The 57,671-nt window shown below is 62.8% G+C and carries 42 protein-coding genes, 1 pseudogene and 1 riboswitch (1 of these 44 running past the window's edge); of the genes and pseudogenes, 9 read left to right on the top strand and 34 right to left on the bottom strand.

Translation table 11 applies throughout. The features are described 5' to 3' along the window. Together PQQ53_RS08745 and PQQ53_RS08740 are read left to right on the top strand one after the other, a co-directional pair. Positions 1-703: the 3' end of an ABC transporter substrate-binding protein gene (locus PQQ53_RS08745; RefSeq protein ID WP_408139462.1), read on the top strand. The gene continues 917 nt to the left of window position 1, outside the view; only the last 703 of its 1,620 coding nucleotides appear in the window; its start codon lies beyond the left edge, outside the window; its stop codon occupies positions 701-703. 39 nt (positions 704-742) lie between these two features. Beyond that, entirely contained in the window at positions 743-1,768 is a 1,026-nt protein-coding gene (locus PQQ53_RS08740) for an aldo/keto reductase (protein WP_408151848.1), read from the top strand. Positions 1,769-1,843: 75 nt separating this feature from the next. Here the strand turns inward: PQQ53_RS08740 and PQQ53_RS08735 are convergent, their stop codons facing one another. The 5 genes from PQQ53_RS08735 to PQQ53_RS08715 all read right to left on the bottom strand — a co-directional run bounded on the left by PQQ53_RS08735 (position 1,844) and on the right by PQQ53_RS08715 (position 9,069). After that, positions 1,844-3,580: an ABC transporter ATP-binding protein gene (locus PQQ53_RS08735; protein ID WP_408323705.1), complete on the bottom strand. Its 1,737-nt coding sequence runs from the start codon at positions 3,578-3,580 to the stop codon at positions 1,844-1,846. 2 nt (positions 3,581-3,582) lie between these two features. Beyond that, positions 3,583-4,548, bottom strand: coding sequence for an ABC transporter permease (locus PQQ53_RS08730; protein ID WP_408323703.1), 966 nt, complete (start codon positions 4,546-4,548; stop codon positions 3,583-3,585). A 43-nt stretch (positions 4,549-4,591) separates the two neighbouring features. Next, on the bottom strand, positions 4,592-5,572 hold the full coding sequence (locus PQQ53_RS08725) for an ABC transporter permease (protein ID WP_408139467.1): 981 nt from the start codon (positions 5,570-5,572) through the stop codon (positions 4,592-4,594). A 13-nt stretch (positions 5,573-5,585) separates the two neighbouring features. After that, on the bottom strand, positions 5,586-7,190 hold the full coding sequence (locus PQQ53_RS08720; protein ID WP_408323701.1) for an ABC transporter substrate-binding protein: 1,605 nt from the start codon (positions 7,188-7,190) through the stop codon (positions 5,586-5,588). Between the two features lie 244 nt (positions 7,191-7,434). Next, positions 7,435-9,069 carry an ABC transporter substrate-binding protein gene (locus PQQ53_RS08715; protein WP_408323699.1) on the bottom strand — a complete coding sequence of 545 codons (1,635 nt, stop codon included), beginning with the start codon at positions 9,067-9,069 and terminating at the stop codon, positions 7,435-7,437. A gap of 298 nt (positions 9,070-9,367) precedes the next feature. Here PQQ53_RS08715 and PQQ53_RS08710 point away from each other — a divergent pair, with 298 nt between their 5' ends. Further along, a complete protein-coding gene (locus PQQ53_RS08710) occupies positions 9,368-10,597 on the top strand; it encodes a porin (RefSeq protein ID WP_408323697.1) in 1,230 nt (409 codons plus the stop codon). Positions 10,598-10,683: 86 nt separating this feature from the next. Here the strand turns inward: PQQ53_RS08710 and PQQ53_RS08705 are convergent, their stop codons facing one another. From PQQ53_RS08705 to PQQ53_RS08680, 6 genes are all read right to left on the bottom strand, one after another. After that, positions 10,684-11,031: a DUF3088 domain-containing protein gene (locus PQQ53_RS08705; protein WP_408139473.1), complete on the bottom strand. Its 348-nt coding sequence runs from the start codon at positions 11,029-11,031 to the stop codon at positions 10,684-10,686. Between the two features lie 49 nt (positions 11,032-11,080). Further along, a complete protein-coding gene (locus PQQ53_RS08700) occupies positions 11,081-12,298 on the bottom strand; it encodes an acyl-CoA dehydrogenase family protein (protein ID WP_408139475.1) in 1,218 nt (405 codons plus the stop codon). 116 nt (positions 12,299-12,414) lie between these two features. Beyond that, a complete protein-coding gene (locus PQQ53_RS08695) occupies positions 12,415-13,458 on the bottom strand; it encodes an ABC transporter substrate-binding protein (protein WP_408139477.1) in 1,044 nt (347 codons plus the stop codon). A 41-nt stretch (positions 13,459-13,499) separates the two neighbouring features. Next, complete coding sequence (locus tag PQQ53_RS08690; RefSeq protein ID WP_408323695.1) at positions 13,500-14,330, bottom strand: ABC transporter ATP-binding protein; 831 nt, start codon at positions 14,328-14,330, stop codon at positions 13,500-13,502. After that, positions 14,324-15,382: an ABC transporter permease gene (locus PQQ53_RS08685; RefSeq protein WP_408323693.1), complete on the bottom strand. Its 1,059-nt coding sequence runs from the start codon at positions 15,380-15,382 to the stop codon at positions 14,324-14,326. Before PQQ53_RS08685 ends, PQQ53_RS08690 begins: the two co-directional genes overlap by 7 nt. 57 nt (positions 15,383-15,439) lie before the next feature. Then, entirely contained in the window at positions 15,440-16,888 is a 1,449-nt protein-coding gene (locus PQQ53_RS08680; RefSeq protein ID WP_408323691.1) for a SidA/IucD/PvdA family monooxygenase, read from the bottom strand. 303 nt (positions 16,889-17,191) lie between these two features. On the opposite strand from PQQ53_RS08680, the gene PQQ53_RS08675 reads away from it, so the two are divergent. The 3 genes from PQQ53_RS08675 to PQQ53_RS08665 all read left to right on the top strand — a co-directional run bounded on the left by PQQ53_RS08675 (position 17,192) and on the right by PQQ53_RS08665 (position 21,891). Then, positions 17,192-18,139 carry a TauD/TfdA dioxygenase family protein gene (locus PQQ53_RS08675; protein ID WP_408323689.1) on the top strand — a complete coding sequence of 316 codons (948 nt, stop codon included), beginning with the start codon at positions 17,192-17,194 and terminating at the stop codon, positions 18,137-18,139. Positions 18,140-18,283: 144 nt separating this feature from the next. Next, the gene (locus tag PQQ53_RS08670) at positions 18,284-19,852 is read left to right on the top strand and encodes a tetratricopeptide repeat protein (protein WP_408323687.1); all 1,569 of its coding nucleotides are present in this window, start codon (positions 18,284-18,286) and stop codon (positions 19,850-19,852) included. Between the two features lie 239 nt (positions 19,853-20,091). Beyond that, a complete protein-coding gene (locus PQQ53_RS08665; RefSeq protein ID WP_408323685.1) occupies positions 20,092-21,891 on the top strand; it encodes an alkaline phosphatase D family protein in 1,800 nt (599 codons plus the stop codon). Between the two features lie 104 nt (positions 21,892-21,995). Here PQQ53_RS08665 and PQQ53_RS08660 read toward each other — a convergent pair whose 3' ends face one another. Further along, the gene (locus PQQ53_RS08660; RefSeq protein ID WP_408323683.1) at positions 21,996-23,123 is read right to left on the bottom strand and encodes an MBL fold metallo-hydrolase; all 1,128 of its coding nucleotides are present in this window, start codon (positions 23,121-23,123) and stop codon (positions 21,996-21,998) included. An 83-nt stretch (positions 23,124-23,206) separates the two neighbouring features. Between PQQ53_RS08660 and PQQ53_RS08655 the strand changes: the two genes are divergently transcribed. Next, positions 23,207-23,836 (top strand): TetR/AcrR family transcriptional regulator, encoded by a 630-nt coding sequence (locus tag PQQ53_RS08655; protein ID WP_408139493.1) that lies wholly within the window; start codon positions 23,207-23,209, stop codon positions 23,834-23,836. A 43-nt stretch (positions 23,837-23,879) separates the two neighbouring features. On the opposite strand, the gene PQQ53_RS08650 is transcribed toward PQQ53_RS08655, so the two are convergent. From PQQ53_RS08650 to PQQ53_RS08605, 10 genes are all read right to left on the bottom strand, one after another. After that, a complete protein-coding gene (locus tag PQQ53_RS08650) occupies positions 23,880-24,647 on the bottom strand; it encodes a bestrophin-like domain (protein WP_408139495.1) in 768 nt (255 codons plus the stop codon). A 451-nt stretch (positions 24,648-25,098) separates the two neighbouring features. Continuing rightward, a complete protein-coding gene (gene atzF, locus PQQ53_RS08645; RefSeq protein WP_408323681.1) occupies positions 25,099-26,907 on the bottom strand; it encodes an allophanate hydrolase in 1,809 nt (602 codons plus the stop codon). A gap of 19 nt (positions 26,908-26,926) precedes the next feature. Further along, complete coding sequence (uca, locus tag PQQ53_RS08640) at positions 26,927-30,526, bottom strand: urea carboxylase (RefSeq protein WP_408323679.1); 3,600 nt, start codon at positions 30,524-30,526, stop codon at positions 26,927-26,929. Between the two features lie 174 nt (positions 30,527-30,700). Further along, positions 30,701-31,342, bottom strand: a complete 642-nt coding sequence (locus PQQ53_RS08635) for an urea amidolyase associated protein UAAP2 (RefSeq protein ID WP_121323585.1) — start codon at positions 31,340-31,342, stop codon at positions 30,701-30,703. A gap of 15 nt (positions 31,343-31,357) precedes the next feature. Continuing rightward, positions 31,358-32,062 carry an urea amidolyase associated protein UAAP1 gene (locus PQQ53_RS08630; RefSeq protein WP_408323677.1) on the bottom strand — a complete coding sequence of 235 codons (705 nt, stop codon included), beginning with the start codon at positions 32,060-32,062 and terminating at the stop codon, positions 31,358-31,360. 16 nt (positions 32,063-32,078) lie between these two features. After that, complete coding sequence (locus PQQ53_RS08625; protein WP_408139502.1) at positions 32,079-32,870, bottom strand: ABC transporter ATP-binding protein; 792 nt, start codon at positions 32,868-32,870, stop codon at positions 32,079-32,081. Beyond that, positions 32,867-33,682 carry an ABC transporter permease gene (locus tag PQQ53_RS08620; RefSeq protein WP_408139504.1) on the bottom strand — a complete coding sequence of 272 codons (816 nt, stop codon included), beginning with the start codon at positions 33,680-33,682 and terminating at the stop codon, positions 32,867-32,869. The genes PQQ53_RS08625 and PQQ53_RS08620 overlap by 4 nt, the downstream gene beginning before the upstream one ends. Before the next feature lie 35 nt (positions 33,683-33,717). Beyond that, positions 33,718-34,788: a putative urea ABC transporter substrate-binding protein gene (locus PQQ53_RS08615; protein ID WP_408139506.1), complete on the bottom strand. Its 1,071-nt coding sequence runs from the start codon at positions 34,786-34,788 to the stop codon at positions 33,718-33,720. A gap of 58 nt (positions 34,789-34,846) precedes the next feature. Then, a riboswitch (guanidine-I (ykkC/yxkD leader) is annotated at positions 34,847-34,946 on the bottom strand. Between the two features lie 761 nt (positions 34,947-35,707). Then, complete coding sequence (hpnH, locus tag PQQ53_RS08610) at positions 35,708-37,312, bottom strand: adenosyl-hopene transferase HpnH (RefSeq protein ID WP_408323891.1); 1,605 nt, start codon at positions 37,310-37,312, stop codon at positions 35,708-35,710. Positions 37,313-37,767: 455 nt separating this feature from the next. Beyond that, positions 37,768-38,571, bottom strand: coding sequence for an alpha/beta fold hydrolase (locus PQQ53_RS08605; RefSeq protein ID WP_408323675.1), 804 nt, complete (start codon positions 38,569-38,571; stop codon positions 37,768-37,770). A 143-nt stretch (positions 38,572-38,714) separates the two neighbouring features. Between PQQ53_RS08605 and PQQ53_RS08600 the strand changes: the two genes are divergently transcribed. Next, positions 38,715-39,620: a LysR family transcriptional regulator gene (locus tag PQQ53_RS08600; RefSeq protein ID WP_408151830.1), complete on the top strand. Its 906-nt coding sequence runs from the start codon at positions 38,715-38,717 to the stop codon at positions 39,618-39,620. Between the two features lie 343 nt (positions 39,621-39,963). Here PQQ53_RS08600 and PQQ53_RS08595 read toward each other — a convergent pair whose 3' ends face one another. Then, a complete protein-coding gene (locus PQQ53_RS08595; protein ID WP_408323673.1) occupies positions 39,964-41,025 on the bottom strand; it encodes a DMT family transporter in 1,062 nt (353 codons plus the stop codon). A 286-nt stretch (positions 41,026-41,311) separates the two neighbouring features. On the opposite strand from PQQ53_RS08595, the gene PQQ53_RS08590 reads away from it, so the two are divergent. Then, a complete protein-coding gene (locus PQQ53_RS08590; RefSeq protein WP_408323672.1) occupies positions 41,312-41,701 on the top strand; it encodes an MFS transporter in 390 nt (129 codons plus the stop codon). 65 nt (positions 41,702-41,766) lie between these two features. Here the strand turns inward: PQQ53_RS08590 and PQQ53_RS08585 are convergent, their stop codons facing one another. The 11 genes and pseudogenes from PQQ53_RS08585 to PQQ53_RS08540 all read right to left on the bottom strand — a co-directional run bounded on the left by PQQ53_RS08585 (position 41,767) and on the right by PQQ53_RS08540 (position 57,378). Next, positions 41,767-41,973, bottom strand: coding sequence for a hypothetical protein (locus tag PQQ53_RS08585; RefSeq protein WP_408323671.1), 207 nt, complete (start codon positions 41,971-41,973; stop codon positions 41,767-41,769). A 226-nt stretch (positions 41,974-42,199) separates the two neighbouring features. Next, positions 42,200-43,078, bottom strand: a complete 879-nt coding sequence (locus PQQ53_RS08580) for a peptidyl-prolyl cis-trans isomerase (RefSeq protein ID WP_408323669.1) — start codon at positions 43,076-43,078, stop codon at positions 42,200-42,202. Positions 43,079-43,103: 25 nt separating this feature from the next. Beyond that, positions 43,104-44,891 carry a ShlB/FhaC/HecB family hemolysin secretion/activation protein gene (locus PQQ53_RS08575; protein WP_408323666.1) on the bottom strand — a complete coding sequence of 596 codons (1,788 nt, stop codon included), beginning with the start codon at positions 44,889-44,891 and terminating at the stop codon, positions 43,104-43,106. A gap of 8 nt (positions 44,892-44,899) precedes the next feature. Continuing rightward, positions 44,900-46,978 carry a two-partner secretion domain-containing protein gene (locus PQQ53_RS08570; protein ID WP_408323664.1) on the bottom strand — a complete coding sequence of 693 codons (2,079 nt, stop codon included), beginning with the start codon at positions 46,976-46,978 and terminating at the stop codon, positions 44,900-44,902. Positions 46,979-47,384: 406 nt separating this feature from the next. After that, positions 47,385-47,715: pseudogene (locus PQQ53_RS08565) on the bottom strand (colicin immunity protein). Positions 47,716-47,721: 6 nt separating this feature from the next. After that, on the bottom strand, positions 47,722-47,811 hold the full coding sequence (locus PQQ53_RS08560) for a colicin E5-related ribonuclease (RefSeq protein WP_408323889.1): 90 nt from the start codon (positions 47,809-47,811) through the stop codon (positions 47,722-47,724). After that, a complete protein-coding gene (locus PQQ53_RS08555) occupies positions 47,805-47,975 on the bottom strand; it encodes a colicin E5-related ribonuclease (protein WP_408323887.1) in 171 nt (56 codons plus the stop codon). Before PQQ53_RS08555 ends, PQQ53_RS08560 begins: the two co-directional genes overlap by 7 nt. A 39-nt stretch (positions 47,976-48,014) precedes the next feature. Then, the gene (locus tag PQQ53_RS35090) at positions 48,015-48,545 is read right to left on the bottom strand and encodes a DUF8453 domain-containing protein (RefSeq protein WP_494478687.1); all 531 of its coding nucleotides are present in this window, start codon (positions 48,543-48,545) and stop codon (positions 48,015-48,017) included. 120 nt (positions 48,546-48,665) lie between these two features. Next, complete coding sequence (locus PQQ53_RS08550) at positions 48,666-48,920, bottom strand: hypothetical protein (RefSeq protein ID WP_408323662.1); 255 nt, start codon at positions 48,918-48,920, stop codon at positions 48,666-48,668. Positions 48,921-48,928: 8 nt separating this feature from the next. Further along, positions 48,929-57,115, bottom strand: a complete 8,187-nt coding sequence (locus PQQ53_RS08545) for a beta strand repeat-containing protein (protein WP_408323660.1) — start codon at positions 57,113-57,115, stop codon at positions 48,929-48,931. Beyond that, a complete protein-coding gene (locus tag PQQ53_RS08540) occupies positions 57,106-57,378 on the bottom strand; it encodes a hypothetical protein (protein ID WP_408149361.1) in 273 nt (90 codons plus the stop codon). The genes PQQ53_RS08545 and PQQ53_RS08540 overlap by 10 nt, the downstream gene beginning before the upstream one ends. Between the last annotated feature and the right edge of the window lie 293 nt (positions 57,379-57,671).

Genomic DNA, 57,671 nt, shown 5'->3' with positions numbered 1-57,671 from the left:
AGTGCGCCAGGCTATCGCATCGGCGCTCGATCGCGAGGTGATCCGCAAAGTCATCTATTACGGCTACGCAACGCCGCTCGCGAGTCCGATCATTCCGTCGAGTCCGTATCACGATCCGGCGCCTACGCCCTATCCGTTCAACGTCGAGCACGCGAACGCATTGCTCGACCAAGCCGGCTATCCGCGCAATGCCGACGGCACCCGCTTTGCGCTGACAGTCGATCCGCTGCCGATCGGCGATCTGCCCGCGCGCACCGCCGCCTACGTCAAGTCCGCGTTAGCGCGCACGGGCATTGCCGTGACGGTTCGCAGTCAAGATTTGCCGGCCTATCTGAAGCGAATCTATACCGACCGCGATTTCGACTTCAGCATCAACGGCATGAGCAATCTGTTCGATCCGGTGGTCGGCGTCGCGCGGCTCTATACGACCGGCAACTTCCGGCGCGGCGTGCCATTCACCAACGGCTCGCACTATAGCAATCCGGAGATCGACCAGTTGTTCTCGCGCGTGGCCGAAGAAACCGACGAAGCCACGCGCAAGCAGCTGTTCTCGCAGATCCAGCGCATCCTCGCGCGCGACCTCCCGGACATCAATCTGGTGTCGCCGCAATACATCACGGTGTACTCGCGCGCGGTGCACAACCATACGACGTCGCCCGACGGCGTATCGGCGAGTTTCGCCGATCTCTGGCTGCAGCGTTGAACCGCCTCACCCTCTACACTTTCACGGAATCCGTAAAACATGGAATACAGACAGCTCGGCCGCAGCGGCATCAAGGTCTCGACACTGACGCTCGGCACGATGATGTTCGGCGGCCCCACCGACGAGGCCACGGCGGCCCGCATCATCGATCTGGCTCAGGAACAGGGCATCAATTCGATCGACACCGCCGACGTCTACGTCAAAGGCGAATCGGAACGCGTGGTGGGCCGCAGCATTGCCGCGCAGCGCGAGCGCTGGGTGCTTGCAACCAAGTTCGCCAATCCGCTGCAAGAGGGCGACGTCAATGCAAGCGGCGCGTCGCGCAAACATATCGTGCGTGCGGTAGACGCAAGTCTGAAGCGCCTGAACACCGATTACATCGATCTGCTCTACATTCATCGCGAAGATCATCAGACGCCGGTGGAGGAAACGGTGCGTGCGCTGAACGATCTGATCCGGGCAGGCAAGCTGCGCTACTACGGGCTGTCGAATCATCGCGCGTGGAAGATAGCCGAATTCAGCCATACAGCGCAGGCGCTCGGGCTGGATGCGCCGGTCGCGAGTCAGCCGCTCTACAACATCGCCAATCGCCAGGCTGAGGCAGAACAGTTGGGCGCGGCGCACCGCTATGGGCTCGGCGTGATTTCGTACAGCCCGCTTGCGCGCGGCGTGCTGACCGGCAAGTACGAACCGGGCGCGACGCCCGCCGCCGACTCGCGCGCGGGCCGCAGCGACCGGCGCATGCAGCAGACCGAATGGCGGCCGGAATCGCTGGAACTGGCGCGGCGCGTACGCGAGCACGCCGAAGCGCGCGGCCTCACAGCCGGGCAATTCGCGCTCGCGTGGGTGCTCAATAGCCGTTATATCAGTTCGACTATTGCGGGGCCGCGCACCGAAACGCAATGGCGTGACTACCTGCCGGCGTTGCGCTATCGACTCACTTCCGAAGACGAAGCGTTTGTCGATTCCCTCGTGACGAGCGGCCATCCGTCCACGCCGGGCTTCAACGATCCGGGCCATCCGTTCTTCGGCCGGATTGCACGCCACGGGTCGCCGCAGGACTGAGTTGGGTCGAGCCAGACGGCTATAAAGACGAACCATCGGAAAGAGGCGGCGCAAGCCGCCTCTTTCCGCATCGCTTTAAGCCGCTTGCGCGTCGAAACGTCTGCCGGGAATCGCGTCGAGCAGCGTACGCGTGTAGGCATGCTGCGGCGCGCGCCAGATCTCGCGATGATCGCCGCTTTCGACGATGCGCCCCGCCTGCATCACATGCACGCGGTCCGCGATATAGCGCACCACGGAAAGATCGTGCGAGATGAACAGATAGGCAAGCCCGAGATCGCGTTTGAGTTCCACCAGCAGATTGAGGATTTGCGCCTGGATCGACACATCCAGAGCGGACACCGGTTCGTCGCAGATCAGCAGGTCCGGTTCGAGCACCAGCGCCCGCGCGATGCCGATGCGCTGACGTTGCCCGCCCGAGAATTCATGCGGAAAGCGCTGTGGTGCGGAACTGGGCAGTCCAACGCGGTCCAGTATCGCGGCGATGCGCGAGCGGCGTTGCCGCGCGTCGTTCACACCGTCGACCACCAGCACCGTATCCAGAATCTCGCCAACCGTACGGCGCGGATTGAGCGACGCATAGGGATCCTGAAACACCATCTGTACGTGACGGCGCAACGGCCGCAACTCGTGCTCGCGCAGCGGCACCAGATCAGTGCCGCGCAGGCGAATCTGGCCGCCCGCAGCCGGTACGAGCCGCAGGATCGCTTTCGACAGAGTCGATTTCCCACAACCGGATTCGCCGACAAGGCCAACCGTTTCGCCACGCGCGATCTGCAGCGACACACCGTCGACCGCGCGTAGCGTCGTCTTGCCATCACGATGCGGATAGTCGATGCGCAGGTCGTGCAGCGCCAGCAGCGGCGCGTCGTCTGTTGCGCGTCGCGCGGCAGCCGGTTCGTCGTGCTGTCCGGTACGCGGCGAAAGGGGGACGACCGCAAAGTTCGGCTGGCCGTCATCGTCGATACCGTGGCGGATTTCCGGCAGTTTCCAGCCTCGATAGTGCAGATCGTCGGCGAGATTCAACGACGCGCCGAGCAGGCCGCGCGTGTATGCGTGCCTCGGTTGCGTGAAGAGTTGCGCGACCGGCGCCTGCTCCACCATCTCGCCCGCCAGCATCACCGCGACGCGGTCCGCGTGTTGCGCGACCACGCCGAGATCGTGCGTGATCAGCAGCAGTGACATCGACAACTCGCGCCGCAGACCATCGAGCAGTTCGAGAATCCGCGCCTGAATCGTGACGTCGAGCGCCGTGGTCGGCTCGTCCGCGATCAGCAGACGCGGCCGGCACGCGACCGCCATTGCGATCATCACGCGTTGCCGCTGGCCGCCGGACAGCTCGTGCGGATAATCGAACACGCGCCGCTGCGGTTCGGGAATGCGCACCAACTCAAGCAGTTCGATTGCGCGCTTCCACGCGGCAACTTTGGAAAGACTCTCGTGCTGGCGCAACGTCTCGACGATCTGCGCGCCTATTGACAGCACCGGGTTCAGCGAGGTCATCGGCTCCTGGAAAATCATCGACATCTGCCGGCCGCGCACCGCGCGCATGTCCCGTTCCGACAAATCGAGGAGTTCGCGGCCATCGAAACGCAGGCTGCCACTCACGCGCCCCGGCACCGGCACGAGCCGCATCAGCGACAGCGCGGTGGCGGATTTACCGCACCCCGATTCACCGACGAGCGCCAGCGTCTCGCCTTGCGCAACATCGAAATTCAGCCCGCGCACCGCTTCATGCGCGCCGAAACTGACGCGCAGATCGCGCACTTCCAGCAGGTTTGCCGATCTAGTCACTTCGTGAGTCCCCGGTTTCATGATCAGGTGCGTTCCCGCAGACGCGGGTTAAGCGCGTCGTTCAGGCCGTCGCCGAGCAGATTCAGCGCCAGCACCGCGACGACGATCGCGGAGCCGGGAATGGCGGTCAGATACCAGGCGGTGCGCAGCGAATCGCGTCCCGCGCCGATCATGCCGCCCCAACTGACGACGTTCGGGTCGCCCATGCCGAGAAACGACAGTGACGACTCGATCAGGATCGCGCTCGCCACCATTACGGACGCGGTGACGATCACCGGCGGCAGCGCATTCGGCAAAATCTCGCCGAAGATGATGCGCGCATTGCTGAACCCCTGGCTGCGCGCCGCGAGCACGAAGTCCGCCTCGCGTAGCGTGCGAAATTCGGCGCGCACGATTCGCGCGACGGTCGGCCACGACGCGATGCCGATCGCCAGCGTAATCACCGTGACGCTCGGCCGGCCAATCGCGACAATCACGATCACCAGCAGAAACGACGGAATGGTTTGAAAGAGTTCGGTCACGCGCACCAGCACGTTGTCGATGACACCACCGAAGAAGCCGCCCGCCGCGCCGACCAGCGTGCCGATCACGAGACCGATTCCCGCCGCCGCCGCGCCAATCATCAAGGACACGCGCGTGCCGTGCGCAATGCCGGCAGCGACATCGCGTCCGAGCGAATCGGTGCCGAGCCGGTACTGCGGATCGGCGCCCGGCCACTCGAAAGGAGCGGCGACCATGTCGAGCGGATCGCCGGGAAACAGATGTCCCGCACCGAAGGCGAGCGCGATGAACCCGGCGAGCAGCACGAGTCCGGTCAGCGCCGACGGATTGCGCAGCAGCGCCCGCCACACGCCGCGCCCGCTGCGCGGCGCAGCGGGCGCGGTGCCGGTGCGGCCCTGGCCGAACAGCGCACCGGCCAGTTGACGGCGCCACGTTGAAACCGCCGGTTCGGGCGAGGTGGAGATCAGATTGGAAGAGTCGGAAGCCATTGCATCTCTCTGGTGAACAACGGGTCGGCGCAAGCGTGAAGAGTCACGCAATACGTGGATCGAGCCAGGCCTGAAGCAGATCGACCAGCACGTTGGCGACGATCACAAGCAGCGACGACAGCAGCAGCACGCCGAGCAACACGCTGAAATCACGCGCCATTACGGCGTCGAGCGCGAGCCGCCCGAGACCGGGCCAACTGAACACGGTCTCCGTCACCGCCGCGCCGCCGAGCAGCGTGCCGAAATGAATACCGACCATTGTCGTCAGCGGCATCAGCGCGTTGCGCAACACATGCCGCACCGTCACGCGCCACGGATGCAGGCCCTTCGCCTGCGCGGTTCGCACGAAGTCCTGGCGTTGCACTTCGAGCATCGCGGCGCGGGTGAGCCGCGCATAGATCGCGATAAAGAACGTCGCCAGCGTCGCGGCGGGCAGCAGCACGTGCTGCGCCGCGTCGGCGAATAACGCAAAGCCATGCAGTTGCACGCCGAGCGTCACGTTGCCGCCGCTCGGCAACCAGCCGAGGTGCACCGAGAACAGCACGATGGCGAGCAAGCCGATCCAGAAGCCCGGCGTCGAATAGAACAGCAATGCGAGCACCGACAACACGCGGTCCGGCCACTTGCCGGCCCAATGCGCCATTACCGCACCGAGCGTCACGCCGATCACGATCGCCAGTGTCAACGCCACGCCCATGAGCAGCAACGTATTCGGCAAACGCGACAGGATCAACTGCATGACAGGCATGTCGTAACGCGGCGAATAGCCAAGGCTGAAGTGAGCCAGATGCGTCAGGTACGACCACAACTGATGCAACAGCGGCTGGTCGAGGCCGAACTTCGCGCGCAGCACCTGCATCGTTTCCGCCGTGGCCGAGCCGGATTCTCCAGCGAGCACGTCGGCGGCATCGCCCGGCATCAGTTTCAGCAGAAAGAAGTTCAGGATCACGATGCCAACCACCGTCGGCAGGACCTGCCATGCGGTGCGCCGCGCTATCGCGCCGAAACCCAGACTTCGGCTCATCGTCGTTCTCCTGTCAGGCGCTCAGATAGACATCCGCGAGATTGCCTTCGAGGCCCTGCGCGGACACGGTGTGGTTGTGCACGCGCCGGTTCGCCAACGTGACCATGCGCGGCGCCACGAGGTTGAGAATCGGCAGATCGCGATAGACGATCTGCTGGAACTGCTGATACAACGCGACGCGTTTGCTTTCGTCGATTTCGACAGAGGCGCTTTCGAGCAGGCGGTCGACTTCGGCGTTGCTGTAGTGCGGCGCATTCGAAAACGGCACGCCTGGGCGAATGTTCTTCGACCAGTAGAGACGCTGGACGCCGACGCTCGGATCGAACAGCGTGTTCACGCCGATGCTCGTGAAGTCGAACTGGCGGTCCGCGTAGACGCGCTTCAGGAACGCGGGCAGGTCTTGCGAGCGCACGGTGACGTCGATGCCCACGCGCGCAAGTGCCGACTTCACGTAGTCGGCCTGACGGCGGTACAGGTCGCCATAGGGCAGGAAATCGTGCGTCAGCTGGAAGCGCACGCCGCCGTCCTTGCGCGGGTAGCCCGCTGCGTCGAGCAGCTTTTCCGCGCTTGCGATATCGAATGCGTAGGCTGCGAGCTTCGCATCGTGATACGGCGAGCCCGGCGTGATCGGCGTGGGCGACAGATCGGCGTAGCCGTACGCAATCGTGCGTTGCACAACTTGCGGATTGATCGCGTGGGCAATCGCCTGGCGCACTCGCAAGTCCTTGAGAATCGGGTGATCGAGATTGAAGTCGATCTCGGACAACGGTTCCAGAAAACGGTAGCCGCGCGTTTCGACGGCCAGTTGCGGCAATTGCGTGAGGCGCTGCAGATCGGTCAACGGCACCGGGTTTTCACCGCCCAGATCGAGCGCGCCGGTTTCGAAGGCCGCCGAGCGAGCGGCCGCGTCGGGGATCACCTTGAATACCAGGGCGTCGATATAGGGCTTGCCCGCGTCCCAGTAGTCGGGGTTGCGCTCGTAGACGATATTGGCGCCGCGCGTCCATGACTTGAAACGGAACGGCCCCGTTCCGATCGGGGCGTTGTTGTGCGGGTTCGTCAGCGGATCGCCGGACGCGTACAGATGCTTCGGCACGATCGGCGATTCGCCGGCCGACAGCGCCTTCAGCAGATACGGCGCCGGTTTCGACAATTCGATGATCGCGGTGCGCGCGTCGGGTGTGCTGACGCGCGTCACGTTGGCGAACGTGCTGCGTCCACGCGGATGCACCGCTTTGAGCAGGTCGATCGAAAACGCGACATCCGCCGATGTGAACGGCTGGCCGTCATGCCATTTGACGTTCTGGCGCAGCGTAAAGGTGTATTTCAAGGCGTCCGGGCTGACCGTCCACGCCGTGGCAAGCTGCGGCTTCGGCCGCAAATCGAAGTCGTACGCGAGCAGACCTTCGAGCACTTTCGAACTCGCGACGAGCGCAGGCCCCGTGGTCTGGAAGATCGACACGAGTACCGGCGGCTCCGGGTTGATCAGCATGTTCAAGGTGCCGCCTCGTTTCGGCACGGCGGCGTCGCCCTGTGCGAGCGCCAATGCCGGCATGCCCGTCGCGGCGAGCGCTGCGCCCGTTGAAATCAGAAAGTCGCGTCGATTCAGTCCTGCCATGTGATCCAGATCCTGGTTGCCGACGACCCGGCCGGCGTGAGTTGCCTGTCGAGTGGTCGTGGTGTCGTCGTGATGTCGTCGTGGTGTCGTCGTGGTGTCGTCGTGGTGTCGCGGTCGTGTCGCCGGCCGTGCTGCTGCCGCAACGCTCACGATAAAGCCGCTGCGGCGCCAAAAGAACCAATGGTTCCGCATATGCAAAGCACGACACGGACGAAAGACCCCGCAGCACCGGCCATCTCCCGAGTCACGCGATGAACACGTCGGCGAGATTGCCGTCCAGGCCGTCGGCGGTCACGGTATGGTTGTGCACGCGGCGGTTGTAGAGCGTGACCTGTTTCAGCGTGACGAGATCGATGATCGGCAGATCGCGTCCCACCACCTGCTGGAATTGCCGGAAGTATTTGACGCGCGTCGCGGGATCGTTCTCCACCGCCGCCGCTTCGAGCAGACGATCGACCTCCGGGTTGTCGTAGTGCGACGCGTTGGAGAACGGCACGCCTTTTCTGAAATTGCGCGACCAGTAGAGCCGCTGCACGCCCACGGTGGGATCGAACGTATTGCCGAGGAAGTTGGCGTCGAGGTCGAAATCACGGTCGGTATAGATACGCTTCACGTAGGCGCCGAAATCCTGCGAACGCACAGTCGATTCGATTCCGATGCGGCGCAGTGTTTGCCGCAGATATTCGGCGAGCCGCGCGAACGTCGGGTCGTAGGGGTTGTAGTCGATCGTCAGCGGAAAACGGAAGCCGTTGGATTGACGCGGCAACCCGGCCTCGTCGAGCAGCCGCCCGGCTTGGGCGAGATCGAATGGCGACGACGGCGCCTGCGGATCGTAGAACTGCGTGAGCAGCGGACTGATCGGCGACGGCGCAACGATCCCGTAGCCGTACCACACCGATTGCAGAATGGCCTTCCGGTCGATGCTGTGGGCAATCGCCTGGCGCACCTTTAGTTGCGACAGATACCGGTTGTCGAGATTGAACTGCAACTGCGTCTGCGCTGCGTCGTAGCTGTATCCGCGCGTTTCCAGTGCAAGATGGGGCAATGCCTGCAGCCGTTGTATATCGACGAGCGGCACCGGGTTCTCGCCGGCCAGATCCAGCTCACCTGTTTCAAGCGCGACCGCGCGAGCCGCCGCATCGCCGATGAAACGCACGACCAGTTCGTCGACATACGGCTTCGGTGCATCCCAGTAGTCCGGATTGCGCACAAACACCGCATGACTGCCGCGCTCCCAGCTTTTGAAGCGATAAGGACCGGTCCCTATCGGTTCGATATTGTGAGGATTGTTAAGGGGATCGCCACTGCCATAAAGATGCGCGGGCACGATCGGCGACTCGGACGCGGCGAGCGCATAGATCAGATACGGTGCGGGCTTCGATAGCTTCAGCACCGCCGTATGCACATCGGGCGTGCGCACTTCGACCACGTTGGCAAATGTCGAACGGCCGCGCGAGTGATACTGCTTCAGCAATCCGATCGACACTGCCACGTCTTTCGACGTGAACGGTTGACCGTCGTGCCAGCGTACGCCGTCGCGCAACCTGAACGTGTACTGCAGACCATCTCCGCTGATCGACCAACCGGTCGCGAGTTGCGCACGCGGTTGCACGTTGAAGTCGTAGCTCAGCAACCCTTCGGTCACTTTCGGACTGATCTTCTGTTCCGCACCTGCCGTCGTGGCGAAATTGACTAGCACGTTCGGCTCGGGATTCACGAGCAAGGTCAACCGGCCACCGTGACGCGGCGCCACGGTGCCGTTCTGCACAGCCGCGTGCGCCAGCGATCCGAACGCGCCGAATGTCAGGCCGGCCGCACTTCCCGCAAGCCCGATCAACGCACTGCGACGTCCCGAATCAAACTCGTTGCGATCACTCATGCCCGCTCCTTTTGAATCCGCCTGACACGGCAGACGATGCTTATCGGAAGCGTCGCAAGATATCAATCAACGGCATGAACAAGAACGAATTAATTGAGGATTGCATAGATAAATCGTGCGCCTTGGTGCTATCGCTTTCAGATCAGCAACGCAACGTCTGTTCGCTTGAATCGTCGATATATATATCGAGTTTGGTTGGTTTGCCGTTCGGTTCGCGTTGCTTATCTTTACTGGCCTTTTCACTTCTCTGCACTGGCAACCATCCCTCTTACACTCAAACAATCCGCTTCAATAGAACATGAAAAAACTGATTTTATTTTTTGGCCTTTCGCCTTTTCTCACCGCTGCAGTCCATGCTCAAAGCAGCGTGACGTTATACGGCATCGTGACTGGCAACGTAACGTATTCGAACAACGCTCAAACCGCCGCCACGGCAAATGGCGGGCGGCCGGCAGGCGGCGCACAAGTCGCGCAGTTCGACAGCGGCACGTCGGGTCTTGCATCGAGCCGCTGGGGACTGAAAGGCACCGAGGATCTCGGCGGCGGGTTGAAGGCGATCTTCCAACTGGAAAGCGGCTTCAGCGTGAATAACGGCGCGCTCGGACAAGGCGGTACGGAGTTCGGCCGCCAGGCATGGGTCGGCATCAACGCGGACCGTTACGGCACCCTCACGTTGGGACGTCAGGGCGACACCTCGGTCGAGTTCGTGTCGGCATTGTCGTACGGATGGTATTGGGGCAATCTCGCGATCCATCCCGCCGATTACGATAATCTGAACTTCACACACCGCATCAACAACTCGATCAAGTATCTGTCGGATTCGTTCAGGGGATTCCGCTTCGGCGGCCTGTATAGCGTCGGCGGCGTGGCCGGCAATGTCACGCAGAATCAGGTGTGGTCGACGGGTATCAGCTATACCGGTGGCGCGTTCGCCATCGCGGCGTCGATCATCAACGCGCGCAACCCGAACACGTCGCTATACGGCACCAATGCGAACGCGAGCGCGACCGGCAACAATCTGGGCTCCGCCGGATCAGCCACCGCACCGGAGTCGAATCCGGTCATTGCCGGATTCGCATCGGCACGCACTCAGCAGACCGTCTCCGTTGCAACCACATACACGACGGGCGGGGCGATCTTCGGCGTAGCCTATTCGAATACACAGTTCCGCGGACTCGGCTCGAACCCCTCGCTCAACACGTTCAACTATAGCGGTTCGACGACACTCAGCACGGTGGGCGCGAGCTTGCGCTACCAGGCCACACCTTTCCTGCGCTTCGGCACGTCGTTCGACTATACGGAAGGTGGCAGCGTCGGCAACAAAGGCGGCGCGAAATACGAGCAGCTCAATCTCGGTACTGCGCATTCGCTATCGAAATCGACCGAGGTGTACGTGACGGGCGCCTACCAGCACGCCAGCGGCACGGACTCGCTGGGACGTCCGGCGGTTGCCGCAATCGGTTACCTGACGCCTTCCACGACCAACAAGCAGGTCGCGGTATCGGCGGGCGTCAAGCATCTGTTCTGATGCGAGGGAGCCGCCTGGCTCCTTCAGAGCGCGCCAGTTGCACGAGCAGCGGGCGCGGCGCTCGACATCACGCCGCGCCGCTGCATTCAATGTACTTTTGGAAAACCGTGACGCTGGGCCAGCAGATCGAGTATCCGACGCGTATCGGTCACGAAGCGCTTTTCTCCCAACACCTCAGCATCAGCAGGCGCCAGTTGTTCATCGCCGAAAATCAGCACCGGCAAACTCTGATGTTCGGCGTCCAGCGCTTCGACGACCGCCGCGCGTGGACGCGCAAACGGCAGACGGCGGATGTCCAGACGTGCATTGAGCGCCACGTCGCTCGCCAGCAAGCCCTCAATCGGCGCGCCGTCCGGGCAGATGAAACGCTCGCCTGGATGGTTCGGATCGGTGAAGCCCGGCTCCAGCAACAACAGCAGATCTCGTCGGCCCATAATTTTCCGTGATGGATGGTGAGGGAATGGATGGATGGCGCGGTACTGGTCAGAACACGCGTCCTTCGGTGAGATGCGTCGTCGCTCCGTTCAACTCGTAGTCGCCGATTACGCGCGCCTTGTGCAGCAGCGGGTTGTGACTGAAGATGGTGCGTAGATTGCGCCAATGGCGATCGAAATTGTGCGAGCGTGCAGTCGCCGACGCGCCGCCGATCTCGAACAGCCGCTCGCCCGCATGCAGCGCCAATTTGCTGACCACCAGTTGTGTCTTGGCGGTTGCAAGCGCGCCTTGGAGCACCAGATCTTCGGCATTCGCCGCGCCGTTGCGAATCGCAACCGCCGAGCGATCGAGGGTCCGAGCGTTCTGCTGCACCAATGCGTCGATCGAAAGGCTATGTGCGGCGAGATCGCCCACCACCTGCTGCACGAAGCCATCTTCGCGCGCGGACGGCGCCGGGCTGTGCAGTACCGGGCGGCCGTGTTGAACCACGTAACGCCGCGCGTCCGCGAGAATATTGCGTACGATGCCAGCCGCTACGGCGACCAGATGCAATTGCCGCACCGCGCTGCCGTGACGGCCTGCCAGACTCGTATAGCCGCGCGTCGCGACTTCGTGTGCGAAAACCTGCACGTTGTCGAGCACGAGACTGCCGCTCGCCGTCATGCGCTGGCCCATGCCGTCCCAGTCGTCGAGTACTTGCAGACCCTCACGAGCCACCGGAATCACGATGGAAACCTTCTCGTCGTTCTCATCCTGCACGTTGATTCGCGCATAGTCCGAAAAGGCCGTGCCGGTCGAATAGTACTTCTTGCCTGTGACTCGAAAGTGCTCGCCGTCACGCACGAGTTGCGTGACGATTTCTCCCGGACGCGAAGTGCCGAGTTCCGTCGACGCGCCACCAAATATCGCCCCCTGGCGCACACGCTCGATCTGCGTATCGTTGAAATCCGAGCGAGGCGATAACAGCAATTGCTCGGTCAGGTCGTAATGAATCCGCAGAGCGTGGGCTACATTCGATTCATGGGCAGCCAGCGTCGCGACGACATGAAAGAGATCGTCGAGCGACCCGCCAAGGCCGCCCCACTCGACGGGAAAGCGCAGTAAGCCGAGCCCCGACTCGCGGAACAACGCAAAGCGGTCGAACGGCAATTCGCGTCGTGCCTCTCGTTGCGCGGCGTCTTCGCCGATTGCCTGGGCCAGCGCCGGCAAGCCAGCCAGCGCTGCATCGAGCGTCGCGGGCGCCGCTGTGTCGAGAGATACCTGCATGCCAATATTCCTTTTTGAATGCGTGCGGATCGAAGCGACCCGGCTGTTTAAGTTGTTTTGAGCTGGATGAGTCGTGAGTGAGGACTGGCCGCGCCGGGCCCCCGCACCGCCGAGCGTCACGCAGTCAGCACGTTCGAGAAGACCCGATCCGCGAGACGATTCGAATCGGTCCCGTTGTTGAGCACGCCAACTGCCTTCAGATCGTCGGCGTACAGCGAGATCTCTTTCTTGAACGCGTCACCCACCGGATGATGATGGTCCGTATGGCTCTTGAGCATTGCGGCCAGTTGGCCCACGTCCGCCGACGGCGTATGCACCGAGAAGATCGCGGCCGCCTCCTCCGGATGATTGGCGGTCCACTCGGTCGCTTCGAGCAACGCCTGCGTCAGCTTCTGCGCGCTCGCGCGATCCTTGCGCACCAGCGAGCCGCGCACGCCCAGCACGCAGCATGAACGCGTCTGGTACTCGCCGCACAGATTGTTCGACACCTCATGCAGATGATCCGATTCGCGGATCGACCAGATGGTCGGGTCGCCGTCCGCGATGGCCTGAACTTCGCCCTTCTTCAGCGCCTCGCCCAGCAGGTTCGCCGGATACTGGCGCCAATTCACGTCGCGCTCGGGATCGACGCCGATCTTCTTCAATACGATCGCAAAGAAGTTCTTGGTGGGACTCGCCATATCGCTGACGCCGATCGTGCGGCCCTTCAGACCGGCCACGTCGACGATGCCCGACGCGCGCGTGGCCAGCAAGCGCATGCAGCCGCCGTGAATGCCGGCAGTCAGTTTCACATCGAAGCCCTGCTCCAGTGGTTTGATCCAGCGCAGCGCCATGCCGACGCCCGCGTCGGACTTGCCTGTCGCAATCGCCTCGAGCAGTTGATCGGTCGAGCCCGAGAAGTTCACGAGTTCGACCTGCAAGCCATGCTGCTCGAAAAAGCCCTGCTTCACCGCGACGGCCACGGGCGCGGTGCAAATCGATCCCGCGTTCCACGAGAGCTTGAGCTGCTTCAAAGGCGCGGACGGCGTTTGCGCGAACGCGAGCGAGCCCGGCAGGCTCAGCGCCGCGCCACCGAGCGCGGCGGCGCCCGCGCTCCAGGCCGTCTTGCGCAGCCATGCGCGGCGGGCCGGGCTTAGCGGCGCTTCATCATAGGGATTCATGGTTGATTGCTCCTCAGGTCGCGATGGATTGTTCTAGTCGTTCAGGTGTCGAGTCCGAGTTGCGCGAGTACCTCGCGGCGCAGCGCCACCAGTTTCGGATCGTCGCGATGACGCGGATACGGCGCGTCGTTACGCACCTCGGCGACGACTCGCGCCGGGCGCTCGCTGAAAACGATTACGCGATTCGCGAGCAGCAGCGCCTCTTCCACGTCGTGCGTCACCAGCAGTACGGAAAAACGCGCGTCCTGCCACAGTCGCGCGAGCTCGCCCTGCATGCGGATGCGCGTGAGCGAATCGAGCTTGCCGAACGGTTCGTCCAGCACCAATAGCGCCGGATCGTTGACGAGCGCGCGGGCCAACGCCACGCGCTGCGCCATGCCGCCCGACAGTTGATGCGGAAACGCTTCGGCGAATTCGCTCAAGCCGACCAGTTCCAGCGCGGCGTCGATTCTGTTCTGCGCCTGTTCTTCCTGTGCCGGGTCGCGTCGCGCAAGGCGTCGCCGCTGCGCCTGCGGACCGATCGCAACGTTGCCGCGCACCGTTCGCCACGGATACAGCGTCGGGTCCTGGAACACAACCACGCGCGAAGGATCAGGACCCGCGATCGCAGCGCCGTCCGCATTCAGGCTGCCTTCGGTCGGCGCATCGAGCCCCGCCACGAGCCGCAGCAAGGTGGACTTGCCGCAACCGCTCGGGCCGAGCAGCGCGACGAATTCGCCTGGTTCGACCGAGAAGCTGACGTCCTGCAACACCGGCAACGCGGCGCCGTGCAATGCAAATCGATGGCTCACGTGACGCACGTCGATACGCGCGCCGTTGCGGACCCGCGCTTGATCGGCGGCTTGATTCAGCACTTCGGGTACGGCTACCATTTGAGCAATCCTTTTTGCCAGGCCAGCAGACGGTCACGCACACGGAACAGCAAGGTAATCAGACCGGAGCACATCAGCGCCATCACAAGCAACGCGGCATACATGTTCGAATACGCCGCCCACCCCTGGGCCCACTGCAGATACCAGCCAAGCCCTGCTTTGACGCCCATCATCTCCGCGACGATCAGCACCGAGAACGACGCGCCAAGTCCCATGAACAGTCCGACGAACACCGACGGCAGCGCCGCCGGAATCGCGACGCGCAGAATGAGAAAGGCGGGCCGCGCGCCGAGCGTGCGCGCGATGTCGTAATAGGCCGGATTGACGCCGGCGACACCGGACCACGTCAGCACGGCGACCGGAAAGGCCGTCGCCAGAGCAATCAGGAACACGCTCGCGCTGAAGCTCGACGGAAAGAAGAAGAACGCGAGCGGCAACCATGCGGTGGCCGGCAACGGTCCGATGAGACGCAGCACCGGATGGACCCAGTAACTCACGGCCTGCGACCAGCCGATGCTCACGCCCGTCACGAAGCCAGCCAGCGCGCCGAGCACGTACCCATAGGCAAGCAGTCCGAACGAGTGCACGACACTCGTGCCGAGCCTCGGATAGTCTTCGGCAAAGACGCCGATCAGCGCTTGCGGTGGCGCAAAGAACGGCCGTGGCAGCCACTCCAGTTGCGCGGTGACGGCCTCCCATGCGCTGACGCCAAATGCCAACGCCAGCAGCCAGGGCATCGCGCGTAGACCTGCGCTCGTGCGCGAAGGCATGTTCGACGCAGCTGACGTGCTGCGCCATCCCGCGACACCTGCTGCGACGGCGAAAACTGCGAGCACCAGCTTGAGCGCGATGAATTCCCGCGTGTACGGCCAGTCATCGAGACTCGGCCACCATGCGGTCTGCGCGGCACTCGCGAGCCAGGCGATCGCGGCGAGCCCGGCGATCGGCACACCGCGAGAAAGCCCGCGCCGGGAGGCGACACGTGTGCCGTCGCCGGGGTCCGCGCCGCTCGCCGGAGCGCGGGTTGCGATCGATTCAAATTGACTGGACATATCGATTTCGTCCTCCTGACTGATTGAGTTGACGTGAGCGCGTGCGTGAAAAAGCCGTTACGCGACGTCGGCCTTATCGTGTTGCCAGACGCTGTGTGCGTAGAACGAAACGTCGAAGTCGGCGGCGATGTCGCCGTTGATGCGCGCTTCATGCGCAGGCAGATCGGCGAGAAAGAGATCGCGGCTGATGCGCTGGACGACAGCGGGAATATCGCGCTTCATACTCGGCACGTCGCCGACCGGCAGGCCGAAACTCACGAACGCGCCCGGGTTGTAGACGTGGATATGTTTCAAATAAGGCGCATCCGCGTCCGTCTTTTCCAGGTATTCGAGCGCGGCGCCGAGATAAGGATGCGCGCCAAGCGCATCGTCGTGATCGTTTTCAGCAGGCACGTATTGATCACGCCATAGACGGATATGCTGGGCGACCTGCTTAAGCTCGGGCCGCAGCGCCGGGTCGACAACGTAGCCCGTTGCGGCGATCACGAAGTCGAATGCAAACGACTCGCCCGCCACGCTGGCTTCGACACGTTCGCTCCTGACGCTCGCATCGTTCCACGACGCACCCAGGTGCAGATGAAAATTCGGAAAACGGGTGACACGCTCGACCGCGTCGACGGGCGGCGTCGAACCGGCCCGGCGAAAACGCCGCGCCTGGGCCCAGCGAATCGCGTCGGGCAGATGAAAGTAGTTGTCGTAGGCGCCGGGATAAGCACGCGCACGCGTCACCGGTACGGACGCGATACGCTCGCGCCGCGCGAATAGATGGACCTCCGCGGCGCCGGCTTCGAGCGCCGTTGCCGCAGCGTCGAACGCAGACGCCGCGCCGCCGATCACCGCCACCGATTTGCCGCGCAGGGCCGCGAAATCGATCGCGTCGGCAGTGTGTGCAAGATGGCCAGGCGGCAGGCTCTTGAGCACGGCAGGAACGAAAGGCGCGCCATTGCCCGCGACGCCGTTGCCAAGCACGATCTTGCGCGCCGTCTCGACGACGCTGCGCACCGTACCGCCGTCGCGCACTTCCAGATGCAAACGGAAATGCTCGCCCACCGGCTCGATCAGCGTGAGGCGTGTGCCGTAGCGAATCGGAATGTCGAGAAAATGCCGGTACCACGCGAGATATTCCGCCCAGCGCGTGCGTGGAATCCGGTCTATTTCCGCGTACGAGACAGCGCCAAAGCGCGCTTCGTACCACGCCTGAAAGCTCAACCCCGGCAGCCCCGCTTCGGGGCCGGCCAGCGTCTTCGGCGTACGCAACCTGTTCATGCGCGCGCGATTCAACCACACCCCCGCGCGCGCTTCATCGGGCGCGGCGTCGATCACGCTCACCTGACCGATGCCGACGCGCCGCAGTGCAAAGGCGAACGCCGCACCGGTCTGCCCACCGCCGACGATCACCACGTTGTGATCGATACCGTCTCGCGGTGGCACCCAGTTTTCCGGCGCGGGGCCAATCAGGCGCAACGTGTCGAGTGCCTGCTGATCGGGGTGAGTCGATTGCGTCATGGTGTGGGGCTCGGCCAGGTAGTTGAACGGCGGGCGAATACGTCGGCAGCGAATCGCGCTTTCATTAGGGAAACCAGTATCGCGGCGCGGGAGTTCCAGCCAAACCAACAAATTTCGCTTTACTTATTTGTCTGTCCGCACACGACGTTTGCGCTCTCCTCGATTGCACGCGGCGAGGTTCGAACGTGCGCTGATTTTCTTATGTGCAAAGATTGGTTGGATTCGAGCACCGGCGAATTTAACGTGAGAGCCGACGGCCTGTGAGCCGGCATCGGACACGTTTCTTTTCGCAAGGAGCCTTGCATGAGCGCAGCCGCATTGCATGAAGCACAGTCGATTGAAGTCAAGCCGCTTTCGGCGCATATCGGCGCCGAGATTCACGGTGTCGATCTGACACGCGAACTGGACCCGAGCGAAGTCGCGCAGATTCGCGGGGCATTGCTGAAGTGGCGGGTCGTGTTCTTTCGCGAGCAGTTTCTGACGCACGAGCAGCACGTCGCGTTCTCCGCTCAATTCGGCGAATTGACGCTGGGGCATCCGGTGTTCGGTCATGTCGACGGACATCCCGAGGTCTATTCCATTTCGAAGTACCGCAAGGCGACGCGTTTCGAGGGCCAGGCATTGCTGCGTCCATGGACCGGTTGGCATACGGACGTGACCGCTGCGGTCAATCCGCCGTGGGCGTCGATTCTGCGCGGCGTGACGATTCCGCCGTACGGCGGCGATACGCAGTGGACCAATCTGGTGAGCGCCTATCAGAAGCTCTCCGCGCCGTTGCGCGCTTTCGTCGATGGCTTGCGCGGCATTCACCGATTCACGCCGCCGGCCGGCGCGAGCGGCACTCAGGAGTTCGTCAAAGCCGTCGAACAGCGCGCGCTCGTCACCGAGCATCCGCTCGTCAGGGTCCATCCGGAAACGGGCGAACGTGCGCTCTACGTGAGCCCGAGCTTTCTGAAATCGATTGTCGACGTGACGCCGCGTGAGAGCCAGGCGCTGCTCGAACTGCTCTGGGAACACGTAACGCGGCCGGAATTCACGGTGCGTTTCAAGTGGGAAGCGGGCAGCGTCGCGTTCTGGGACAACCGCGCGACCGCGCATCTCGCGCCCACCGATATCTTCGATCTCGACTTCGACCGCCAGTTGTATCGCACGACGCTCGTCGGCGATGTGCCGGTCGGGCCGGATGGGCGGCAATCGGTGGCGGTGGAAGGGTCGCCGGTGAGCGCGGCGGCAGCGGTGGCGTTGAACTGAGTCTGGGGCGCGCGGGTCTCGCTCACAGCGTCCAGACCCGCCCTTACCGCCGTGCGTCGAGTGCCGGTCCGGTTCGATGCGATCCCGTACAATGAACCGTTTCTCATTCGTCGACAGATCGCATTCCGCGCCGCATTCCTCGCCATGAATCACGCCATTGAACTCACGCTCGCCGCCGCGCAAAAGAGCTTTAACGCCGGTCAATTCGACGAGGCCGCCAGTCTGCTGCACAGCATTCTGGCGAGCGTTCCCGATCACGGCGAAGCGCTGGCAGGTCTCGGCGCCATCGCCGCGAGACAGGGCGATCATATACGCGCAGCGGAGTATCTGACGCAACCATCGGCGACCACATCCATGTCCGTGGATCAACTGAATTTCGCCGCGCAAGTGTGCCAGTCGGCGCAACGTCACGATGATGCGATAGCGCTGTTCGAACGCTGCCTCGCTCAATTTCCGAACCATGCCGCTTCGTTGTATGGCGCCGCCATGTCGTTGATCCAGCGTGGCGAATTGCGGCGGGCACTTGCGATGCTCGACCATCTGTGCAAAATCCAGCCGCTGTCCGCCGAAGCGCATTACAACCGGGGCGCACTGCTCGGCACGATGGAGCGCTATGACGACGAACTCGCTGCCTACCGGCAGGCGATCGCGCTCAAGCCGCGTTTCGTGCGCGCCTACGTCAATCTCGGCGTGGCGTTGCGAGACCTGTCGCGTTTCGATGAGGCCTTGCTGCAGTTCAAGAAGGCGCTTTCGCTCGATCCGAACGATGCCGGCGCGCGCACCAATCGCGCTCAGACCAACCTGCTGCTCGGCGAATTCGAACACGGGTGGCGCGAGTACGAATGGCGCTGGCGCGATGGCACCGGCAGCCATGGTTTCCCGCAGAACACGCTGTGGACCGGCGCCCAACCGATAGCCGGCAAGACCGTGTTCGTTCATCACGAGCAGGGCTTCGGCGACACGCTGCAATTCGTGCGCTTCGTGGATCGACTCGGCGCAACCGGTGCTCACGTCGTGTTGCGTGTTCAGGATGCTTTGCTGCCGCTGCTGCAACATTATCGCGGCGCAGCCGAAGTCATCGGTGAAGCAGCGCCGGTACCGCATTTCGACTATCACATTCCGATCATGAGCCTGCCGTTCGCGCTCAAGCTTCGCGCGACCGATCTCGCTGTGCTCGCACCGTATGTGCATGCGGACGACGCGCTTACCCGTGAGTGGGACAATCTTTTTGACGACTCCGATCGCCAACTCAAGATTGGAATCGTGTGGTCGGGCAGTACGACGCATCTGAATGATCGCAACCGCTCCATACCACTCGAACAATTGAAGCCGCTGCTGGATGCCGACGCCAGATTCTTCGCGCTGCAACAGGAAGTGCGGGAAAGTGACCGTGCTTGCTTCGCACAACTGGAACAGCGCGGGCGGTTGCACGATGTTTCCGCGCGGCTCACCACGTTCGCGCAGACCGCTGCGCTGATCGCGCGCCTCGATCTCGTCATCAGCGTCGACACGGCTGTCGCGCATCTGGCGGGCGCGCTCGGGAAACCCGTATGGGTTGCTCTGCCGTTCATGCCGGATTGGCGATGGCAACTCGAACGAAACGATAGTCCATGGTACGCACAGGCGCGGCTCTTCCGACAAACCACACGAGGCGATTGGACCGGCGTCGCAGCCGCGCTTCGCACGGAAATCGACGCTTTGCGGAACGCCTGAACCCCGCGTGCCGTACAGCGGGCGCGTCGCGGCGTCCCCGTGCGCGCTGCGGGTTCGAGCCACAAGCGTGATCTTGGCGCATTGAAAACATGCGCCAGGGTTCGTCCCGATGCATGTTCGGTGGCACGCTGAACTAATCTTCACCGGCCGGCCGCGCAAACTCGACGCGCATCGCCCCACCATCCGGCTGCTCGAATGACGCACGCAAACTCGCGTGCGTCAACACGGCGAGGTGAAGCATGGCTACCACCAGGAAGAAGGCATCCTCACGGAACGATCTGCTGATGGGCCCGGTGCTCGGCTTGCGGCCCGCCACCGCTGATGCGCCCACTCTGTGGCGCATCACCGTGCTGATCGTCATTCGCGCGGACGCCGCGCAGCCCACGCTCACAGTCGACGGCAAGGCCGACTCGGCCGCACCACGCGTGCTGCGCAAGACGAACGACGCGCAAGTGTTGCGCTACGCGATGCCGGTCAAGCAATCGGCGGAAGAACAGGTCATCACGTATTCGTTCGGCGACAACGCGCAGTGGCACTTTATCGTGCCTGCCGCCGGTCAGACGCCGCGCTTCACGTATGTGTCGTGCAATGGGTTTTCGTCGGTGAAGGTCATCAAGGATCTTCAGCACGACGCGAGCAATGTCTGGTCCGATCTGATCACGAATCACGACGGCGCCCTGCTTAAAGCCCATGAATCCGACTGGGACGAGCATCAGGCGTGGGTCGATTCCACGCTCTTTCAGAAGGGCGCCCCGCTGCGATTTCACGCGATGCTGATGGGCGGCGACCAGATCTACATGGATTCGATCTGGGAAGACATGGAAGCGCTCAAGACCTGGAGCAATCTGCCGGTGGCGGACCAGCCGGGCGTCGCCGTCAGCGCGACACTCGCCGACGAGATCGAGCGCTACTACTTCGGGCTATACATCGACCGCTGGCGCTATGCGCGCGGCAAAGCACCGTGGCCCGCGAACGCGTACGACGGCACACTCGACGACGCCTGCGCGTTCGCGACGATCCCCTCGCTGATCATGTGGGACGACCACGATATCTTCGACGGCTGGGGCTCCTATAGCCCCGAATTGCAGGCGAGTCCCGTATTTCGCGCACTGTTTGCCGCGGCGCGCCGCAACTTCTGGGTGTATCAGTTGCAGATGCCCGAGGAACTGCTGCCGCCGCAAACGCTGCCCGATCAGCCGACCCGTCTGCCGCGTTTCGATCCGATCGACTGGGATGCGCTGGTGAAGCAAGACCCGCTTGCGCCAGCGTTCCTGCCCCACCAGCCCGGGTTTTCGCATGCGGGCGTGTTCGGGTCGCTCGCCATTCTCATACCGGACTTGCGCAGCGAGCGCTCGCAATTGCAGGTGATCGGCGAAGCAACATGGGACGCGATGACGCAATGGCTCACGACGCTGCCCGACACCGTCGAACATCTGCTGTTCATCAGCAGCGTGCCGGTTGCGCATCCGAAAATCCGCATCGCCGAGGCGGTCTATAGTTTTGGCCTGCTGCGCGAGCACGTCACCAAAAGCCTGTCCGACGACATCCACGATCACTGGTCCAACGACGATCACGAAGGCCAGCGCAAACGCCTCGTTCGCAACCTCGTCGCTTTCGCGGACGGCCCGCGCAAGCGCCGCGTAACCATGGTGTCCGGCGACGTGCACGTGGCCGCGTGGGGCATCATCGAAGCGAACGGCGCCGCCGGGAATAACGCCCGCAGACTCAATCAGCTGACGAGTTCGGCTGTCGTCCATCCGGCGCCGTCAGGCGTGGCGGATTTCTTCTTTCTGTTTTACATGGAGCAGAACGCAAAAGCCGGCGAAACGATCGACACCGAGCATCGGCTGCAAATGATGGAACTGCCCGGTGCGGGCATGCGCCTCGCGCCACGCCGTAACTGGCTCGCCATCGAACTCGACGAGCCGGCCAGGCGTCTATGGGCGACGTGGCGGCTCGAACAGGACAAGGGGTTTTCGAGCCACATGCTGGCGGTTCATCCCGCGCAGGCGGCGGCCGCCGATGACGGCGCGCCCTGATGCGACCGGCTCGTATATCGCTTGTCTTGCCTGAACCGGCCGGTCTCTGAGCTTGCCCTCATGACGACGCCGAACGGCTGGACGTCGTCAACGACCGGTGCGTTTCACGAATTGGCCTGCCCGGCGTTGCGACAGGCAAACCAGCGCCGCGACGTCTTCGGCGCATCGACGGTCTCGACGACCTTGCGCCACCAGCGCTCGCCTCGATGCGGCGCGCCGAGGTCCAACCGCTCGCCCATGCGCGGCGTCGACAGGGTGATGCCGCGCGCGGCGGCCAAGCCGATCACGCGTTCGAACGGCTCGTGCCAACGGTGCATCGCCAGATCGAAGGTGCCGTTGTGAATCGGTATGAGCCAGTCACCGCGTAAATCGACATGCGCCTGCACGGTGTCTTCGGGCTGCATGTGCACGTACGGCCATTGCGCGTCGTAAGCGCCCGTTTCGATGAGCGTCACGTCGAACGGACCGAGCCGCTCGCCGATTGCCTTGAAACCATCGAAGTAGCCCGTATCGCCGCTGAAAAACACGCGCAGATCGTCATCGACGACGACCCACGATGCCCACAACGTACTGTTGCCGTCGAACAGGCTGCGTCCGGAGAAATGCTGGCCGGGGGTCGCCGTGAATTCCAGTCCGTCGATCTGCACGCCCTGCCACCAATCGAACTGGCGCACCTTGCGCGCGTCGATACCCCATTCGATCAACCGGTCACCCACACCGAGCGGCGTGAGAAACACGGCCGTGCTCGCGGCAAGCGCGAGCACGGTGTCGCGATCGAGGTGGTCGTAATGGTCGTGCGAGAGAATCACGCCGCGCAGCGGCGGCAAATCGGCGAGCGCGATGGGCGGCGCATGAAATCGCTTGGGGCCGAAATTCCGGAACGGCGAGGCGCGTTCGGCGAACACCGGATCGGTCAGCCAGAACTGGCCGCGCAGCTTGAGCAGCATCGTCGAATGCCCGAGCCGATACAGACTGCGATCGGGCGCGGCGTCGAGCTGTTCGCGGGTCAGCGCATCGACGGGCAGCGCGCCGGACGGCACCGTGCCCGAAGGCTTGTTGAGCAAGACGTTCCACGCAATGCGCAGGGTCTTGCCGAACCCTTCCGCGGGACGCGGCTTGACGTTGCGAAAGCGCTCGCCGTCATGCTGCGCCGACGAACCGGACAACTCGCGCCCGCGTTTCGCCGCGGTGAGACCCAAAGCACGGCTGATGGAACCGATGAACGATGTCATAGGAAATGCCTGGATACAGAAAGTAGACTGGATAGTGTAGTTTATTATCCTGAAAAGTAAACTACCCGGTGTAAAATTCTGCGATGGACCCGAATGTCACGCCCCAACGCCTCACCGATCGCAAGCGCCTCGCCGTCATCAGCGCGGCCATCGAAGAATTTCTCGCAGCCGGTTTCGATGCGACCAGCATGGACCGCATTGCCGCTCGCGCAGGCGTTTCCAAGCGCACGGTCTACAACCATTTCCCCAGCAAGGAAGCGCTGTTCGCGGAGATCCTGCGGCAGTTGTGGGACGCCAGTCATATGGGACCCGCGCCGGCTTATCGCGCCGACCAGCCGTTGCGCGCGCAGTTGCTCGAACTGCTGTCGCGCAAGCTGACGCTGATGAACGACGAAGCATTCCTGTCGCTCGCACGCGTGGCCATCGCGGCGGGCATTCATTCGCCGGAGCGTGCGCGGGACATGGTGACGCGCCTGGGCGAACGCGAGGAAGACCTGACCGTATGGGTGCGCGCGGCCGCCGCCGACGGACGTCTCAGCACATCGGACCCGGTGTTCGCCGCACATCAGTTGCAAGGTCTCGTGAAGGCGTTCGCGTTCTGGCCGCAGGTGACGATGGGGCAGCCTTCTCTCAGTCAGGACGAACAGAAGCAGGTGGCGGAGTCGGCGGCGGATATGTTTCTGGCGCGTTATGCGAGGGCTGGGGCGGGTTGAGGGCGGTTATCTTGTGTGCGGCCGGTGAGCGTGTCGAGCGGCCTTACGGTCTGTGCAGAGATTGCGCCGTGCTAATGAGATTTTGCGGCACGACACGGATGATGCCGTTGCGCGGAGTATCGATGTCCGCAATCAACATGAACGAGATAGACACGGTCAACGGCATGATCATCAGGAAGCGAGCTTTGCCGCTCCGGTTTTTCGCCCCATAGCCCACCAGTACGTTGGCGAACACGCCGATCAGCATCATCATTATCCAGGCCGCCACGGGGATGCGATTCGACCATGCCGCCTGGGTATAGCCCTGGGTGTTGATCACGTCGTTCATGCCCGCAACGGCGAGCGCGACGACGGGGTTCGGCTGGGCGACGGCGCCACTCCTCGCTGCGGACCACAACTTGTCTTGCAGTTCAGAGGTGGCGGCATTGATCTTCTCGACGCGTTGCGTGTCGCGAGTCTGGTAGTACTCGATGCGCAATTCGACATACCTGGCGAGGTCCGAGCGGATCGCGGCGGCCGCCGCTTCCGGCAAGAGATCCGCGCGAATGAACTCTGTGCCGATCGCGTTGGCTTCTTCCTCTTCGTAGTTCTTTCGCTGATCGTAACGACCTACCGCCATCGACAAGCTGAAACCGATGACCAGCGCGAGCAGCGTCAACGTGGCTCCCTGAACGGTTTTGAAGTCGTCGCGCGTGTCTTCATCGAGCGCCATACGTTTTCGCAGAACCGAGTGCCCGAACCAGGCCGCCAGCGACATGATCACGAACGAAACGACCAGCAGGACAAGGGGATGCCTGATGACTTGATGCATGTATCGCTCCCTATGAAGGCACACGCTGGCCACGTGGCAGCCACGACGCGAAACGGCGGATGCACGACATTGAACCCGTGGCACCTCGCAAGTTGCTAATCATGAGGTATCCGCACCGGACCGAAAAACAGGGTCCTGAACCTGTGACGGCTGATCAATGTTGCCCGCTCGGCGATCACACAATACCTGAGGACCCTGTGTCACGGGCCCGCAAGCACGGGCAGTTTGTTGCCGGACTCAGGGCGTGCTTCGTGGCGATCAGTTCATTACACATGGTGCGTTCCGCCCTGCTCGCGCAGGGATCAATGTAGCGGTCATCCGCGCGAAAGAAAAGGGCCAAATCTTGTATTGCCCTCAAGGGTCGATGGCGCCGTACCAGCTCCCATGCAAATAAAATGAGCGGTAACCAGGCATGGCTACCGCTCAAGGACGCATCCGCCCACCACACGCGCTATTTGCGCCCGCTAGCGAGCCATGCTCGCCAGCCGCCGAACTCCGTAATGTCGGTCCCGACTTCCAGGCCATAACCTTCGCACACAAAGCCGGTCACCCACGTACCATTCGCCAGTTCGACCTTCCCTAGCGCAAGCGGAGAGGGAATCGTCGTGAGGAACGAGCCCAATTCCAGACTGGGCATCTCCCAGACTTCGATCGCGATCGCCGCGCCGCCGTCCGGCACGCGCCGCATGCCGGGCCGCCTCGTGCCATCCGGCGTGGCCGCCAGCGCGGACAAGCGATAGCGCGGCGCGGTTTGCGTCGCCTCTACGAGGTGTGCGCCGCGGCAGACCAGATCGCGATTGAGCGGCAAACCCTGCATGTGGGCGCCGCACACCGCGACACGTACCCGATCGTTGGCCGCCGTCGTCGGTCGCTCGCTCGCCTCGGGTTTGCCGCCCCCGACACATTCGACACCGCTTGCTCGCTGCAGCAGATCGGCCACACTCAACAGATACTGATCCGTGAACGCGCGGCCGAACACGGTTACGCCCCATGGCAGGCCATTCGTCATGAACGCGGTCGGTGTCGCGACGGCCGCGTAGTCGAGCAGATTCACGAAGTTGGTGTAGTAGCCAAGCAACGAGTTCGGCCCGATGGGGTCGCGCTCCAACTCTGCCAGCGTGACGGGACGCGGATAAGTCGGCGTGAGAACGAAGTCCAGTGATTCGAGCGCGGCGTCGCAGACGGCCTTCAGCGCTTGCAGCCGGTATTGCGCGCGAAACAGTTCGACTGCCGTGGCGCCCGGCGCCTTCGCCAGCACGTCGCGGATGACCGGCAACACGGCCTCCTTGTTCGCTTCCATCAACTCGCCCGCCACGCTGTAGCGCTCCGCGACCCATGGGCCTTGATAAAGCAGGTTCGCCGCTTCGACGAACGGCGCGAAGTCGATCTCGACCGCCTCGCCGCCCGCCGCTTGGAGCAGCGCACGGGCCTTCGCAAACAACGCCGGACTTTCGGCACAGCCCGCGAATTCGAGTTGCGACGGCACGCCGAAGCGGAAAGCCGCGAGCTTGCCGAATGCACGCGCGTCGTTCCATTGCGGGTTCTCGCGGCTGTATGCATCGCGGGGATCGGCTTGCGCTGTGAGTGCGAGCAGGTCGCTCGCTTCGCGCGCGGTCGCCGTGAAGTAGGTCACGCAATCGAGCGTGCGGCAGGCCGGCACGACGCCGCCGGTGGACAGCACACCTTTGGTCGCCTTGAGTCCTACGAGGTTATTGAGCCCTGCCGGCACGCGGCCGGAGCCCGCCGTGTCGGTGCCGAGCGCAAAGCTCGCGACGCCCAGCGCGACGGCCAGAGACGACCCGGCACTCGATCCGCCCGACGGATAGTCGGGATGCACGCTGTTGCGGCACTTGCCGTACGGTGAACGCGTGCCGTTCAGGCCGGTGGCGAACTGGTCGAGATTGGTCTTGCCGAGCGGCACGGCGCCCAGCGCGATCAGCCGCGCGACGAGCGTCGCCGACTCGCCTGGCGTATAGGCGAACGCGGGACAGGCGGCGGTGGTCGGAATCCCGGCCAGGTCGATGTTGTCCTTGATCGCGAACGGTATGCCATACAGCGGCAATGCTTCGATATCCTGTGTTTCCAGCCAGTCCAGATACGGCGCGACTTCCGCTTCGCCCAGAAGGTGGATGAACAGATGAAACTCGGGATTCAGTGCAGCGGCTTTTTCCCGCAGCTCGCCAACCAACTGGCGCGGCGTGAGCGTCCCGGCACGGTAAGCGGCGCGTAGCGTAGACAAACGCAGATCGAATGAAGACATGGATGTTTTCCCCGGAAAATCAAAGACGTTCGATGACGGCAACGCGCTGCCCCGCGCGTACCGCGGAGCCAGGCGCCACGTGGATTTCGCCGACGGTTCCCGCACACGGCGCGCACACGGAGATTTCCATCTTCATCGACTCGATGACAAGCAGCACGTCGCCTGCCTCGACCGTGTCGCCAGAGTTCACGCGCACTTGCCAAAGGCTGCCGGCAATCTCGCTGTCTACCGCTATTTCGCCATCTTTCAGCGGCGCCAGTTCCGCGTCCTCGGCAACCGGCGCATCAAAGCTCTCTTCCACCGTGCCCGCTGCGCGCCAGCGCTCACGTTCGGCCTGAAACGCGGCCTGCTGACGCGCGCGGAATTGCTCGATGCCCGCCGATTCGCGCGTGAGGAACGTTTGATAGTCGGCCAGCGACAACTCGGTTTCCTCGATCTTCAACGGATAGCGCCCCAGCGGAAAGTCCGCGCGAATCCGCAGCAACTCGTCGGCAGGGACTTCATAGAAGCGAATCTGATCGAAGAAGCGCAACAGGTAGGGCCGTCCCGCGAAATCCGCGACTTCGCGATAGCGGTTCCACATCTGCAACGTGCGGCCGACGAACTGATAACCGCCTGGCCCCTCCATCCCATACACGCACAGATACGCGCCGCCGATGCCGACCGAGTTTTCCGCCGTCCACGTGCGCGCCGGGTTGTATTTGGTCGTCACGAGCCGATGGCGCGGGTCGAGCGGCGTCGCGACGGGCGCACCGAGATACACGTCGCCGAGCCCCATCACGAGATAGCTGGCATCGAACACGATCTGTTTGACGGCATCGATCGAGTCGAGATCGTTGATGCGGCGGATGAACTCGAGATTGCTCGGGCACCACGGCGCATCCTTGCGCACCGTGGTCATGTATTTGTCGATCGCCAGCCGGCACGCGGGATCGTCCCACGACAGCGGCAAATGCACGATCCGCGACGGCGCGCGCAAGTCCTTCTCCAACAGGACGTGCTGCCACGCGCGCTCGACGATTGCAAGCAACTGCGACAGCGGTAGCGTCTCCGGCTGATAGTGAATCTGCAGCGAGCGGATGCCGGGCGTCAGATCGATTACGCCAGGCAGCGCCATCGATTCGAGCGACTGCATGAGCGCATGGCCGCGAAAGCGCAGCACGAGATCGAGTTCCGCCGGGCCGATTTCGAGCAATAGATGCGTGTCACCGGAAACACGCGCGACGAGCCGTTCGCGATCCGCACCGGTATCGAGAACAATCGGCGAGACAAGCGCGGCGGGCTCGGTGAATTGCGGCGTTGCGTCGAATTCGAGCGTCTGCAATTCACGCAGACGTTGACGCGCCGCCTCACGCGCCGCATCGATGTGCACCGGCACGAAGCGCACCTTGTCGCCCGCTTTTAACTGGCCGATCTGCCACAGATCCGCCTCGATGATCGTCACCGGACAAACGAAGCCACCCAGGCTCGGGCCATCGGGTCCGAGAATCACGGGCATGTCGCCGGTGAAATCGACGGCGCCGACCGCATACGGGTTATCGTGAATGTTCGACGGATGCAGCCCCGCCTCGCCGCCGTCCTCGCGCGCCCATTCCGGCTTCGGTCCGATCAGACGCACCCCGGTGCGGCTGGAGTTGAAATGGATCTCCCATTCGGTGTCGAAAAACTGCTCGATATAACGCGGGCTGAAGTACTCCGGCGAGCCGTGCGGACCATAAATCACGCGCAGCGTCCGCACCGTTTCCAGCTCGGGCACGTTGGCGAGCGCCGCGCCCGCTTCCTCGTCCTGCAGCGGGTGAAGATGCAGGACATCGCCCGCGCGCAGCGCCCGCCCGCCATGTCCGCCGAACTGGCCGAGCGTGAAGGTGCTACGGCTGCCAAGATACACGGCGACATCGAAGCCGCCGCGCACGCACAGATAGGCACGCGCACCCGCGCCGCGAATCGTGCCGAGCGCGAGCGTCGAACCGGCGGCGACAAAGAGCGTCGTGTCCAACGGCTGTTCGATATCGTCGAGCAGCACCGGCAGACGCGCGCCCGTCACCGTGACGACCGCATCCGTGTTGAAGCGCAAGGTCGGCCCGCTCATGGTGATTTCGAGCGCGGCGGCGTCTGCGGCATTGCCGAGCAGCCGGTTGCCGAGCCGCAACGCGCGGTCATCCATCGGACCGGAAGGCGGAATGCCGACCGCCCAGTAGCCGAGACGGCCCGGATGATCCTGCACGGTCGTCTGCGTGCCGCCGCTGACCACTTCGATCGTGCTCGCGCGATACTTGAGCCCTTCGAGACAGCGCGTCCACGGTTCGCCCGACGCAAACGGGTGATCGTCGAGAATCTGCCGCAAGTAGTCGCGGTTCGTCTCCACGCCGTAGATGCGCGTGTTCCGCAGCGCGTCGTTGAGCGCCTGGCGCGCCGCGTCGCGCGTCGGCGACCATGCAATCACCTTCGCCAGCATCGGGTCGAAGTAAGGCGGCACTTCGCAGCCCGCTTCCACCCACGTATCGATGCGCAGTGCGCGGCCGTCCGCGTGCGCAAACGCGACATCGGTCAGCAAGCCGGGACACGGCTTGAAATCGCGGCCCGGGTCTTCGGCATAGAGCCGTGCCTGAATCGCGTGTCCCCGCGGCTGCAAACCCGCGGCGAGTTCCTGCAACGGCGCGAGCGAGCCCGCCGCCAGTTCGATCATCCAACGCACGAGATCGACGCCCCAGACCTGCTCGGTCACGCCATGCTCGACCTGCAGGCGCGTATTCACCTCGAGGAAATAGAACTGCTGCGCGGCGCTGTCGTAGACGAATTCGACGGTGCCGGCCGAGCGGTAATTCACCGCCTTCGCGAGTTTCACGGCGGCGGCGCACAGGGCGGCCGACATACCGTCGGGCAAACAGGGCGCCGGGGTTTCTTCGAGCACCTTCTGGTTGCGCCGCTGCACCGAGCAATCGCGCACGCCGAGCGCAATCGCATCGCCCTGGCCGTCGCCGAAAACTTGCACTTCCAGATGCCGTGCCCGCTCGATGTACTTTTCGAGGAACACGCCGGCGTCGCTGAAGTTGTTCTGGCCCAGACGCTTGACCACGTCGAAATGCGCGCCCAGTTCCTCGACGCTCCAGCACACCCGCATGCCAATGCCGCCGCCGCCCGCCGTGCTTTTCAGCATCACCGGATAGCCGATCGCGGCTGCCGCATCGAGCGCGGCGGCGAGGTCATCGAGCAAGCCGGTGCCTTCGAGCATCGGCACGCCCTCTTGCGCCGCGATGGCACGCGCCGTGTGCTTCAGACCGAAGGCGCGCAATTGCGCCGGCGTCGGTCCGATGAACGCAATGCCCGCCGCTTCGCACGCTTCGCCGAAACTGGCGTTCTCCGACAAAAACCCGTAACCCGGATGGATCGCCTGCACGTTCTCGCGGCGGGCGATCGCCAGAATCTTTTCCGTATCGAGGTAGGTGGCCGACGCGGCGCCATCGCCGAGACCGTGCGCGATGGGCGCCTCGCTCACATGAAGGCTCGCGCGATCCGCTTCCGCGTAAACAGCCACACCGGTAACGTCGAGTTCGCGCAGCGTTCTAAGGATGCGGCACGCAATCGCGCCGCGATTGGCGATCAGGATTTTCTCGAACATGAAAGGGATCTTGATTCATGGGCGGGCCGTCCCGCCACGTGGGAATGCATGCCGCGGTCGTCCGCGGCAGAGGTCCGTGTCAGCGATCTGCGTGAGTCAGTTGTTCGCGCGTGCAGGTGCAGCAGCGTCCCGAGCGAACCAGCATAACGAAGTAAAACCAGTTGCGGATACGCTTCAGTTCCATATCAGCAACTCCGCGGGCGTCGGGTTGTAGGCATTGCACGGATTGTTCAGCTGCGGGCAGTTGGAGATCAGCACGATCACGTCCATTTCCGCGCGCAATTCGACGTACTTGCCCGGTGCCGAAATGCCGTCTTCGAAAGTCAGGCCCCCTTCGGACGTCACCGGCACGTTCATGAAGAAGTTGATGTTCGCGCCGATGTCCTGCTTCGACAAACGTCCGTCGTGTGCACAGGCGCGCAGGTAGTTATCGCGGCAGCTATGCATGTAGCGCTTTTCCAGCGCGTAGCGCACGGTGTTGCTCTCCTGCGCGCACGCGCCGCCGAGCGTGTCGTGACGCCCGCAGGTGTCGGCGACGATCGTCAGCATCGGCTTGCCGAGGTTCGAATAGAGCACGGTGCCCGTCGTCAGGTACAGGCTTTTCTGCCGGCGCAGCGTGCGTTGCGGGTCGAAACGCTCACGCGGATCGGCGAGGCTGAAGAACAGCGTGTCGACGGCCTGATTGCCTTCCAGATCGAGAATGCGCAGCGTCTGGCCGGCCTTCAGTTCGTGCAGCCACGGTTCACCGGCCGCGAGTGTCTCGCGAAAGACCGCGTGTTCGGCGCGTTTGTCGCTAGCTGTCAGCGTCGTTGTCATGATGTCGGGCTCCGCTCAAAGAAAGAAGCGATCGGTGTTGATGAAACCGCGCACGTTTTCCTCACATGCGGTTCGGCACAGTTCGGCGACGTCGCGCTCCGCGTGGCTCAAAGCAAGCTTGACCGGCTTGGGCGCATATTCAGGATTCGGATCGAGCGGATGCTGGATCGCGGTGAGCACGACGAGCGTGTTCATCGGCGCATACAGGTCGACGTAGTCGCCGGCCTTCGAATTGCCGGGCACGAAATTCAGCGCGCCTGCGTCCGTGACGTCGACACGGCTGAAGAGGTTGAGCGTCATCAGCAGGTCCGAGATGCCGAGCCCCCACTTGCCCATCTCGACGAGCAGATTGTCGGTGCCGTTGCGATAGAACGCGTTGCGCAGTTCCTGATAGCGGCCCGCTCCGTAGCGTTCGTGCACTTCTTCCGCGTTCGATACGCCGCCGATGCTGTCGTGCCAGCCGCAGGTGTCCGCCACGATCGCGGCCAGCACACGGCCCATATCGGAGTACAGGCAATGACCGGCCGTGAGTTTCGCCGTGTGCTGGCACTTCAGCGTGTCGGGCAGGTTGAGCCGTTCGCTCTTCTCGTTTGCGTTGATCAGCATCACGCTGAGGTTCGCGCCGCCGCGCAGGTCGGTAATGCGCAGCGACTGGCCGCGCTTGACGATCAGTGAGGCATGGCCGCCGCCGGGGACGGTTTCTTCGAGTAGCAGATCCATGAGGTTAAGACTCCTGTCAGGCTGAGACCGCTTCGACACGGGACGCGCCTTCCACCACGGCCTGGGCCATGTGAAGGGACGACGCGGAACCGCGGCTATGGTCGAGCGGAATGTTGTAGGTGATGCGCGCGCCGTAGGCGCCGGGTGCTTGCGGATCGACACGGACCTTGTCGAACACCAGCACGCGGCTGCCCAGCGTGAAGCCTTCCTTCAGGTCGTGTGTGACCATGAAGATCGTCAGCTTCGATTCGCGCCACAGGCTCAGCAGCAATTCGTGCATGTCCTTGCGGATACCGGGATCGAGCGCGCCGAATGGCTCATCGAGCAACAGGACGCGCGGCTTCATCATCAGCGCCTGAGCAATCGCGAGGCGCTGTTGCATGCCGCCCGAGAGTTGCTGCGGATATTTGTCCAAGGCCGCGCCGAGCCCCACGCGCTCCAGCATCGCGGCGGCCTCGTCGCGCGCCGCACGGCGTCGCGCACCGAACAGACGGCCCGTGAATTTCGCGCGCGGCAATTCGAGTCCCAGCATCACGTTGCGAATCACCGTGAGATGGTCGAACACCGAATAGCGCTGAAACACCACGCCGCGATGCTCATCGGGTTCGCCGGGCAACGGTTCGCCGTCCAGCAGAATCTCGCCGCGCGTCGCGCGCTCCTGGCCGAGCAGCAGCCGCAGGAACGTGGACTTGCCGCAGCCCGATGCGCCGACCATCGAACAGAACTCGCCTTCTTCGATGCGCAGGTTCAATCGTTCGAGCACGACCTGATCGCCGTATTCCTTCCAGACGTTGCGAACTTCGATCATCGTGCGCCTCCGCCATACCAGGGAAACGACCATTGCGTGAGGCGGCGCAGCAGTTCGTCGGTAAGCCACGCAAGCAGCGTGATCCACGCCACGTACGGCAGGATCACATCCATTGCGAGGTAGCGGCGCACCAGAAAGATGCGGTAGCCGAGGCCGTCCGTCGAAGCAATCGCCTCCGCCGCGATCAGAAAGAGCCACGCCGCGCCGAGCGACAGACGCATCGCCACCAATAGACGCGGCAGCAATTGCGGCAGCACGAGACGCAGAATCAACGTCCAACTGGTCGCACCGAGCGTCTGCGCCTTGACCCATAACTCGGTGGGGATTTCACGGGCCCGCGAATGCAGATCGCGGATGATCATCGGCGTAATGCCGACCACGATCAGCACCACCTTCGACAATTCGTCGAGCCCGAACACGATGAACAGAATCGGCAGCACCGCGAGCGGCGGGATCATCGAGATCACCGTGATGAACGGTGAAAACGTTGCGCTCACCAGCGGAAACGAGCCGGTCGCGATAGCCGCCACGAGAGCAATCACCGCACTCACGACGAGGCCGATGCCGAGCCGCCGCAAGCTCGATACCGTATCGGCCCACAGCAGATACTCGCCCGTGCGCTTGTCCTCGGTAAAGGCGACCTGCTTGATGGCGTCGCTCATTTGCGTCGCGCCCGGCAGCAGCTTGTCGTCGGGGTTGAGCTGAAGCCGCATCGACGACCCGGTGAAATAAATCGCTATCAGCACGATGAACGGCAGCAACAGCAGCATCAAGCCGCCGCTTCGGCTGGGATATCGATTGATGAGTCGCATGGCTGCCCGCCTTGTGAAATGCGTGGGTGTGTGCGTCAGAGCTTGCCCGCCGCCGCCATCTCGACGTAGGTCGGATCGAAACGCAGCTTGACGTTGCTCTTGTTGCCGATCACGACGCCCTTGTCGAACGCCATGCCGACCACGTCCGCGCTTTTGGCATCCTGTCCGAGCAGACCGTGATCGAACGAGAATTTCGCGACGCGCGTCATGATCTTCGGCATGTCGGGGCTGGTGACGAAATCGAGTGCGGCTTGCGGCGTGTAGAAAAGCGCGGTGGTCGACAGTTGGCCCTTGAAGCCCGCGAGATCGGTGCCCGATGCCTTGGCCATCGCAGTGAGCGCGGTGGTGCTGTCGGCGTTATTGGCGTGCATCAATGCGACCATTTCGAACCATGCGCCCGTCAGCGCTTTGCCGAGTGCGGGGTTGTCGTGCAGGGTCTTGGTGTTGACCACCATCATGTCCATGATCTCGCCGGGGATCTTGCTCGAATCGAAGACTTCGGTGACGTTCGGCTGTGCCTTCAGGTCGGCAAGCATCGGGTTCCACGTCACCGCGTTGTGGACCGCGGGCGTCGCGAACGCGCCGGCGATGTCGGCATCGGACGTGTTCACCACTTTGAGGTCGCGCTCGCTCATATGGGCGCTTTCGAGCGCGCGCGCCAGCAGATAGTGCGAAACGGAGAACTGAACCAGATTGATCTGCTGGCCCTTCAGGTCGGCGAGCTGCTTGCCCTTGCCCTTGATGAGCACGCCGTCGTTGCCGTTCGAATAGTCGCTGACGATCAGCGCCGTCGAATCCACGCCGCCCGAGGCGGGGATGGTCAACGCATCCATATTGGTCATCGCGCAGCCATCGAACTTGCCGGCGGTGTACTGGTTGATGGATTCGACGTAGTCGTTCAGTTGCACGACATCGACGTTGATGCCGTATTTCTTCGCCCACTTCGAGACGATGCCCTGGGTTTTGGCCTGCCCCCACGGCATCCAGCCCGCGTAGATGGTCCAGCAAACCTTGAAGTCGGTACGGCCCGCGGCAAACGCGGAGGTGGAGGCGAACGTGGCGAGGGAAACGGCGGCGATGCCGAGAAAGCGAACGAGCTTGCGCATGAGGTTGACCTCGGAAGGGACAGTTAGCGACGGCAGGGAGCAGCGCAAACATCGCGTTCTCTCCCGGGCTTTTGTCCCGCCGTGTAACCTCGCCTGAGGTCGACAGCTCTCGGACCAGCGCCTGCGTGAAGCAGGCCGGAACCCTAGCCATCCATTTCCAGATTGTGTTTTGAACCGGATGATGCGCCGGCTCCTTGCCCTTTCTGTTAAGCGAGAAGTGTGCCAAATAGGAACAGGTGCGTTTTCTGCACGGCGCTGCGGGTGCCTGCCCCGCCTGGGTGACGGCGTGCACGTTGGCGTGCTGAACTGGCACCTTATTCGTGCATAGCTATTGGGCCTTCAGCATGATTGATGCGCGCTGGATTGGGAAATGGTCGTGCTTCTGACGCCGCAGGTGGTCCGATTCAAAGATAAGCATACCGAAGGAATTACCGTGAAACCCACCGCCCTCGTCTCGGGCGCCACCGGCTCGACCGGCAGCGCCGCCGCAAATCGCGGCAATCGTCAGTCAAACGCTCGGCAAGAAAGTCCGCTACAGGCAGATCACGCCCGAAGAGTGGGTGCAGACCGTATTCGGTAGTGAGTTTCCGTTCGGCGCGCAGCACCTCCATGGCATTGTCCAGGCGCATGCGGCAGGCCACATGGCCGGCATCAATGGGACACGATGGAGAAGCTCACGGCCCACAGGCCGGAGTCCGTAGCGGAATTCGTCGAGAGGAACCGCGACGCTTTCAAATAAGGTCGGCAACAGCTCGCCACAATAACGTGGTCTCGCTTGCTGCCGCTCCCATTCACCGGCCGATTAGCGGGACCGGTGTCAAGTGGGCGGAGGACGGCGGCCAACCGCCGCCGGTTTTCAATTGGACACTGTGGTCCGCAAGGGCGCCAGCCGGGCATCCCCGCTGGCTGCCCTCAGCTGTCATTCATCCAGACATTCAGGCTCGATCTGGATGTTCTTTTCGCCCGCGGCCTTCTTTTCCCAGTAACGTCTGACCCAGTTTTCGAAGGTCTTTCCGGCCGCCGTGTCCTTGCCGGTGAAGGCGATGGAGCCGATCTCCGCGTACGGGATCACGTCTTTGGTCTGCTTGCCGGTCGGAATGATCCGAACGAAGCAATCCTTGAAGGCCGCGCCGTATTGGCGGTCGTACAGATAGCCGGCGACAGTCGAGCCATCTTTGCAGGTGATCGTGACGTCGCCACGATAATCGAAGGCCTTTTCCATCGCCTCTCGAACTGCCGCTTCAGTCGTCAGTTCCGGCGTCCAGCCCTGAAGATGCTGGTGCTCCGTACCAGCGGCCGTCTCCATCTGATCCGGAGCGACTGCAGCGGCCGTCGGCGCGGCGGCGTGGGCCGCTTCGCCCTTCGCGGCTTCCGCGCGCGGCGCCGTGGGGACGAACACCATCGGCACTTCGTGCGACGTCTTCTTCCATCCTGCGAGTATTTCGGTGGCCTCGCGATCCTCATAGCGATCGAACAGCATCGCCTTGACCGTCTGGAACAGGCCCTTGAACGAGCCAAACGTGTAATTCACGCCGCTCGCCTCGTAGCCCGAGTGCACCATGCAGTTCGCGCACTTCGGATTGCCGCTCTCGGTGCCGTACTCGGACCACTTCACGCTTTCCATCAGTTCGTCGAAGCTGTCGGCGTAGCCATCCTGGAGCAGATAGCACGGCTTTTGCCAACCGAAGATGCTGTAGGTGGGCATGCCCCACGGCGTGCAGGTGAGGTCCTTCTTGCCCATCAGGAATTCCATGAAGATCGGCGACGCGTTGAAGCGCCAGCTCTTCTTCCGGTTCGACAGGATCGAGCGGAACAGTTTCTTCGAACGCGCGCGGCCAAGGAAGTGCTTCTGGTCGGGCGCCTTGTCGTACGTATAGCCGGGAGACACCATCATGCTTTCGACGCCCGCTTCCATCATTTCATCGAAGTGCAGGCGGACGCTGTTCGGGTCCGCGCCGTCGAACAGCGTCGTGTTGGTGGTGACGCGAAACCCTGCCGCGACTGCGGCCCGCACGCCTTCCATCGCGATGTCGTAGCCGCCTTCACGGCACACCGCAAAATCGTGGTGCTCGCGCTGGCCGTCCACGTGCACCGAGAAGGACAGATACTTGCTGGGCTTGAAAAGGTGCAGGTTCTTGGCAAGCAGCAAGGCGTTCGTGCACATATAGACATACTTCTTGCGCGCGACGAGGCCGGCGACGATCTCCGGCATCTGCGGATGCAAAAGCGGCTCACCGCCCGGAATCGCGACCATCGGCGTGCCGCATTCCTCGACCGCCCGGAAGCATTGCTCAGGCGTAAGCTCCGACTTCAGCACGTGCGCCGGATATTGAATTTTCCCGCACCCGGCACACGCCAGATTGCAGCGCATGAGCGGCTCAAGCATGAGGACGAGCGGATAACGGCTTCGCCGCATCAGCTTCTGTTTCAGAACGTAGGTAGCGACTGTCCACGCCTGCGAAATTGGGACTCCCATGCTGCAAATACTCCTAGATAACCGGGTTACCGTGCGGCCGACCCGCACTGTGCTCAAGAAAAAGCTGAATGTTTGATTCGGAAGCGATCATGTGCCGAATCATGTCGAACGCGTCCGCGCGCTCAGCGTCGGTGCCGGCCGGGATAAGTTCGACTTTGCGCGCAATGATCGCACAAACTGCGCCGCCGGGTTGGAAGCGGCCGCAGACGGCTTGTAACGCCCGCGGGCACCCGAAGCGACCCGGCGCGGCAGTGAGGTTGAATGGGCCCGCTCCGGAGCGTTGCGACCGGCGCATGCGGGTCGATCTTTGAGCCGTGGTCGTGCGGCTCATATCAGCCGGGAATGACGCTTCGACCCTATGCCCCGCGTCGCCGCAAGCGGATTCCGCATCGGGCGGCATGCCGACAGGATTGCCGCGTGGTCAGGCCGGTTCCGCCAACAGCCGCCGCGCGACGTAGCCGACTGCGCGGCCGAACCGACAGCTGACCGCCCGCCTCGAGCCTTCAAGTCGCGGGGGATAGCACGAACTTCACGACCGCGTCGACGAATTCCTGCGGAAACTCGATGTTCGAGAGATGGACCGCGGGCAGCACGAGCAATTGCGCGCCTGGAATCGTCTTTGCCATCTCCACGCCGTAGCTCGCCGCCGTCACCGTATCGTGCTCGCCCGCGATGACCAGCGTAGGCCGTGTGATGCGCGCGATATCCTGGCGCATGTCGGCTTCCTGCACGGCGCGCCATGACCCAACCAGACCATGACGGTTGGTCGCGAGCAGCATCGCACGGAATGTTCCCACCGTCGCGCCAGGCGCCTCTAGCATGCTCGCCGGAAACCAGTTGCGCAGGAATGCCTCGGCCGTGGCGGTCATGTCTTCGCCCTGGAGTGCCTCGGCGATCGGTGCCTCGAATCTGTCCGCAGGCCCGAGATAGGACGCTGTATTGCTGAGCACGAGCCGGTCAATCCGTGTCGGCGCGTGTATGCCCAGCCACTGCCCGACAATGCCTCCCAGCGAGAGCCCCAGGAAATGCGCCTGCCCGATGCCAAGCGTATCCATCAGTTCGAGAACATCCTGCCCCAGCCGCGCAAGCGGATACGCTCCGCCAGGAACGCTCGACGCGCCATGTCCGCGGGCGTCGTAGCGCAGCACTGAGAAATGACGGCTCAGTTCGGCAATTTGCCCGTCCCACATGCGCATCGTCGTACCGATGGAATTCGACAGCACCAGCACCGGCTTGTTGTCGCGCCTCTCCATCCGGTAGGCAATGCATGCGCCATCGGAGACCGGGAAATAAGAGAAATTGTCCATCAAGCTCTCGCAAAAGAAACGCCGCGTCACGCGGCCACCCCGGCCGCGGGTCGTCACGGCGCAGGCCCAAGCGCTGGAGTATGGGCAAGGTCGGGATCCGATAAAATTACAAAGTCCGGATATTCTTTGTCAGGAAAAGTGATATGTCCGATTTCGCCCTGCACGATCTCAAATGCTTCGATGCCGTCATTCGTACGGGCAGCTTCCAGGCTGCGGCGGCCGCCTTGCATCGATCCCATCCGGCAGTGTTCGCTGCGGTGGCGAGGCTCGAACACCAGGCGGGGCTGAACCTGCTCGATCGAGGCGGCTACCGCGTGAAGCTAAGCGATGCGGGGCGCTCATTCCACGAACGCATGAAGCGACTTCTGTGCGAAGCCGAGGGTTTGCGTCAATACGCGGCGCAACTGGCCATGGGCGAGGAGAGCGAACTGCATGTGGTGTTGGGCGACCTGTGCCCACGCCCGGCCGTGCTCGGGCTGCTTGCGCGCTTCTTCTCGACGTGCCGGCACACGCGACTGAATCTGCATTTCGAGACGGTCGGCGGTCCGCTCGAACGCCTCAAGGCACGCGACGCCGACCTCATGTTTCACCGCGTCGACACCACAGACCCGTTACTGGAGTGGATCGCGCTTTGCAAAGTCCGGCTGATTCCCGTGGCCGCTCCGAGCCTGTTACCGGCGTCGCTAGCCAGAGCGCTACGCCCAGAAGATCTTCGCGACTACACGCAATGTGTCATGCGCGATTCGGCCCGCGCGCCACGTGACGAGCATTTTCTGGTCATCGAGGGAGCGCACCAGATCACGGTTGCGGACCAGTTCATGAAGAAGGATGTGATTCTGCAGGGCCTCGCCTGGGGGCATTTGCCGGATTTCCTGATCGGTGAGGAAATCCGTAGCGGCGCACTGAAGTCCATTGCCGGCCGGTCCTTTCCCGGTCATACGGAAACGGTCGTTGCTGCTCGACGCAGCGACGGGATTCACGGTCCGGTCGCCGAGCGACTGTGGGCTTATTTGCAGGCGAATGCGCCGATTGCCGCCTCTGCGCCATGAACGAGTGCAATGGTGAACGGACTGCCGATGAGCGGGCAATGGGCCGATGGCCGTTCAACGGACGTCTTTGGTGAGTTCGGCTGCCACGGGGCAACCGCCGAACACTGAGTCGGCGCGCTATATGACGATCCACGAAAAATTGCCGCGCGCATGCCCGTTGATCAACTTTGTTAATGGCTCGAACGGTCTACCTGAGCCGGTCGTGTCCGGCTCGTTGCAGCCATGAAGCGCCCATGGCGAAAAAGGATCGAAAGTCTGCATCGGGTTGAACAGAAGACTGACACGCACATCCTCTGGCGCACCTGGACAAGTTGACTCGACTCGATCAGCGGCGGTCCAACTCTTAGTGGCTATGTCGGTGGTGTATGTCAGGAAAGTGCGCGTGCGAATGGGTAATCGCTGTATGTTGATGAGGGTGCGTGTGAGGCTCGACGCCGTCCCACTCGAAATCGTGCGTATGCTGGTGATGTTCGTCGTGCTTGTGGGGATGGTTGTGAGCAAGAGGCTCGTGCGTGTGCGTGTGCTGGTGCCGCTCGCGGATATGAAGCCAGATACCCACGGCCATGAGCGCGGCAGCAATCCAGAAGTTCAGCGACGGCAATTCAGGCCAGATGAACAGCGATAGCATCACGCCAAATATCGGAGCGACGGAGAAATACGCACCGGTGCGAGCAGTACCCAGATTCCGCAGAGCGACGACGAACAGAACGAGACTCACGCCGTAGCCCGCGAAGCCGGTCAGCATCGCCGTCAGCGTTGTGCCGAAGGCCGGCAAATGCGCGCCCAGCAGCAGAGCGATGACGAGGTTGACCGATCCTGCGACCAAACCTTTCAGACAGGCAATGACCATCGCATCATTCGTCGACACTTTCCGCGTCAGATTGTTATCGATGGCCCACGCAGCACAGGCCGCTACGACAAGGAGTGCGCCTGGTGCAACGCCTCCATTGCCGGCTTGCCACGACAGCAGCCCCCCTCCTGCAACGATCGCGACCATTCCGAGAAATATTTGAACATCGACGTTTTCGCGGAATACGACCCATGCGAGCACTGCGGTGAATACGCCTTCGAGGTTCAGCAACAGCGAACTCGTGGCAGCGGCGGTCGTGCCGAGGCCGACCATGAGAAGCGCGGGACCTGCGACGCCGCCCGCTACGATTGCGCCGAGAAGCCAGGGAATCTCTTCCCTCTTGATCCTGCTTTCATTTTTGCGCTCACCGGCAGACTGCAACAATCGTCGAACGATGATTGCGATGGCAAGCCCGACGCCACTTCCAAGGTAAAACAGGCCAGCGACCATGAAAGGGGAAACGCTGCCAAGGAGCGTTTTCGCGAGCGGCGTCGTGACACCGAAAAGCGCGGCAGCGAGAAGCGCCGTAAAGGCCGCGTGGTGACGAGCGTGCATGAGAAAGGAAAGTTGTGGGTTGGGTCGCAGTCTGTTTGCAACGGGCAGGCTGTTCGGCTGGCCCGGGAAACGGGAAATAGCGAACCATCTATCCTAGCAGCCTCCCGGGAAACGGAAGGCGAGCCACCCGTCCCGGCGCACTTCCCCTTGTTTCAGCAATGCCGAAGTGACCATCTCGACGTGACCATGGCAATCGAAAAGCGGCTGCGATAACCTCCAGCGTGCGCGCCGGATCGACCGTCGCTGCCGAACAGGTTTGGGAATATAACGAGGGAACCGTTTCACGATGTCTGACCAAACCGGTAGCCAATCTGCCACGGTCCCTGATCGAGCTGGCGGTAGATCCGCATTGCGCCAGGTTGCAGCGTCGAGGTTTTTTCTCGGCGCAACGATTGCCATGTTTCTGTCGGGCCTCGGCACATCAGCCGCCGCACCGCAGATCGTTCTGTTCCTCGTGAAGGAACTCGGCGCCTCGCTGCCGTTGGCGGGATTTTATTACCTGACCAGCCTTGCAGCTCCAGTCGCGGGTTATCTGATCGGCCGCTACTCCGATCGCACAGGCAATCGCCTCGGTCTTTTTCGCCTGTGTGCCGTGGCCGGCTTTCTGGGCTGGGCGGGGTTGGCCCTCTCCGCACTGCGACCGCCCTCACAAGGACCAGCGTTGGCGACGGCCTGACCCTGCGTGACGGTCTCGCTGTCCTTCACCCGCAGCCTGCCGTGGTGTCCTTAAGCTGTTGCCCGTCAGTTGTTGTGCCGAATGATCACGAGCGGTCCGTAGGCCGAGATCGCGATACCGGCATACACCACGTCGCCGGCAGCGGCTGCGCTGACGGCCTCACCTGCCGTAGTGCGGATCAGTACGCCGTGTGACTTGCCCGCTACAAACGGGCTGATGACACTTCCCTGCGCAGACCAGATGAAATCTGTCGGTTCTGGTTTTGCGGGCACACCCTGCCTCCTGTTACGTTCATCCCCTCACGATCGCATTTCAGGCGCTTGCCAGACTTCTTCGAACGCTCGAGGGTCACGCACAGCGGACACCGGCAACCTCCAAGCTCGATCAAGGGCTTCGTTGACCAGATATGTCCGAGCTGGCACTGCCACTCCAGCGGATGCTTCGCTGCCCTGTACACATCCGACAGACAGCGGCCGCCGCGGCTACCCATCCAATGCCTTATTGCTGGATCGACGCATTCTTCATCTGGTTTCCCGTGAACTGCGCGGCGGCCTTCTCCATCTCCAGCGTTTCCAGCTGTTTGCGCATTGCATCCTTCGCCGGGTCGAACGGCGGCACCTGCGTTGGACGCTTCGCATCGAGCTTCACGATCGTCCAGACATTCCCCACCTGAACTGGCTGCGGCGTCATGCCGCCGACCGGCAACTGCGAGATAGTCTTCGCCAGCACCGCCGGCAAACCTTGCGTCCGGCCCTCGGTCACCGGCACGGGGAAGCTGAGCCATGGCATCTCGCCACCGCTTGCCTTGCTAGGTGCGATGCTGTATTCCTTCGCCAATGCCTCGAACGCACCGCCCGCTTTCGCCTTGTCCAGCACCTGCTTCGCCGTCACCTCATCGCCCACGGTGATGATGCGCGGCTTGAACTCGTCCTTGCCGAGCGAAGAGACAATGTCGTCATAACGTGCCTTCACCTGCGCGTCGGTGACCGGCTCCGGATGAATGCTGTCCTTCAGGTACAACTGAATTTCGGTGCCGACCTTCGCAGCAGCAGGCGCCTGCTGTACTTCCGGCTTCTGATCGTAGTGGGCCTTCTCTGCGCTCTGCCGCAGTACCTCGCGTGCAACCAGGCCGCTTCTGAGCATCTGGCGCAACTGCGGTGTGTCTGGCTGGCCGGTCTTTGCCGTCACCATCCGCACGGCATCGTCGAGCTGCTTCTGCAGCACCGTCACGCCATTGACGACGGCCACCGCCCCGGTAGGCAGGCTCGACGCGGACACGTCGGCGGCGTGTGCGAACGACGACGTGAACGTGCTGAGCGCAACTGAGGCAAATGCGGTCACACACGCGGCGCGAATCATGCTGTTGAGTCGGAACATTGGGTACACCCTTTGATAAAAATTGCTAGAAAGTCCAGTTGATCGTGCCAAGCGCGAGCGTCGACTTTGGCCCGATGGCTGCGGGCCGGCAGAGCTGCCGCCCGACCAGCCCTTCGGCCGAGAACTGCTGACGGTGCCACTGCCATTGCGCACGCAGGCCCACGCCCATACCTGCCAGCGCGGCAAAGCCCGGCACCGCGATGAGATTGGCCTTGCCCGCGTCGAGGAAGACATAGGGTTCAATGCGCCCGTCATGCCATACCGGCACGTTCACCCACGCCAGTTCGTTGCGAGAATAGATGCCCCGATCGCCCGCGATGTCACCCGAGCGGAAACCTCGGATCGTGTCCATACCGCCAAGATAGAGCTGGTCGGTGCCGTAGAGCGCGACGTTCGTGTACTGGCCGCCGAGCGCACCGCGATAGGCCAGCGCGGCGCGGCCCAGCTTCGGCAGTGGGACGGTCCAGGTCGCCGTCGCGTCGAACTTGGTGAACTGGGCGTGCGCGTCAGTGCGCTGTGTATCCGCGCCGTCATGATTCGCGCCGAACCACGGCAGGCCCTGCGAGATACCCGTGTCGAGCGTAACGTTGCCCTGCGCATCGTTCAGTACGAAGCGGTGTAGCCAGTTTCCACCCACGCGCAAAACCGCTACACGCTGGGGATCGAGATCGTTGTTGTTGATGTCCCGGTCGGTGCGTCGCCACGAGAGCGTTGCGTCGAGCGCCGTGAGGTCGGATGCAGTACGTCCGAGCTGATAGTTCCAGCCAAAAATATGACTGAGCGTGCGGCCGTATTCGAGCGCCGTCGTGCCGGCAAGCTGCTGGTATTCGGAGTCCGACAGCGTGTAGCTGAACGTGTTGCGGCCCCACGGAATCGCAAACGAGCCGACGAGCGCATTGCTCTCGAGGCTGTCGATATAGTTCAGGCTCAGGGACTCTTGCAGACCAATCAGGTTGTCCACCTCGAAGCCCGCGCGGTAGCGCGTGACACCTGTCGATTCGGCGCCATAGTTGTCCACGCCCAGCGTGTAGTAGGTGCGGTCGCCGGGCGCATTGTTGATCGCGATCACCGAGTCGCCCACGGCCTGCCCCGGCAGCACCTGCACGCTCGCCTGGTTGCGCCGCAGGCGGTTGATCTGCGCGACGCCCTGGTCGATGTCGGAGAGCCGCAGCGGATCGCCTGGGCCCGTCGGGAATGCGTTCTCGTAGCCAGCATCGGTCAACCACCCGCCTCCAGCGGATTGCTCGTTCATGGCCAGTCGGCGAATGGGCTTGCCGTTGACCGTGAAGGCTTCAATCATCCCTGTCTGGATCACGACCGTCAGCGTCCCTGAACCGATGTTCTGCGGCCCGAGCACTGCGCGGGTCGTCACGTATCCGGCGGATACATATGCGTCGGTGAGACGTCGTAGCAGCAAGTTCAGGCGGTGCGAACCGATCTCGCGACCGGCAAACGCCGCCGTGATTGCGTCCAGCGTGGACTGCGATACGGTGGTTTGAACAAACGGTCTGCCTTCCGGTCCCGTCAGAACGATATGCCTGACCTGGAATGTCGGACCGGGTTCGGGAATCTGGTCGACCGGCGTGTCTAGCGGGATGTTCAGCGAGGTGTCGCTGCCGGACGGCGCGACACTGATCTGTGACGGCGGCTCGGCAAGCTGTCGCTGGCGCGCGGCCTCGCGCTGCTGGTCGATCAGTTGCTGCGCGGGGTCCTGCACCGGGCGCGGCGCGACCGGTGGTGGCGTCTGCGCACAGACGTTCGTTACAACGGCGATCGTCGCAGGTAGTGCGGCGAGCCGCCAGGCATTCTTCATCTGCATCTTCAGTACCACAGCCACGTCATCAGGCCCAGGTGCTGGCCAATCTGCACCGGCGTTCTCGACGGCGCACGCAGGGTCGTGATCTGACCGCTAACACTCTGGCCCTGGCCGCCCGAGATATAGCCACCGTTGATAATCGCGTCGCCCGTGAGGGTCACGAGCCCGTCCGCGGTGAAGCCTCCGCCGATATCCATCGCGATCAGCTGTGCCCAGGTCGAGCCGAAGAACGCCTTGAAGCCACGGTCCTGGTTGATCGACGAGTAGCCCGTCACGCCCGTGGCGTAGGTGAGTGGCGCGTCAACGGACAGGTCGCCATGTGCGTAGACGTTCCCCCCGATGTTGGCCGCGCTCGAGCCGGCATTGATCGCAACGTTGCCGCCTGCCTGGATCGTGCGGCCCCACGGCGTCACGGTGCTCGACGCACTGCCGTGGCAGAAAATGAAGCAGCTATGCGAGTAGCTGGCCTGACCCGAAAACACCGCCGCGTTAGTGAAGGTGTCCTGTGAGGTGATGTTCACATCGCCATCGTTGGACTGGACGACGCCTCCCGAATTGGTGACGTTGCGGCCGGTGATCGTCACGTTGCCGCCGCTCGAGGCGATCGTCGCGAGTTGATCCGCTTCGGTGACCGTGCCGTAGTCAACGTTAAAACCGCTCGACGTATGCTGGAAGAACAGGAAGCGGCCGCCCTCATCGGAGTACGCTACCGGCGTGCCGCCGTTGACGCCGCCGGTATGGTCGATCAGGTTGTTCACGTCACCCTGGGCCGCGAGCGTCACGTTGCCGTTGGCGAGAATGCGCGCGTTGTCGTTGGTGATATCGCCTTTCGCGCTAAGGAGCGCCTGGCCGTTGGCTGAAAATAGGATGCCGAGATTGGCGGCGTCCGAGCGGTTCGTGATGCTGCCGCCCGCGTTCAGGGACAGGTCTCCACCCGAAAGCGTGCCGTCCGGCTGTACGAGGCCCGCCTGGATCAGGCTGCCGGTGTTGCTGATATCACCCGCGGCAGTCAGCGTGACCGCGTTGCCCGCGGCGATCGTCGCTGGACTGGCGGCACCGTCCGACATCGCCATACTGCCGGCGTTGATGCTGACGTCGTCATTCGCAACGATATTCGCGCCCTGAACCGATACGGCGCCGGGCGTCGTCATCGTCACGTCATTGGCCGCCATCACCGAGCCGCCCGCGACCGTGATGTCGCCATCGGCCTGTATCACCGCATCGCCCGCTGTGGCGTTGAGCGTACCGGTGCTGCGCACGCCGGCCCCCTGATCCGTGACGATGAGCTGCACGCGGCCCGCGGTGAGACCGCCCACCTGCGTGATATCGACCGCATAGCCCGCTCCCTGCCCACCGGGCGAAGTCAGGCCAGCGAGCCAGTCGTGGCCATTGTCAGAGGGCGACAGGCCCGGGTCCCACGTTGTCGTGCTGCTGCCGGTGATCACGCGGATGCCGCCGGTCGAACTCGAAAAGTCGTTTGTGACCGGGCCGTTGACCGCGAGCTGCTTCGAGACGAGGTCAAGGTTGATAAGCGTGCCCGTGAGTCCGCCTGCGCCGATAGTGATTGCACCGCCGTTTGTGGTCAGCACGACGTTGCGCTGGATCTGTCCCGGCGCGAGTGTGATGTCACTGAAGCTGACCTGACCGGTGGACAGCACGACGTGGCCCGCGTTCACGAACGAACCGCCATCGACGGTGATGCCGTTGGGGTTCGCCAGGATCACGTTTGCACGAGGACCCAGCACATTGACTGCGCCTTGGATCAGAGAGGGATTCGTGCTCGTGACCTGGTTGACGATCGTGCGCGCATTGATGCCCGCGTTGTTCAGGTCTGCTCCCGCCGTCGATACGTTGAAGGAGCGGTACGTGTTGTTCGACACGCCACCCACTGCCGGGGCGACCGACACGGTCTGGTGACCATTTGCCACGGTTGACACACTTGTCGCAGTGCCGCCGTCCGTTACGATCGCCGCAGCCAAGGCGTCCGGCCCCGCTATCGCAAATGCGATCAAGAGGCTAAGCGGGCGAAAAGCGAGAGGCCCGCCCCTTATGAGCAAACAGCGTGCAACTTTTGTTATTTTCATCTCAAAAAAAGTAGTAGTGCAGATGATATGGATGTGGGCCTATCCGGCACGTTGCCCTCATAAATAGCGGCAACGCCAGCTTCTAATCATCTACTCTCCCAACCACAGACGTCGACTCCGGCGAGTCGTCACTTGTTAAGGACCATGGAATACCACGGTTGACCCATCAGTTCATCAGACTCCAAGTAGCGCGAGAAAGTATGTTGGTATGTTGATCGCGACTGGCTACCGACACATCGTGCGATTCGCTCGGTTTATTCCACTCAGACTCACAGTCCTCGCCGATGACGACGAGCGGATGACCATCCTTCTCGGAATCCACACGGTTGAACCGAGACCGACAAGCACGTTGTTTGTGGCAACAAATCACCGGCACCGACGTTGGCAAGGTTGCGATTCGTCCAAGTCACCGGGTCGTCATCTGCGGAGCCGTCACAACAAAGGCATCATGCATTTGGCTCTCTGAGCGAATGAACTCGGCGGCGGCCAAATTGTTTTGTTCCGCCGCCCCCACATCAACGGGTGGATCAACTCCATCCCAAATACAATCGAGCCTCGCCTCAAATCCGGGAGAATGCCAAATACCTCCCTCGATCCGGGCGACAACCAAAACCGTGTTGGACCGCCCACTCACAAACTGCAATTGCTGCATCGGCAGATAACTTCATCACAACACTTCCACCGAATGCGAAAAAGTCATCCGATGAATCGTAGCGTCGTTGAAGATCAATTTTCATCGCGACTCACATCCACTTAATTCGGCTGTCTGGAATCCATCCCGGATCGTTCTTGCCGCTCACCTGCACAACTTCGCCCGCCCGGTCGTTCACCACAACGTAACCGTTCGTGCCATACACGGATGCAGAGTCATTTCTCGACAACCCGTCTGGGGTTTTCCCGCAGATCGGCTATCCATCGTAGTTCCGACAGGTCCCTCATTGACGACCGCTTGTACCTCTTGTTCCGTCCACCCACGCCCCTCAAGTTGACCGCCAATCTTACCGTCGATAGTAACCTTGCCCGTGTTTGTGGCGACTTACTCGGGCATGTTGGGTGCATCCTCTACCGAAAATTGATCGCCGTAAATGGACTGATAGCCGATCTTCACTTTGATGCGAGACGCCTGTCCTAAGAACGAGTCGAATTGTCCAGTGCACGCCGGGTCACGGTTGTGAAACCGTACGAGTGCCTCCTCTCCGTCGCGTCCTGCCGGGAGAGAAGTCCTAGATGGCGTCCATGCTTCCCCAAAACAACCTGCTTGTACTCCGAGCGCACTAAGCGCTTTGGTCCAGCCGCCCCTTTCCGTTGATTTAATAGGTTGATCATCAATAAATATTTGAAAATTGGTAAAGTATGCCGGCCCAAGCCCGTTGTTGTTTATATACCATCCCCTACGGTCTCGTGCGTCGTCATCCTGGATGGTTAAGGTAATCCTCGGCTGAACCGCAACATGCGATTGCTTCTCCGATATATTTGTTTGGCGGTAGGCGAACACAAGTGATATCAGCGCTATTAGTATGCCGCAGAGACCTATACAAGTCTGCCAATTAAACGACCTTCTTTCCATTTGAGCTTTCGCCGGATGAGATCCCAAGGTTTGACCCCGAAGTTTGCGCGGCCGGACGAACGATGCTGTCAAGAGCATCAGCAATTGTGAGAAACGGCAAACTGGCAACAAGCAGACGTGTCATCGCACCAAGCCAAACAATTTCGCCGCGATCCGATGCGTATGCTGCTCGTTACCGTCAAGCCCAATGCGCTCCGTCTCAATCCAACGTAGATGACTGTAGATCTCCGCGCTCGACTGTCCCGCGCGCAGCATCCGGCATATACCCGAGACGTACATGTCGTATTCGTCATGCGCCTCGGGTATGTCCTTGACTCCGATAGGATCCCACTCCTGAATCAGTATCTTGTGCACCTTGACCTCAAGGGTGTTCATCGATTCACTCATTTGCCTGGCGCTCCCGGAATGACGGTGACCACAAGACCGGTGGTCGAGTTCGTAATAACGCGAACATTATTCACCGAATCGTAGTGACCCGTTGTCCCCGCCCCAGTGGGGTAGACAGTCCCGTTCTGAATAGTGTTTTGAACTACCGACGGTGGAATACCGCGCCCCTGCATCCGGTCGATCGCGTGCGCGGAGTAGTTAACGTCGTTAATGGTCGTCGGAGCATTTGTTCCCCGTGGCACCGTCATTGGGCTACCGCTCACGCCAACAGGGCTCGTGGCCTCGCGGTTTGTGGCCGGACTTGTCGCAGACCGTTGCCCTGTAGAGGCGACTTCGCTGTCGTTACCCGCGCCCCCACTCGACATGATTGGTGCACCCGGAACCACTACTGGCGGGATGGTCGCCATCGCGCCACCGGGCAACGGAACGGAAATACTTGGTGTCACCACAGCGCCGGCCGTCCCGCTCGGCGTATCGTTCCCATCGTTTGACTCGAGTTGCTTGTTCGGGTCAGAAGGAGGCTGTTGTTGACGATTGCCATTGGCGACAAGTGCAAACTGGTTGACCAGCCACGCCCCGCCCTGATCAGCCAGTCCAGCCGCCACTACAGCGAGGTTCCACGCCGCGCCCGCAACGCCACCGTTTTTGACAGCCGCAGCCGTGTGCCCTGGACTTCCTGCGTCATTGTTCAACGCCTCGTTCTGTGCAGCACTCGTCGCCCCCTGGACGTTCAGCCCGGTCAGTGCCGCTGAACCACCGCCCATCGCCGTTGCGAATGCCGCCAGTACAGCCAGCTGCCCCTGGTCGAGCGGAGCTCCGGACGGATCGATTCCGCTGATGAAGTCAGGAGAGAAGGCGGCGCTCGCAGCCGCACCGACTGCGCCGGCAGCGCATCCTGTGCCCACCGCCGCTGAAGCTGCACATCCGAGTGCCGCGTGCGCGGCGATGTACTCACCTTCATTGAGGTACCCCGCCTCGCCATCATTGCCAATGGCGAATGCCCCGGCTGCAGCCAGATTGGCTATCCCGTCGTTGCGCAGATCGGTCAGGAAGCTACTGCCCTCGATGAGGCTCTGTGTACCCGCCTGGATGCCCGTAATCGCCGCAAGCGCCAGTACTGTTTGCAGCGTGTTGCCCGTGGCCGCCGTTGCACCCGGCAGGATGACGTTGCCCACAGCCTGCACGCCCGCGAGCGCCGCCAGGCTGTTCGACGATGCTGTGGTCGTGAAGCCAAGCGCGCCATTCGCATAGGTGATGCCGTTGGTCAGCCCCGCCGTCACGAACGCCGTCGCCCCCGCCTCGAACATATGGCCCAGATTGAACCCGTCGCCGGACAGCGACTGGCCCATCGCGCTGTTCACCATTCCGCCCACGGCCGCCGCCAAAGCAGCATTACCGACACCCGCACCCAGTGCACCTGCTGTCGTACCCGCAGCCGCAAATGTCGCCCCCGAGCCAGCCGCCGCGCCCGCCATCGCACCGATCGCCGCTGAGGCCGCACCCGCCGACCCGATCGAGATGATCACCATGTCCACCATCATGAACACGGTGCCCCATGTGCTCATGCTCTGGTCAGCCACGACCGAGGTCTGCAGGTTGTCGCTCACTGAAGACTGAGTGAAGTTGCCGCCGAGCTGGTCCTTCAGGTTTGCCAGCAGCTGTGCGGTCGCCGCATCATTTGCACTTCCGTCCGCGTTGACCTGTTGCAACGCACCGCCGATCTGGTTGAGCGTATCGACGTTGAGCTGGTAGTTCGCAGCGCTCATCAGGCCGCCCTGCTGCACCACCGTACCAGTCGTCTCCGTCACGCCGGCGCCGCCGGCCAGTTTTGCGTAGATGTCGCCGACGTTGGTCGATCGTTGTTCGTTGGTCAGCGAGCCGGTATTGACGGTCAGGTTTTCCGCGTTGACCGATCCTGTATTGAGAATGCTGTTCGCGTAGTTCAGTGCGACGTTCGTGCCAGTAATGGTGCCGTCTGCATTCACGGTCGCGAAATTTTGCGGCAGCAGCACTTCAGGCATCAGCGCCTGCACGGTCGGGCATGCGCCGTTACCCGTTGCCGTACAGCCCGGCTCGGGCACCGTCTCCTCGACGTACCAGAGCATCGGCGCATTGATCTGCGCAAGCTGCGACTGGCTCAGCTGCGTGCCGAGCGCGATGTTGTTCTGCTCGGCATACTGCAGCGCCGCGCCATACAGCGCCGCCGTGTCCAGGTTGTTGACCGTCTGCTGGGTCTGGCTGTCGGTCTGCGCTGGCAGCGCATAGAAGCTCGACTGGCCCGTCGCCTGGAGCGCCGCCTGCTCGACCTGCTGCGCCTGCGTGTACGGGTCGTAGTAGAACTGCGTGGTATCCGGTTGCAGGCTCGCGGGCAACTGCGCGAGCAACGCTGCAGGCGACAGATCGCCCGTTACAGCCGACGCGGGGCTATTGAGCAGATACGTTACGTTCAGCGTCTGGCCACCCACCGTCGTCACGGTCGTGCCCGCCGGAGCGCTGGCACTGCCAACGGACGGCGCAACCGGCCTGCCCACGGTCGTCACGCCAATGGGCGAGTTCGACGGCAGACCTGCGGCACCCGTCACCGAGACCGGCTGACCCGCCAGATTGGTCACCAGCCCTGCCGCGTTGACGGCCGTCGTCGCGGTCGAAGGCACGGAGGGTGGTCCGAGCGTAATCACCTGGCCCGCGACGGCGGGCGGCGGCGTATAGGCGTTCGGGTTCGTCAGGCCATTGACGAGCGTCGAACCCGTGAGATTCACCGTCTGTCCAATCACGTTACCCGTGTTAGTCAGCGTCGGCGAGTTCACTGCCAGCGTGTTTCCCGCCTGGATCGTGCCTGCCACAAAGTCGGGGAGACCCACTGCGTCAAGCAACCCGGCCGGACCCTGAGCCTGCGCGCTCTGATAAGCGCTACCGTAAAGCGACGCGCACTGCGCGGCATTGCCCGCGCATCCCCATGCCGGGAAGTTCGCATCGTAGTACGACAGGTTGGCGTGCCAGTACGCGTTCAGGTACTGGTTATCGCTCGACGCGCTTGCCGTCGCATTGATCGTGACGTTGTTCAGGCCGGTCACGAGACTGCCCGTATTCGCGAACGTACCCGCTTTCAGGTTGACGTCATGATTCGCCGTGATCGTGGAAGGGCTCGCCGACTGCACATCGACATACGCCTCGCAGTTCGACGAGCAGCCGGTAAACGGTGTTGAACTGCCGTAGTTCTCATGCACCTGCACGGGCGCCGCGATGGTATTCACGAGGCTCGACGCATTGATATCCACGTCGTTGCCCGCCGCGATCGCGCCCGAGGTGTTCGTCACGCTCGCGGCCTGCGTCAGGTTCGTGGGCGTGACCGAACCATCGCTCGCGCTCGTACCCGCACCGCCGATCACGACGTTGCGTCCCGCCACCAGGTTGCCGTAGGTATTGCTGACCGCGTTTGCGGCGATGACGATATCGTTGCCCGCCGTGACGTTCGCATTGATCTGCTGGTAGCTGTACGTCTGCGAGTTGTTGCTGCTCGTGGCGCCTGCGGTGCAGCCGCTATAACCGGCCGCGCAGCCCGCCGTGGTCGTCATCGTCCCGCTATTGATGCCCTGGTTCGTGAAGCTGTTCGCGGTGATGTTCACGTCGTTCGCGGCAGCAATGGTGCCCGCGTTCGTGAGGTCGCCACCCGCGAGATTCACGTTATGACCGGCAACGATCTGACCGGTCGCGCCTTGCACCGCCATCGACGAAGAAGTGGAAACCGGCGTAACGGTGCCTGGCGAGTCCAGCCTGATGCCTGGTGGGGCAATGTAGGTGCCCACCGTATAAGGCCCGACCGCCATATCCCCGTAGTAGTTGTTCCAGATCGAAATCGTCGACGGCGCAGCCGCGAGAAACCCATTCAGTGAGGTGAGATCGACACCGTCCGTCACCGTCGAGGTATACGTCGAGCCGCTGTTGTTGAGCGACTGCACGTTGAGGTTGGCGTCGTTGCCGGCGCTGACCGTGCCGCCCTGATTATTCAGGCTGCCCGTGGTCAGGCTGAGATCACGGCCTGCTGCAATCACCGAACTGGCACCCGCTGCGCCGCCAGCCGTGGTCGTCGTTTCGGTCACCGTGGGCAACGCGATGGTCTTTCTGGCGATGGCCGGGCTTGCGTTATCCGACGTCTCGACAAACCACAGCTTCTGCGTGCCGCCCGATGCCGTGGGAACCGCAACCTCGACGAACGTCACCGTGCCCGATGTTGTCACCGGCGGACTGCCCGGCAGCAGGGTAAGGACGCCCTCCGTGACGCCTGCCGCCGTACCGTCAGGCGATAGCGCATCCGCGAGCGTCACTTTCTGCGACGTCGAGGTGATGTCGCAGCAGAAGCCATTCTCAGCGCCATAAATCGTCGCGGTGTCAAGCGTGTCGGTGCCGACCAGCAGCGCCATGAGCAGGGCCGGATTGTCGAGTACGGTCGTCGTGGTGGTGGTCGCGCCGGAACCCGACGCGCCCGAGTTGATCACGTTCGCCGCGCTCAGCGCGAGGTCATTGGTCGCCGTGATCGTGCCACCCGCATTCGTGAGATCGCCCGACAGGTTGATCGCCATGTTGCCGATGCCTGCCGAGCCGGTACCGGCCTTCGTGGTGCCGTTCGAATTGTCGTAGCTCGTGCCGGTGATCGTGAGGTTGTTCAGCGCCTCGACGGTGCCCGCATTCGTGCCCGAGCCGTTCAACGTGAAGGCATCTCCCGCCTGTACGGTCGCACCCACCTGATTGGCAAGACTTCCATTGACCGTGAGGTCCTGCGCGGCGATCGTGCCGCTGTTGGTGATGGCGCCGTTGAACGCTAACGAGCCTGCCGCCTGGCCGATTGTGCCGGTATTCCTGATCCCCTGGGATGCCGAAACAGTCACATTCGTGCCCGGCAGCGTCCAGGTTCCGCTGTTGGTGATGGCCGCCGCCAACAGGTTCAGCGCATGGCCGCCGTTGACCGTCCCGAATGCGGGCGACGACGGATCAATCGTCTGCTGCGGCAGATTCAGCGTCACGCTGTTCTGCCCAAGGATCTTCCCGTTCGCGTTGCGGAAGCTGCCGTCGGCGCCCGTCACGTTGACCGTCGCGTCACCCGTGGCCGCTGTCGGATCGTTCACGTCGCCCGCGAAGATCACACCATTGCCGTTGTCCAGCGCGCCTGTCGTCAGTGTGAACGCACGGGTTGCCATCAGCGCGCCGCTGTTGGTCGTGCTGTTCGCGACCGACACGTTCACCGACGGGCCATACATCGTGCCGCTGTTGACGAGGTTCGTTGCAGTAATGTTCGCCGCGCTCAGACCCGAGAGCGCGCCGGTATTCGCCACCGTCGTGCCCGAGACGGTCAGCGTACCTGCCGCCATCTGGGTGCCGCTCGTCGTCACCGTGCCGCCCTCGAGCGTTGCGTCGCCGAGGTACGCGCCGGTACCGGTCGTGGTGAGACTTTGCGAGCCGGTCGCGCTGTAGGTTCCGCCAACCACCGCATTGCCAGACGTCACCGTCGCGCCAGTGAGCGTCGCGGTACCGTTCACGCTGAGGGTACCTGACGAGGTGTCGAGGTTCTGCGTCGCAGTAGCCGTGAAATTGCCGCCCACGCCTACATCCTGCGTCGTGATGTTCGTGCCCGTGAGCGCCGCGTTACCCGACACGCTGGTCTGGCCGTTGAGCGCGAGATTCTGTCCCGCGTTCAGCGTCGCGTTACCTGCGGCCGACACCGGGCCGCTGGCCGTCAGGTTGCCACCCTGTGCGTTCAGATTCAGATCGCCCAACGCCGTGACACTGCCCGGCGCATTCACATCGGTACCGGCGATCACGCCCAGGTTGCCGCCCGTGAGTACATCTCCGCCGAGAGTCGCGCTGCCATTCGTAGCCGTCACGCTCGCATTGCCCACCGCGGTGACCGCAGCCGTCGTCACGTTCTGCGCCGCCGTGGCGCTGAGGTCGTTGCCGGTCTGGAACGCGCCGGTCAGTGTGATGCTGTTGCCCGCAGTCAGCGTGGTGGTGTTGGCGACATTGAGCGCTCCGCTCCCCGTGATGTTTCCGCCCGCCGTCACGCTCGCGTTGCCGCTGCCATCGGCTTCGAGGCCGCCATTCAGCGCCACGTTGCCGCCGGCGTCGACGGTCGTGTCGCTGCCGCTGTGGACCGCGCCCGCAACCGTCGCATCCTGCGCCGCGTTCACCGTGATTGCGCCGGGGCTCGATACGGTCCCACCTACCGTCACCGCGCCTGCGCCCGAGCGGATCGACGCGTTGCCCTGACTGTAGACGGTGCCACCCAGATTCACGCCCTGCTGGCCGCTCGCGTTGAGCGTGCCGAGGCTGACCACATCACCCGTCGTAGCAAGCGTGCCTGCCGCCGCCGACAACGCCATGTTGCCGAGCGATGCCACCGTACCATCAATCGAAGCATTACGGCCTGCGCTAACCGTGAGAGCCGTACCCGAGGTCGCCGCACCGGCCAGCGTGGCGTCCTGCCCCGCCGTCACGGTGACTGCGCCCGGCGCCGTCACCGTACCGACAAGCGTCGCGTCGGCGCCCGCGCGTACGCTCAGGTCTGTGCCCGCCTGCAGGCTGCCACCCGTCTGCACATTCTGGCCCGCTGTGAGCGACACCGCCTCGTTCGACGAGGCGACATTGCCCTGCCCAACAATGGAGCCGTTCGTTGCGGTAACCGACACCGGCCCCTGCGCCTGCACGGTGCCGCCGAGGGCCACGTCCTGGCCTGCCGTCGCCGTGAGCACCCCGTTGCTCTGCGCATTGCCCGAGACGGATACGAAACCGGTCCGGGCCGTGATCGTCGTGTCGCCGACCGCCGTCACCGCTCCGTTGACCGTCACGTTACGCGCGCCCGTGAGCGCCACCGTACTGCCGCCCTGCACCGTTCCGTTGATCGTCACGTCACGGCCGGCAGCCGCCGCAATCGTGCCCGGTGCGGAGAGCGCCGAATTGACGGTCAGGTCGCCGGTTCCCGTCTGCAGGTTGATCGCATTGGCCGAGAGCGAACCGAGAGTGATTGAGTTGCCCGCCACAAGGCTCGCCTGCCCGTTTGCGGCCACCGACGCCGCATTCAGGTTGTTACCCGCCGTGAGCGAAACATCCTGTCCGGCCGACACGCTGCCGGTCGCATTGATGTCGCCTGCGGCGTTGACGGTGTAGTTCTGGTTCGCCTGGCCGGTATCGGCGACCGAGACCTTACCGGCACTGGTAAGGGCGACGTTCTGATTCGCGTAGGTTCGTCCAACGGTGATATCGCCGTTCGAATTCACGGCCAGGTTGCCAGCAGTCGCCGCCAGCGGCCCCTGCATATTGACGCCCTGCCCCGCCGCGGTTGAGACGATATAGACCTGGCCGGCCGTGACGGAGCCATACTGGCTCGCATCGACCGCGAACGCACCCGGCGTACCAGCCGCCACGTTCGAGACACCGTAGGTCGTGCCCGAGGCACCTGTAGAGGTGGGCGTGACGCTCTGGTTGCCCGTGATGACGTTGACGGCCTGGTTCGCATAGAGAGGCGCGGCCAGATTCACTGAGTGGCCAATCAGGTCGATATTTCCGACCGTCCCCTCGATACCCGCGCCGGGGCCGTTCACGCCTGCGGGGCCGTTGATCGTGATGTTGCCCGACGAGACGGCGTACGAGACGGCACCAGCATTGGCAAAGGCCGTCGGCGTTCCGCCTGGTCCGGTGATGAACTGCGGCTCGCCAGTAGTTAGCACGAGGTTTGACGCGTTCGTCAACGAAAGACCATTAACGCTGATTCCATTTGGATTGCTGATGATGACGGCGGCCGGAGACCCGAACACCTCGAGCGGACCCGCGAGCGTCGAGGGTGCGGTCGAGGTGACCTGATTGAGAATCGTGGTGGCTGCCCGTCCGTTAAGGTTCGGGTTCGCGCCGAGCGTGCCACCGAGCAGCGGCGTGCCCGCGATGAGGCTGTTATTGAGCACGAGACCCGTGCTGTCAACATTGAATGAGCTGTACTGGTTCGCGCTGAGGCCGTTTGCATTCGCTGGCGCTATATTGACGACCGGAACTCCGGTCCTGGCCTGCGTGACCGTCGGCTGGAAGGTCACCGGTGCGCGTGGATCGACGATCGGTGCGGCGTGTGCGGTCTGGTCGACGAGCAGCACCGCAGGCGCGAAATACATCACCACCGTCATCACCACAGCGGTCACGCGCATCCATAGCGGACGGTCAGCTGCCGCCCGTTCCCCGAACAGGCGGATGAAGCGGCGGCGTGCAATTGCTGCTTGGTGCGTAGTGAGTTGTTGCGAAAAGCCTGTGGTTCTTGCCATCGTTTTTGTAGCTGCACCGGATCGTCCGGTCCGAAATCTATCACCGCTGGCAATCCCTTTCTTTCAATGATCGTCAAATATGCGTTTCGATTTTTTGAGATGGACTGCGAAATAATGTAATGTGAACCCGCACGTAGAAACAGATTCATCGCGAGTGGTACAAAGCGGCGCGACCGACTCGCGCGACACAGCCCCGATTGGAGAGCGCCCCTCAAAACTGAGGCTGCCGAATCCTGAGATGCGCTAGCGACCTTACGGCACCGGCTGGTCGTCATCCGTTCGGCGCGAACACGCGACGGTCTCTTGAAAGCCCTATCTCAGCCTTGCGAGCAGTCAAGGAGAAAGTGCAGTAGATCCGAGAATACCCATTAGCGTCCGCTCCTCCTCGAAATTGTTGATCTATACGCCGACAGCAGTTACCGGCGACAGCGAAGGTCCGAGG

This window comes from Paraburkholderia strydomiana, assembly GCF_046030495.1.
Classification (GTDB): domain Bacteria; phylum Pseudomonadota; class Gammaproteobacteria; order Burkholderiales; family Burkholderiaceae; genus Paraburkholderia; species Paraburkholderia strydomiana_A.
Note: the sequence above shows the minus strand (reverse complement) of the source record. Positions and strands in the feature narration are given on the sequence as shown.

What these genes read in the sequence shown, in the direction of transcription:
- uca (WP_408323679.1), bottom strand. Translation starts at nt 30,526, where the DNA reads ATGTTCGAGAAAATCCTGATCGCCAATCGCGGCGCGATTGCGTGCCGC.
- PQQ53_RS08550 (WP_408323662.1), bottom strand. Translation starts at nt 48,920, where the DNA reads ATGAACACCCTTGAGGTCAAGGTGCACAAGATACTGATTCAGGAGTGG.
- PQQ53_RS08650 (WP_408139495.1), bottom strand. Translation starts at nt 24,647, where the DNA reads ATGCATCAAGTCATCAGGCATCCCCTTGTCCTGCTGGTCGTTTCGTTC.
- PQQ53_RS08630 (WP_408323677.1), bottom strand. Translation starts at nt 32,062, where the DNA reads ATGGATCTGCTACTCGAAGAAACCGTCCCCGGCGGCGGCCATGCCTCA.
- PQQ53_RS08620 (WP_408139504.1), bottom strand. Translation starts at nt 33,682, where the DNA reads ATGCGACTCATCAATCGATATCCCAGCCGAAGCGGCGGCTTGATGCTG.
- PQQ53_RS08730 (WP_408323703.1), bottom strand. Translation starts at nt 4,548, where the DNA reads ATGGCTTCCGACTCTTCCAATCTGATCTCCACCTCGCCCGAACCGGCG.
- PQQ53_RS08575 (WP_408323666.1), bottom strand. Translation starts at nt 44,891, where the DNA reads ATGAAGAATGCCTGGCGGCTCGCCGCACTACCTGCGACGATCGCCGTT.
- PQQ53_RS08540 (WP_408149361.1), bottom strand. Translation starts at nt 57,378, where the DNA reads ATGAATCTGTTTCTACGTGCGGGTTCACATTACATTATTTCGCAGTCC.
- PQQ53_RS08740 (WP_408151848.1), top strand. Translation starts at nt 743, where the DNA reads ATGGAATACAGACAGCTCGGCCGCAGCGGCATCAAGGTCTCGACACTG.
- PQQ53_RS08675 (WP_408323689.1), top strand. Translation starts at nt 17,192, where the DNA reads ATGAGCGCAGCCGCATTGCATGAAGCACAGTCGATTGAAGTCAAGCCG.
- PQQ53_RS08725 (WP_408139467.1), bottom strand. Translation starts at nt 5,572, where the DNA reads ATGAGCCGAAGTCTGGGTTTCGGCGCGATAGCGCGGCGCACCGCATGG.
- PQQ53_RS08680 (WP_408323691.1), bottom strand. Translation starts at nt 16,888, where the DNA reads ATGACGCAATCGACTCACCCCGATCAGCAGGCACTCGACACGTTGCGC.
- PQQ53_RS08655 (WP_408139493.1), top strand. Translation starts at nt 23,207, where the DNA reads ATGGACCCGAATGTCACGCCCCAACGCCTCACCGATCGCAAGCGCCTC.
- PQQ53_RS08635 (WP_121323585.1), bottom strand. Translation starts at nt 31,342, where the DNA reads ATGACAACGACGCTGACAGCTAGCGACAAACGCGCCGAACACGCGGTC.
- PQQ53_RS08670 (WP_408323687.1), top strand. Translation starts at nt 18,284, where the DNA reads ATGAATCACGCCATTGAACTCACGCTCGCCGCCGCGCAAAAGAGCTTT.
- PQQ53_RS08710 (WP_408323697.1), top strand. Translation starts at nt 9,368, where the DNA reads ATGAAAAAACTGATTTTATTTTTTGGCCTTTCGCCTTTTCTCACCGCT.
- PQQ53_RS08595 (WP_408323673.1), bottom strand. Translation starts at nt 41,025, where the DNA reads ATGCACGCTCGTCACCACGCGGCCTTTACGGCGCTTCTCGCTGCCGCG.
- PQQ53_RS08570 (WP_408323664.1), bottom strand. Translation starts at nt 46,978, where the DNA reads ATGAAAATAACAAAAGTTGCACGCTGTTTGCTCATAAGGGGCGGGCCT.
- PQQ53_RS08600 (WP_408151830.1), top strand. Translation starts at nt 38,715, where the DNA reads ATGTCCGATTTCGCCCTGCACGATCTCAAATGCTTCGATGCCGTCATT.
- PQQ53_RS08580 (WP_408323669.1), bottom strand. Translation starts at nt 43,078, where the DNA reads ATGTTCCGACTCAACAGCATGATTCGCGCCGCGTGTGTGACCGCATTT.
- PQQ53_RS35090 (WP_494478687.1), bottom strand. Translation starts at nt 48,545, where the DNA reads ATGGAAAGAAGGTCGTTTAATTGGCAGACTTGTATAGGTCTCTGCGGC.
- PQQ53_RS08605 (WP_408323675.1), bottom strand. Translation starts at nt 38,571, where the DNA reads ATGGACAATTTCTCTTATTTCCCGGTCTCCGATGGCGCATGCATTGCC.
- atzF (WP_408323681.1), bottom strand. Translation starts at nt 26,907, where the DNA reads ATGTCTTCATTCGATCTGCGTTTGTCTACGCTACGCGCCGCTTACCGT.
- PQQ53_RS08735 (WP_408323705.1), bottom strand. Translation starts at nt 3,580, where the DNA reads ATGAAACCGGGGACTCACGAAGTGACTAGATCGGCAAACCTGCTGGAA.
- PQQ53_RS08625 (WP_408139502.1), bottom strand. Translation starts at nt 32,870, where the DNA reads ATGATCGAAGTTCGCAACGTCTGGAAGGAATACGGCGATCAGGTCGTG.
- PQQ53_RS08590 (WP_408323672.1), top strand. Translation starts at nt 41,312, where the DNA reads ATGTCTGACCAAACCGGTAGCCAATCTGCCACGGTCCCTGATCGAGCT.
- PQQ53_RS08695 (WP_408139477.1), bottom strand. Translation starts at nt 13,458, where the DNA reads ATGAATCCCTATGATGAAGCGCCGCTAAGCCCGGCCCGCCGCGCATGG.
- PQQ53_RS08615 (WP_408139506.1), bottom strand. Translation starts at nt 34,788, where the DNA reads ATGCGCAAGCTCGTTCGCTTTCTCGGCATCGCCGCCGTTTCCCTCGCC.
- PQQ53_RS08690 (WP_408323695.1), bottom strand. Translation starts at nt 14,330, where the DNA reads ATGGTAGCCGTACCCGAAGTGCTGAATCAAGCCGCCGATCAAGCGCGG.
- PQQ53_RS08685 (WP_408323693.1), bottom strand. Translation starts at nt 15,382, where the DNA reads ATGTCCAGTCAATTTGAATCGATCGCAACCCGCGCTCCGGCGAGCGGC.
- PQQ53_RS08715 (WP_408323699.1), bottom strand. Translation starts at nt 9,069, where the DNA reads ATGAGTGATCGCAACGAGTTTGATTCGGGACGTCGCAGTGCGTTGATC.
- PQQ53_RS08720 (WP_408323701.1), bottom strand. Translation starts at nt 7,190, where the DNA reads ATGGCAGGACTGAATCGACGCGACTTTCTGATTTCAACGGGCGCAGCG.
- PQQ53_RS08700 (WP_408139475.1), bottom strand. Translation starts at nt 12,298, where the DNA reads ATGCAGGTATCTCTCGACACAGCGGCGCCCGCGACGCTCGATGCAGCG.
- PQQ53_RS08545 (WP_408323660.1), bottom strand. Translation starts at nt 57,115, where the DNA reads ATGCGCGTGACCGCTGTGGTGATGACGGTGGTGATGTATTTCGCGCCT.
- PQQ53_RS08705 (WP_408139473.1), bottom strand. Translation starts at nt 11,031, where the DNA reads ATGGGCCGACGAGATCTGCTGTTGTTGCTGGAGCCGGGCTTCACCGAT.
- PQQ53_RS08665 (WP_408323685.1), top strand. Translation starts at nt 20,092, where the DNA reads ATGGCTACCACCAGGAAGAAGGCATCCTCACGGAACGATCTGCTGATG.
- PQQ53_RS08660 (WP_408323683.1), bottom strand. Translation starts at nt 23,123, where the DNA reads ATGACATCGTTCATCGGTTCCATCAGCCGTGCTTTGGGTCTCACCGCG.